Source organism: Leucobacter faecis, from assembly GCF_054456695.2.
This window is the reverse complement of the sequence record NZ_JBTJER020000001.1, coordinates 259,741-316,723: the sequence shown is the minus strand read 5'-3', so window position 1 is coordinate 316,723 and position 56,983 is coordinate 259,741. Positions and strand designations below refer to the sequence as shown.

At 63.7% G+C, this 56,983-nt stretch carries 50 protein-coding genes, 6 tRNA genes and 1 pseudogene (1 of these 57 cut by a window edge); 14 read left to right on the top strand and 43 right to left on the bottom strand.

Translation table 11 applies throughout. The features are described from left to right. Nucleotides 1-35 precede the first annotated feature (35 nt). The 7 genes from ACXR2W_RS01465 to recO form a co-directional block, all read right to left on the bottom strand. Nucleotides 36-108 (bottom strand) — tRNA-Asn (locus ACXR2W_RS01465). A 92-nt stretch (nt 109-200) separates the two neighbouring features. Beyond that, a complete protein-coding gene (locus tag ACXR2W_RS01460) occupies nt 201-1,049 on the bottom strand; it encodes an ABC transporter ATP-binding protein (RefSeq protein WP_458812504.1) in 849 nt (282 codons plus the stop codon). Nucleotides 1,050-1,085: 36 nt separating this feature from the next. Then, nucleotides 1,086-2,993: a DNA primase gene (dnaG, locus tag ACXR2W_RS01455; RefSeq protein ID WP_458812501.1), complete on the bottom strand. Its 1,908-nt coding sequence runs from the start codon at nt 2,991-2,993 to the stop codon at nt 1,086-1,088. Between the two features lie 92 nt (nt 2,994-3,085). Then, on the bottom strand, nt 3,086-4,342 hold the full coding sequence (locus tag ACXR2W_RS01450) for a deoxyguanosinetriphosphate triphosphohydrolase (RefSeq protein ID WP_458812498.1): 1,257 nt from the start codon (nt 4,340-4,342) through the stop codon (nt 3,086-3,088). Continuing rightward, a complete protein-coding gene (gene dusB, locus ACXR2W_RS01445; protein ID WP_458812495.1) occupies nt 4,335-5,546 on the bottom strand; it encodes a tRNA dihydrouridine synthase DusB in 1,212 nt (403 codons plus the stop codon). Before dusB ends, ACXR2W_RS01450 begins: the two co-directional genes overlap by 8 nt. Before the next feature lie 14 nt (nt 5,547-5,560). Beyond that, nucleotides 5,561-6,358 carry an isoprenyl transferase gene (locus tag ACXR2W_RS01440; RefSeq protein ID WP_458812492.1) on the bottom strand — a complete coding sequence of 266 codons (798 nt, stop codon included), beginning with the start codon at nt 6,356-6,358 and terminating at the stop codon, nt 5,561-5,563. Between the two features lie 33 nt (nt 6,359-6,391). After that, nucleotides 6,392-7,114, bottom strand: a complete 723-nt coding sequence (gene recO, locus ACXR2W_RS01435) for a DNA repair protein RecO (RefSeq protein WP_458812489.1) — start codon at nt 7,112-7,114, stop codon at nt 6,392-6,394. A 104-nt stretch (nt 7,115-7,218) separates the two neighbouring features. Between recO and ACXR2W_RS01430 the strand changes: the two genes are divergently transcribed. Next, on the top strand, nt 7,219-8,010 hold the full coding sequence (locus tag ACXR2W_RS01430) for a trimeric intracellular cation channel family protein (protein ID WP_458812487.1): 792 nt from the start codon (nt 7,219-7,221) through the stop codon (nt 8,008-8,010). Between the two features lie 73 nt (nt 8,011-8,083). Here ACXR2W_RS01430 and ruvC read toward each other — a convergent pair whose 3' ends face one another. From ruvC to ACXR2W_RS01400, 6 genes are all read right to left on the bottom strand, one after another. Then, on the bottom strand, nt 8,084-8,674 hold the full coding sequence (ruvC, locus tag ACXR2W_RS01425; RefSeq protein ID WP_458812484.1) for a crossover junction endodeoxyribonuclease RuvC: 591 nt from the start codon (nt 8,672-8,674) through the stop codon (nt 8,084-8,086). 1 nt (nt 8,675) lies between these two features. Beyond that, a complete protein-coding gene (locus tag ACXR2W_RS01420; protein WP_458812481.1) occupies nt 8,676-9,440 on the bottom strand; it encodes a YebC/PmpR family DNA-binding transcriptional regulator in 765 nt (254 codons plus the stop codon). A gap of 124 nt (nt 9,441-9,564) precedes the next feature. Continuing rightward, the gene (locus tag ACXR2W_RS01415; RefSeq protein WP_458812479.1) at nt 9,565-10,131 is read right to left on the bottom strand and encodes an HIT family protein; all 567 of its coding nucleotides are present in this window, start codon (nt 10,129-10,131) and stop codon (nt 9,565-9,567) included. A gap of 11 nt (nt 10,132-10,142) precedes the next feature. Further along, the gene (thrS, locus tag ACXR2W_RS01410; RefSeq protein ID WP_458812477.1) at nt 10,143-12,110 is read right to left on the bottom strand and encodes a threonine--tRNA ligase; all 1,968 of its coding nucleotides are present in this window, start codon (nt 12,108-12,110) and stop codon (nt 10,143-10,145) included. 101 nt (nt 12,111-12,211) lie between these two features. Then, nucleotides 12,212-13,030: an NYN domain-containing protein gene (locus ACXR2W_RS01405; RefSeq protein WP_458812474.1), complete on the bottom strand. Its 819-nt coding sequence runs from the start codon at nt 13,028-13,030 to the stop codon at nt 12,212-12,214. Nucleotides 13,031-13,058: 28 nt separating this feature from the next. After that, entirely contained in the window at nt 13,059-13,706 is a 648-nt protein-coding gene (locus ACXR2W_RS01400) for a hypothetical protein (protein WP_458812471.1), read from the bottom strand. Between the two features lie 250 nt (nt 13,707-13,956). Here ACXR2W_RS01400 and ACXR2W_RS01395 point away from each other — a divergent pair. Both ACXR2W_RS01395 and ACXR2W_RS01390 read left to right on the top strand, forming a co-directional pair. Further along, nucleotides 13,957-14,118: pseudogene (locus ACXR2W_RS01395) on the top strand (site-specific integrase); the annotation flags it as partial. Nucleotides 14,119-14,124: 6 nt separating this feature from the next. Beyond that, a complete protein-coding gene (locus tag ACXR2W_RS01390; RefSeq protein ID WP_458812469.1) occupies nt 14,125-15,153 on the top strand; it encodes a tyrosine-type recombinase/integrase in 1,029 nt (342 codons plus the stop codon). 108 nt (nt 15,154-15,261) lie between these two features. Here ACXR2W_RS01390 and ACXR2W_RS01385 read toward each other — a convergent pair whose 3' ends face one another. From ACXR2W_RS01385 to ACXR2W_RS01355, 7 genes are all read right to left on the bottom strand, one after another. Further along, on the bottom strand, nt 15,262-15,615 hold the full coding sequence (locus ACXR2W_RS01385) for an SdpI family protein (protein ID WP_458812466.1): 354 nt from the start codon (nt 15,613-15,615) through the stop codon (nt 15,262-15,264). A gap of 71 nt (nt 15,616-15,686) precedes the next feature. Further along, nucleotides 15,687-17,177 carry a hypothetical protein gene (locus tag ACXR2W_RS01380; protein ID WP_458812463.1) on the bottom strand — a complete coding sequence of 497 codons (1,491 nt, stop codon included), beginning with the start codon at nt 17,175-17,177 and terminating at the stop codon, nt 15,687-15,689. 180 nt (nt 17,178-17,357) lie between these two features. Further along, a complete protein-coding gene (locus ACXR2W_RS01375; RefSeq protein ID WP_458812634.1) occupies nt 17,358-18,188 on the bottom strand; it encodes a group II intron maturase-specific domain-containing protein in 831 nt (276 codons plus the stop codon). 43 nt (nt 18,189-18,231) lie between these two features. Continuing rightward, nucleotides 18,232-18,624, bottom strand: coding sequence for a reverse transcriptase domain-containing protein (locus ACXR2W_RS01370; RefSeq protein WP_458812460.1), 393 nt, complete (start codon nt 18,622-18,624; stop codon nt 18,232-18,234). A gap of 591 nt (nt 18,625-19,215) precedes the next feature. Then, nucleotides 19,216-19,287 (bottom strand) — tRNA-Val (locus ACXR2W_RS01365). Nucleotides 19,288-19,312: 25 nt separating this feature from the next. Then, nucleotides 19,313-19,383: transfer RNA gene (locus ACXR2W_RS01360), tRNA-Cys, on the bottom strand. A gap of 45 nt (nt 19,384-19,428) precedes the next feature. Then, nucleotides 19,429-19,501, bottom strand: a tRNA-Gly gene (locus ACXR2W_RS01355). Nucleotides 19,502-19,670: 169 nt separating this feature from the next. Between ACXR2W_RS01355 and ACXR2W_RS01350 the strand changes: the two genes are divergently transcribed. From ACXR2W_RS01350 to ACXR2W_RS01340, 3 genes are all read left to right on the top strand, one after another. After that, nucleotides 19,671-20,690: a hypothetical protein gene (locus ACXR2W_RS01350; protein WP_458812457.1), complete on the top strand. Its 1,020-nt coding sequence runs from the start codon at nt 19,671-19,673 to the stop codon at nt 20,688-20,690. Nucleotides 20,691-20,796: 106 nt separating this feature from the next. Further along, nucleotides 20,797-20,871 (top strand) — tRNA-Val (locus tag ACXR2W_RS01345). A gap of 970 nt (nt 20,872-21,841) precedes the next feature. After that, a complete protein-coding gene (locus ACXR2W_RS01340) occupies nt 21,842-22,318 on the top strand; it encodes a hypothetical protein (RefSeq protein ID WP_458812454.1) in 477 nt (158 codons plus the stop codon). 12 nt (nt 22,319-22,330) lie between these two features. Here the strand turns inward: ACXR2W_RS01340 and ACXR2W_RS01335 are convergent, their stop codons facing one another. After that, complete coding sequence (locus ACXR2W_RS01335) at nt 22,331-23,182, bottom strand: hypothetical protein (protein ID WP_458812451.1); 852 nt, start codon at nt 23,180-23,182, stop codon at nt 22,331-22,333. A 900-nt stretch (nt 23,183-24,082) separates the two neighbouring features. On the opposite strand from ACXR2W_RS01335, the gene ACXR2W_RS01330 reads away from it, so the two are divergent. Then, a tRNA-Gly gene (locus tag ACXR2W_RS01330) sits at nt 24,083-24,155 on the top strand. Nucleotides 24,156-24,233: 78 nt separating this feature from the next. Here ACXR2W_RS01330 and ACXR2W_RS01325 read toward each other — a convergent pair. The 3 genes from ACXR2W_RS01325 to ACXR2W_RS01315 form a co-directional block, all read right to left on the bottom strand. Next, a complete protein-coding gene (locus ACXR2W_RS01325; RefSeq protein WP_458812448.1) occupies nt 24,234-24,449 on the bottom strand; it encodes an Rv0909 family putative TA system antitoxin in 216 nt (71 codons plus the stop codon). A 191-nt stretch (nt 24,450-24,640) separates the two neighbouring features. Further along, nucleotides 24,641-25,699: a cell division protein ZapE gene (gene zapE, locus ACXR2W_RS01320; protein WP_458812445.1), complete on the bottom strand. Its 1,059-nt coding sequence runs from the start codon at nt 25,697-25,699 to the stop codon at nt 24,641-24,643. A gap of 103 nt (nt 25,700-25,802) precedes the next feature. Next, a complete protein-coding gene (locus ACXR2W_RS01315) occupies nt 25,803-27,110 on the bottom strand; it encodes an alpha/beta hydrolase family protein (protein WP_458812442.1) in 1,308 nt (435 codons plus the stop codon). A 127-nt stretch (nt 27,111-27,237) separates the two neighbouring features. Between ACXR2W_RS01315 and ACXR2W_RS01310 the strand changes: the two genes are divergently transcribed. From ACXR2W_RS01310 to ACXR2W_RS01295, 4 genes are all read left to right on the top strand, one after another. Continuing rightward, nucleotides 27,238-27,846 carry a DUF3000 domain-containing protein gene (locus ACXR2W_RS01310; RefSeq protein WP_458812631.1) on the top strand — a complete coding sequence of 203 codons (609 nt, stop codon included), beginning with the start codon at nt 27,238-27,240 and terminating at the stop codon, nt 27,844-27,846. An 8-nt stretch (nt 27,847-27,854) separates the two neighbouring features. After that, nucleotides 27,855-29,042 carry an HRDC domain-containing protein gene (locus tag ACXR2W_RS01305; RefSeq protein WP_458812439.1) on the top strand — a complete coding sequence of 396 codons (1,188 nt, stop codon included), beginning with the start codon at nt 27,855-27,857 and terminating at the stop codon, nt 29,040-29,042. 113 nt (nt 29,043-29,155) lie between these two features. After that, on the top strand, nt 29,156-30,358 hold the full coding sequence (locus ACXR2W_RS01300) for a thiolase family protein (RefSeq protein ID WP_458812436.1): 1,203 nt from the start codon (nt 29,156-29,158) through the stop codon (nt 30,356-30,358). A 6-nt stretch (nt 30,359-30,364) separates the two neighbouring features. After that, nucleotides 30,365-32,500, top strand: a complete 2,136-nt coding sequence (locus ACXR2W_RS01295) for a 3-hydroxyacyl-CoA dehydrogenase NAD-binding domain-containing protein (protein WP_458812433.1) — start codon at nt 30,365-30,367, stop codon at nt 32,498-32,500. A gap of 223 nt (nt 32,501-32,723) precedes the next feature. Here the strand turns inward: ACXR2W_RS01295 and qcrB are convergent, their stop codons facing one another. The 4 genes from qcrB to ctaE are packed head-to-tail and all read right to left on the bottom strand — an operon-like array spanning nt 32,724 to nt 36,937. Beyond that, the gene (gene qcrB, locus ACXR2W_RS01290) at nt 32,724-34,337 is read right to left on the bottom strand and encodes a cytochrome bc1 complex cytochrome b subunit (protein ID WP_458812431.1); all 1,614 of its coding nucleotides are present in this window, start codon (nt 34,335-34,337) and stop codon (nt 32,724-32,726) included. After that, entirely contained in the window at nt 34,334-35,446 is a 1,113-nt protein-coding gene (qcrA, locus tag ACXR2W_RS01285) for a cytochrome bc1 complex Rieske iron-sulfur subunit (RefSeq protein ID WP_458812428.1), read from the bottom strand. The genes qcrB and qcrA overlap by 4 nt, the downstream gene beginning before the upstream one ends. A 45-nt stretch (nt 35,447-35,491) precedes the next feature. Then, complete coding sequence (gene qcrC, locus ACXR2W_RS01280) at nt 35,492-36,301, bottom strand: cytochrome bc1 complex diheme cytochrome c subunit (RefSeq protein ID WP_458812425.1); 810 nt, start codon at nt 36,299-36,301, stop codon at nt 35,492-35,494. A 21-nt stretch (nt 36,302-36,322) separates the two neighbouring features. After that, the gene (gene ctaE, locus ACXR2W_RS01275; protein ID WP_458812628.1) at nt 36,323-36,937 is read right to left on the bottom strand and encodes an aa3-type cytochrome oxidase subunit III; all 615 of its coding nucleotides are present in this window, start codon (nt 36,935-36,937) and stop codon (nt 36,323-36,325) included. 189 nt (nt 36,938-37,126) lie between these two features. Here ctaE and trpD point away from each other — a divergent pair, with 189 nt between their 5' ends. After that, the gene (trpD, locus tag ACXR2W_RS01270; protein WP_458812422.1) at nt 37,127-38,182 is read left to right on the top strand and encodes an anthranilate phosphoribosyltransferase; all 1,056 of its coding nucleotides are present in this window, start codon (nt 37,127-37,129) and stop codon (nt 38,180-38,182) included. On the opposite strand, the gene ACXR2W_RS01265 is transcribed toward trpD, so the two are convergent. From ACXR2W_RS01265 to ACXR2W_RS01240, 6 genes are all read right to left on the bottom strand, one after another. Then, entirely contained in the window at nt 38,179-38,589 is a 411-nt protein-coding gene (locus ACXR2W_RS01265; protein WP_458812420.1) for a TetR/AcrR family transcriptional regulator, read from the bottom strand. The genes trpD and ACXR2W_RS01265 overlap by 4 nt on opposite strands. A gap of 1 nt (nt 38,590) precedes the next feature. After that, the gene (locus ACXR2W_RS01260) at nt 38,591-39,034 is read right to left on the bottom strand and encodes a GNAT family N-acetyltransferase (RefSeq protein ID WP_458812417.1); all 444 of its coding nucleotides are present in this window, start codon (nt 39,032-39,034) and stop codon (nt 38,591-38,593) included. Between the two features lie 12 nt (nt 39,035-39,046). After that, on the bottom strand, nt 39,047-39,469 hold the full coding sequence (locus tag ACXR2W_RS01255; protein WP_458812414.1) for a cytochrome c oxidase subunit 4: 423 nt from the start codon (nt 39,467-39,469) through the stop codon (nt 39,047-39,049). Nucleotides 39,470-39,489: 20 nt separating this feature from the next. Then, the gene (gene ctaD, locus ACXR2W_RS01250) at nt 39,490-41,121 is read right to left on the bottom strand and encodes an aa3-type cytochrome oxidase subunit I (protein WP_458812412.1); all 1,632 of its coding nucleotides are present in this window, start codon (nt 41,119-41,121) and stop codon (nt 39,490-39,492) included. Between the two features lie 16 nt (nt 41,122-41,137). Beyond that, nucleotides 41,138-41,995, bottom strand: coding sequence for an aa3-type cytochrome oxidase subunit II (gene ctaC / locus ACXR2W_RS01245; RefSeq protein ID WP_458812409.1), 858 nt, complete (start codon nt 41,993-41,995; stop codon nt 41,138-41,140). Nucleotides 41,996-42,150: 155 nt separating this feature from the next. Further along, the gene (locus tag ACXR2W_RS01240) at nt 42,151-42,528 is read right to left on the bottom strand and encodes a HesB/IscA family protein (RefSeq protein WP_458812406.1); all 378 of its coding nucleotides are present in this window, start codon (nt 42,526-42,528) and stop codon (nt 42,151-42,153) included. A gap of 160 nt (nt 42,529-42,688) precedes the next feature. Here ACXR2W_RS01240 and ACXR2W_RS01235 point away from each other — a divergent pair, with 160 nt between their 5' ends. Then, nucleotides 42,689-43,252, top strand: a complete 564-nt coding sequence (locus ACXR2W_RS01235) for a DUF3043 domain-containing protein (RefSeq protein ID WP_458812403.1) — start codon at nt 42,689-42,691, stop codon at nt 43,250-43,252. Nucleotides 43,253-43,365: 113 nt separating this feature from the next. Here ACXR2W_RS01235 and ACXR2W_RS01230 read toward each other — a convergent pair whose 3' ends face one another. The 8 genes from ACXR2W_RS01230 to ACXR2W_RS01195 form a co-directional block, all read right to left on the bottom strand. After that, nucleotides 43,366-44,412 carry a quinone-dependent dihydroorotate dehydrogenase gene (locus ACXR2W_RS01230; protein ID WP_458812400.1) on the bottom strand — a complete coding sequence of 349 codons (1,047 nt, stop codon included), beginning with the start codon at nt 44,410-44,412 and terminating at the stop codon, nt 43,366-43,368. A 7-nt stretch (nt 44,413-44,419) separates the two neighbouring features. Continuing rightward, nucleotides 44,420-44,896, bottom strand: coding sequence for a transcriptional regulator NrdR (gene nrdR, locus ACXR2W_RS01225; protein ID WP_458812397.1), 477 nt, complete (start codon nt 44,894-44,896; stop codon nt 44,420-44,422). 4 nt (nt 44,897-44,900) lie between these two features. Next, nucleotides 44,901-46,211 (bottom strand): histidinol dehydrogenase, encoded by a 1,311-nt coding sequence (hisD, locus tag ACXR2W_RS01220; RefSeq protein ID WP_458812625.1) that lies wholly within the window; start codon nt 46,209-46,211, stop codon nt 44,901-44,903. Continuing rightward, nucleotides 46,198-47,772, bottom strand: a complete 1,575-nt coding sequence (locus ACXR2W_RS01215) for a DUF7059 domain-containing protein (RefSeq protein WP_458812394.1) — start codon at nt 47,770-47,772, stop codon at nt 46,198-46,200. Before ACXR2W_RS01215 ends, hisD begins: the two co-directional genes overlap by 14 nt. Before the next feature lie 81 nt (nt 47,773-47,853). After that, nucleotides 47,854-48,498, bottom strand: coding sequence for an NAD(P)-dependent oxidoreductase (locus tag ACXR2W_RS01210; RefSeq protein ID WP_458812391.1), 645 nt, complete (start codon nt 48,496-48,498; stop codon nt 47,854-47,856). Between the two features lie 101 nt (nt 48,499-48,599). Continuing rightward, a complete protein-coding gene (locus ACXR2W_RS01205; protein WP_458812388.1) occupies nt 48,600-50,045 on the bottom strand; it encodes a glutamate synthase subunit beta in 1,446 nt (481 codons plus the stop codon). Continuing rightward, nucleotides 50,038-54,639, bottom strand: a complete 4,602-nt coding sequence (gene gltB, locus ACXR2W_RS01200; protein ID WP_458812385.1) for a glutamate synthase large subunit — start codon at nt 54,637-54,639, stop codon at nt 50,038-50,040. The genes ACXR2W_RS01205 and gltB overlap by 8 nt, the downstream gene beginning before the upstream one ends. A 330-nt stretch (nt 54,640-54,969) precedes the next feature. Beyond that, entirely contained in the window at nt 54,970-55,737 is a 768-nt protein-coding gene (locus ACXR2W_RS01195) for an SDR family oxidoreductase (RefSeq protein ID WP_458812382.1), read from the bottom strand. Between the two features lie 163 nt (nt 55,738-55,900). Between ACXR2W_RS01195 and ACXR2W_RS01190 the strand changes: the two genes are divergently transcribed. After that, a complete protein-coding gene (locus ACXR2W_RS01190; protein WP_458812379.1) occupies nt 55,901-56,260 on the top strand; it encodes an RNA polymerase-binding protein RbpA in 360 nt (119 codons plus the stop codon). Between the two features lie 17 nt (nt 56,261-56,277). Here the strand turns inward: ACXR2W_RS01190 and ACXR2W_RS01185 are convergent, their stop codons facing one another. Continuing rightward, nucleotides 56,278-56,983 carry the 3' portion of an HTTM domain-containing protein gene (locus ACXR2W_RS01185; protein WP_458812376.1) on the bottom strand. Its footprint extends 374 nt past the window's final position, so 706 of the gene's 1,080 nt are visible here — the last part of the coding sequence; the start codon falls outside the window, past its right edge; it ends in the stop codon at nt 56,278-56,280.

Below are 56,983 nucleotides of genomic sequence, written 5' to 3'. Positions count from 1 at the left end.
AGGCCCTCACCGAAGTGAGGGCCTTTCTTGTGTTGCTCCCCCGGCTGGGCTCGAACCAGCGACATCCTGATTAACAGTCAAGCGCTCTGCCAACTGAGCTACGGGAGATCATTGCGTTGCAACGAGATTTATATTAGCTCGGGCTCGAAAGCGTTTGCAAATCGAGGGCCCCGCATCACTGATCCCGGGCGAGCCGCCCGCTATTCCTCAGCAATTTCGTCGTACGCGTTAGCCCGCAGCGCCTGCGCAAGCAACTGAACGTAGCCGTGATCGGCGTGCCGAAAGATCTCGTTAATGTCGCCTCGGCCGATGAGCTGGCCCTCCTGTAACACCATCACTTCTGACACGAGCGCTTCGAGCATGCCAATGTCGTGGCTGATGAGCAGCATGGTTGCGCCGGTGCGCTCCCGGTACCACTTCAGCAGGTTGACGATCTTTGGCCTGTTGTTCGCGTCGACCCCCAGCGTTGGTTCGTCTGCGATGAGTAGCTTCGGGTCAAGCATGAGTGCCCGAATGACAGCGATGCGCTGCCGCTGACCCTTCGAGAGCTCGTACGGATACTCCTGCAGCTTCGCGAGCGGCATCGCAACAATGTCCATCATCTCGGCGATCTGCTCGCCCACTGCGTCGCGATCGAAGTTCTTTGCGCGCTCGGTGATGGGTTCCAACAAGATATCGCCCACGTTGAGCTCTGGCGTGAGCGTCGCCCCCGCTTCCTGCGACAGGAATCCGGTGTAGGCCGTGAGCCTCGCACGGTTGCGCCGCCCGAGGCGCTTCATGGGCATGTCAAGCACGGTGGCAGACCCGCCCACCAGTTTGATGCGTGACGATTTATCGCCAGCGTCTTCGGCGCGTCCCGCAAGAAATTTCGCGAGGGTGGATTTGCCCGAACCACTCTCGCCCAGCAGTGCGACGACCTCGCCGCGGCGCACATCGAAACTCAGCCCCTCCAGCGCCTGAAACGCCCTACCGCCCCCGTGGGCCGGGTATGCGAGTGACAGGTCAGAGACGCTAATGCTGGGATCAGCGTCTGGAACCGGGTGTGGCATCTACAATCTCCTTGATCGGTAACAGTCAGCCCTAGGCTACTCGGCGCGCAGCCCGCGACGGGCCGCTTCGAGCGCGACGAGCTGCTCTTGGATGCGTCTGGAGCCCGGGTCCGCCGGGTCTGGGATGCGCTGCAATCTCGCGCGCAGCTCGCGCCCCAGCGACACAAGGTCGCGGTCGAGCAGCGAAATCACTACGTCGCGTGCGTACACAGCGACTTGGTTCGCTCGCCGCTCTGGTATCGGCGCGATCGCCAGCTCCCGGATCAGCCCGTGGTGGGTTTCGGGCGCGGCGTTCAGAACATGCTCGAGCCCGCAATCGCCTGTCGCGGCGAGCGAAGCGCCAATCGCGTCACGCACTACGGCCAGATCCGGATCAAAAACCTGCGCCGTAGCGGCCTGCAGCAGCAGGTCGCTGCCGACGCCGGCGGGCTGCTGCAGCATCGCCATGAGCGCGTCACGTTCGAGCCAGGTCGTGGGCTGCTGGCGCAGCGTCGACATGCTGATGCGGCGGGCGGGGGGCTGGGGGGCCTCGGCCCCGTAGGGGGTCGGCCCGTCGAACTGCGGCTGCTGGTCGAAAGGGTCACGCTGGTCAAATTGGCCGCGCGACGGCCTCTGCCCCGGCCGTGCTGCCCCCTCGGCGCGCCGAATCGCCTGCCCCACCTCAGCGAGCTCGAGCCCCAACATGCGGGCGAGCTCGCGGGCGTAACCCGGCTTCAGCGATGGGTCCTTTATCTCGGCCACGATTGGCGCAGCCTCGCGCAGGGCGAGCGCGCGCCCCTCGACGCTGTTGAGATCGAAACGCGACACGGCCTGCCTGAGCGCGAACTCGAACAGCGGCACCTTTTGGGTGAACAGGTCGCGCACGGCTTCATCGCCGCGCTGCAACCTCAGATCACTCGGGTCAAGACCTTCGGGCGCCACCGCGACGTAGGTTTGCGCGGTGAACCGCTTTTCTTCCGAGAACGCCCGCAGTGCGGCCTTCTGCCCCGCTTCGTCGGGGTCGAACGTGAAAATGACCTCGCCTGCACTGTCGTCGCCCATGATGCGACGCAGCACCGAGATGTGGTCTTTGCCAAACGCGGTGCCACACGTGGCGACCGCCGAGTCAATACCGGCAAGATGGCAAGCCATCACATCGGTGTAGCCCTCGACGATCACTGCTCGTTTGCCACGTGAAATCGCTTTCTTGGCGAGGTCAAGCCCGTACAGCACCTGCGATTTGTGGTAGACCGGCGACTCGGGCGTGTTGAGGTATTTGGGGCCCTGGTCGTCGTCATACAGTTTGCGCGCGCCAAACCCGAGCACCTGACCGCTCGTGTCACGAATCGGCCACACGATGCGGCCACGAAATCTGTCGTACGCGCCGCGGCGCCCCTCGGAGGCGAGCCCCGACTGAATCAGCTCGGGTGCCGTGTACCCCTGCTGCGCCAGCGCGTTCGACATGCCGTCCCAGCCGCGCGGGGCATAGCCCACCCCAAACATTTCGCACGCGGCGGCATCAAACCCCCGCTGCGCGAGAAACTCGCGCGCCGTGAGTGCTTCTTCGCTCGCGAGTTGTGCAACAAAGTAAGTTGCCGCTGCCTGGTTCGCGGCAAGCAGCCTGGCGCGGTTCGGCCCGTCTTCACGGCGCGTTGTACCCTCTTCGTAGGTGAGGGCGTAGTGAATGCGCGCCGCGAGTCGCTCAACCGCCTCGGTGAAGGTGAGGTGGTCGGTGCGCTGCAAGAATGTGATGGCGTCGCCCGACTCACCGCAACCAAAGCAGTGATAATAACCAGCCGCCGGGCGCACGTGAAAACTGGGGCTGCGCTCGTCATGAAACGGGCAGAGCCCCTTCATCGAGTCAACGCCCGCGTTCTTGAGCGTCACGTGATCGCCCACGAGATCGGCGAGGTTTACGCGACGCTTCACCTCTTCAATGTCGCTCGCGCGAATCCGTCCCGCCATAGCGCTCTAGTCTAGTCGCTGCACGATTTCTTTGAGACCAGCCGGCGTAGTGACGCCGCTACCTCTGGTCAGAAATCGCTGCGCGATTTCTTTTAGACCAGCGGTACCTGACAGAGCCGCTGGTACCAGGCGATCGCCGACTGGTCGGTGAGCGACGCCACCTGGTCGACGATCGCGCGCCGCGCGGTGCCCTCGGTCGTGGCGGCCCTAAAGTCTGCGGCGTAAGCGGGCTCAAGCTCCGTGGGCCCAGCTTCCCACAGCGTGTGCATCAGCTCAATAAGCAGGGTGCGCTGTCTGCGATAGGTGGGCTGCCTGCGCCCCGCCTGCATCACAAACGCTGCGACAATGCCTTTGAGCACCGCAATCTCTGCCTGCACCTCGCGCGGTACCACGACGTCGCCGCCGTAGCGCGCAAGCGGGCCCTGAGTGTGGGCGAGCGTCGCGCGAATGGATTCCCTGGCGAACCTGCCGATCATGTCGCTCGTAAAGTTTTTGAGCTGCGCTTGGTGCCTGCGCGAACCATCCCAGCCGCGCAGCCAGGTCTCGCTACTCGACATCCGGTCAAACGCGGCCCCGAGTTCGTCGCTCGTGAACTCTTCACCTGCCCATGCCGCGACGGCCCGAATCAGCGCAGCGTGGCCTGAGCGCGCCGTGAGTATCTCGGGATCAATATGCTCGCTCACGATGGCATCTTCGAAGTCGTGCACCGAGTAGGCAATGTCGTCTGACAGGTCCATGACCTGCGCTTCTGCGCACTTGTGCCGTTCGGGCGCCCCCGCCCGCAGCCACGTGAAGACTTCGGTGTCTTCGGTGAGGTAGCCAAACTTCATACTTCCCGGGGCTGCGTCTTGGAGCGCCCAGGGATACTTGCAGCTCGCGTCAAGCGTTGCACGCGTCAGGTTCAACCCGACACTTTCGCCCACCTCGCTGAATCGCTTTGGTTCGAGGCGCGTCAAAATGCGCAGCGTTTGCGCGTTACCCTCGAATCCGCCGAAGCCTGACGCCCATTCGTTGAGCGCTTTCTCACCGTTGTGCCCAAAGGGCGGGTGGCCGAGGTCGTGCGCAAGGCACGCAGTGTCAACCACGTCTTGTGACAGCCCCAGCGACGCTGCCAGTTCGCGGCCAATCTGGGCAACCTCAAGCGAGTGGGTGAGCCTATTGCGCGCAAAGTCGATGCCGCTCGTGGGGCTGAGCACCTGAGTCTTGGCAGCGAGGCGCCGCCACCCACTCGAGTGCAGCACACGCGCTCGGTCTCGCGCAAAATCACTGCGTGCCCCGCTGTGCGTCTCGGGCGAGAAGCGCTCGGCGTCTGCGGCGGTATACCCGTCGGGCAGTGGCGAGCTAGCCACCGTCAACCCCCAGCCCGGCGACCTCTGCTTCGGCGAGGGCGGCGCGGTCAATATTGTCACTCGTGCGGCTGTCGAGCCAGCCATCGGGCAGGTGCACCCGCTTGGGGCTCCCCGCGCGGCCACGCTGCCCCTCTGCACCAATACCGGGGTAGGGCATGTCGGCGTCCATCGTGGCGAAAATGTCGTCCATCTGCGCGAGCGACTCGACCGTGGCGAGCGAGCGGCGCAGGTCGCCGCCCAGCCCGTAACCCTTGAAATACCAGGCGACGTGTTTACGAATATCGCGGCACGCCCAGTCTTCTTCGCCGTCGAAGAATTCGGTGAGCAGCTCGGTGTGACGACGCATCGTTTGCATCACAAAGCCGAGCGGTGGCTTAGCGATGGTGCGCGCTGCTTCCTCGGCCGTGATCTCACCGTACTCTGCACGAAACGCTGCCGTGAGGTCGCCAAACAGCCACGGGCGCCCCAGGCAGCCACGGCCCACGACCACTCCGTCGCAGCCGGTCTCGCGCACCATACGCACAGCGTCTTCGGCCGACCAGATGTCACCGTTGCCGAGAATGGGTACGCTCGTGATCGTCTCTTTGAGCGTCGCGATCGAGCTCCAGTCTGCGTGCCCCGAGTAGTGCTGGTTCGCAGTGCGGCCGTGCAGCGCGATTGCGGCGACCCCCGCCTGCTCGGCGGCGCGCGCCGCGTCGAGGTAAGTCATATGGTCTTCGTCGATGCCCTTGCGCATCTTAATCGTGAGCGGCACGTCGCCTGCCGCCTGCACCGCGCCCTCGACGATCGCGCGAAACAGATCCTGTTTCCAGGGCAGTGCCGACCCGCCGCCCTTGCGCGTCACCTTGGGTACCGGGCAACCGAAGTTCAGATCGATGTGGTCTGCGAGATCTTGATCAACCAAAAACCGCACAGCCTCAGACACGGTCTTCGGGTCGACACCGTACAACTGAATCGACCGGGGCGTCTCGCTCTCATGATGTTTGATGAGCCGCAGTGACGCTGGCGTGCGTTCAACGAGCGCGCGACTCGTGATCATCTCGCTGACGTAGAGGCCCGCGCCGTGCTCGCGGCACAGCCGCCGAAACGCGGTGTTCGTAATGCCGGCCATGGGGGCGAGCACCACGGGCACCTCGAGCTCGAGGTTGCCGATGCGCAGTCGCTGGGCGGTCGCTGGGTTCTGCGGAAGCGTGAGAGAAGACATCACCGGCCATTCTCTCACGCTGAGGCGGGTTTCTCCCCTGGCGCGTCGATGGCGCCGCCAAAGCGCCTGTCTCGGTCATGATAAATCTGTATCGCGCGCCACAGCTCGGCCCGCCCGAAGTCGGGCCACAGGGTGTCAAGAAACACCATCTCGGCGTACGCCGACTGCCAGAGCATGAAGTTTGAGGTGCGCTGCTCGCCCGAGCTGCGCAAGAACAGGTCGACGTCGGGCAGTTCGGGCACGTACAGGTGGCGCTCAATTGTGCGCTCAGTGATGCCTTTGGGGGTGAGCCTCCCCGCCTCAATCTCAGCCGCGATCGACCGCACCGCGTCGGTAAGTTCGTTACGACCGCCATAGTTCACGCACATCGTGAGCGTCAGGCCCGTGTTGTGCGCCGTCTCACGCTCAGATGCTCGCAGCTCATTGATCACCGATCCCCACAGCTTCGGCCGGCGCCCCGCCCACCGCATGCGTACGTTCCAAGCATCAAGCTGCGCGCGCCGCCTGCGCAGCACGTCACGGTTGAATCCCATTAGAAACCGCACCTCGTCGGGTGAGCGCCGCCAGTTCTCGGTCGAGAATGCGTACACGCTCAGGTGCGTAACGCCAGCCTGGATCGCGCCCGCCACCACATCGAGCAGGGCCTGCTCGCCCATGCGGTGCCCCTCGACGCGCGGCAGCCCCCGCTTGTTCGCCCACCGCCCGTTGCCGTCCATGACGATCGCGACATGCTTGGGGGCTGCGCCGCGAAACGCGGGCGGCTGCTCGCCCGTCCAGTCGACGGGCACAAGGGTCTGGGGAGCTACGGGCATGCTTCAAAGTCTAGGCCGTGTTCATGCTCCGGATCACCGACGCGCCACTCCCAGCGACCGCAGCCCCCGCTCCAGATGCCACTGGGCATAGGCCGCGGCAATGCCGGCGGCCTGATCGCGCTGCCGCGCGGTCGCCGCCACGGCGGTCTCCCAGTCGCCCGCGAGGAGCGCTCTGAGCAGCACGATGCTTTCAGGATCAAGTCTTGGCAACCCCGGCATGCGGCATTCCTCGCACAGCACCCCTCCCGCCTGCACTGACACGAGCGTGTGGGGCGCGGGCGCCCCACAGCGCACACAGTCGTCAAACCCGGGGGTCCAGCCAGCGGCCGACATCGCACGCAAGAGGTAGCCGTCCCGTACGAGATCCGGCGCAATTTTGCCCGCAGCGAGCGTGCGCAGCGCGCCGATCAGCAGGGCGTAGAGCGGCAGCGATACGCCGCCCTCCCCCAGCCGCTCAGCCGTCTCGACAATCGCACTGCCCGCGCGGTATCGGTCGTAGTCGGCGCTGATCGCCGCACCGTACGCGCCGAGTGTCTCGGCCTGCGTCACACTGTCGAGGCTGCGCCCCTCGTAGCACTGCAGGTCCACGACCATGAACGGTTCGAGACGGGCCCCAAACTTCGAGGTGGTGCGACGCACCCCCTTCGCTACGACGCGCAGCACGCCACGGCTGCGCGTAAACAGCGTGACGATACGGTCGGCTTCGCCGAGCTTGTGCGTGCGCAAGACGACGCCTTCTTCGCGATAGAGGGGCACAGAGCAAGTATCTCGTACGCCGCTGGGCGATGCGGGAGAGCCAGCCGCCACGCGCGGCGCCACCATCACGAGTTCGGTTCAGCCAGATACGGGAAAATAGGGGTGTGCTCGATGAGACTTTCGTTATTCCCCTCCCCATCGACCTCACCGCCGCCGCGGTGGGTGCCCTGCAGGGCGCTATGTTTGCCGCGGGTTTTAAACGCATCGATCTGCTCGGTGTCGCCATGATCGGCATTTTCACGGGCATGGGCGGCGGGTTCTTGCGCGATATTTTGCTGGGGGTCAGCCCAGCCGCGTTCTCGAACAACCTCTACATCATCGTGGGCACCCTCGCTTCGCTCGCCGGCATGCTGCTCGCGCGCGGGCTCGCCCGCGTCGACCCGATCATTACGGTGTTCGACGCGATCAGCATCGGCATATTTGGTGCGCTCGGCACTACCAAGGCTCTCGCCTACGGCCTGCCCGTCGTGCCCGCGCTATTCATTGGCACCATCGCCGCCGTGGGGGGCGGGTTCCTGCGAGACCTTATGCTCAATATTCCGATCGCGCTGATGCATGTCGGATCGCTGTACGCCGTCGCGAGCCTCGCCGGGGTGGGTGTGCTCGTCGTGCTGCTTACGTTTGGGGTGCCCGTGATGATCGCGGGGGTCGTGTGCATCATCGTCACGACCGTGCTGCGGCTGCTCGCGGTGCGCTTCGGCTGGAGCCTCCCCGAACAGCGGGCGCTCGACCGCATTCAGCTGCGCCGCCAACGCCAGGTCGAGCGCGCCGTCGAAGAGGCACTCGCGACCGGAGCCATCACGCTGCCGCAGATGCCGCAGATGCCGCAGCAGTCGGAGCGCCCCGACGGGCGCACCGACGGGCGCACCGACGGGCGCACCGAGGAGCGCCCCTAAAAGCTGAGCGCCGCCCCGATCCGGCCCAAGAACGGGATGGCAGGGTCGCCGAGATCGCCGCCGCCAGCGGCCCTTACCCTCGCGGGCCGCGTTTTGCGCCCGCGCGCTGCTCAGCTTCGCGCCAGGCGCGCTGGGCGGGTGTCTCCCCTCGCGGCGGTGCACCCAGACCCTCTCGATCCGGAGCGCCACCTCGGCCCAGGTGCCACGCGTGCGTGATCGCGAGCGCGAGCGCGTCGGCCGCGTCGGCCGGGCGCGGCGGCGCGGCGAGCCCGAGCAGGCGCGTCACCATGGTCGTGACCTGCGCTTTCTCGGCACTGCCATAGCCGGTGACCTGGGCTTTCACCTCGTTGGGGGTGTACATCGCAACCGGTATGTCGCGCTGCTCGGCAAGGTACATGATGATGCCACTAATCTGCGCAACCCCCATCACGCTGGGCAGGTTCTGCTGCGCGAAGACGCGTTCGAGCGCGATCGCGTCGGGCTTCTCGCCGTCGAGGATGCGTGCGATGCCAGACCCCAGCAGGTGGAGCCTGCGCGGCAGGCTCTCGGTTGCGGCGCTCTGCAGCACCTCGACGTGCTCGAACACGACTTTGCGGCCCACTCCAGATGAGACGATCCCGACCCCACAACGCGTGAGGCCGGGATCGATTCCAATAACGCGCACGTTACTCGTCGTTCGCCAGCTCCTCCTGCACCGAAGCAGGCAGGTCGAAGTTTGAGAACACGTTCTGCACGTCATCGCTGTCTTCGAGCGCATCGATGACACGGAACACCTTGCGGGCCGTGTCTGCGTCGATCTCGACCTTCATGCTCGGCACAAACTCGGCGTCGGCCGAGTCGTAGTCGATGCCCGCCGCGACGAGCGCGTCGCGTGCAGCGCCAAGGTCAGTTGCCTCGGTGATGATCTCGAAGGCTTCGCCGTTGGGGGTCTGTGCGACCTCTTCTGCGCCAGCTTCGAGTACCGCCATCATGACGTCATCTTCGGTCGTGCCCTCCGCCGGCACGGTGATGACACCCTTGCGCGCAAAGTTGTAGGCGACGCTGCCGGGGTCTGCGAGCGTTGCACCGTTGCGGCTGAGCGCTGTGCGCACTTCAGCGGCCGCGCGGTTCTTGTTGTCGGTCAGACACTCGACCATGAGTGCAACGCCGTTGGGGCCGTACGCTTCGTACATGATCGTGATGTATTCGACAGCCTCGCCATCGAGACCCGCACCGCGCTTGATCGCGCGATCGATGTTGTCGCCGGGCACCGAGTTCTTCTTCGCCTTGTGCACGGCTTCAGACAGCGCCGGGTTACCCGCGAGATCAGGCCCGCCGATGCGCGCTGCCACCTCGATCACCTTGATGTACTTCGCAAACGCCTTCGCGCGACGCGAATCAAGGATTGCCTTCTTATGCTTAGTGGTTGCCCACTTGGAGTGTCCTGCCACTGGAGCTCCTCTTTCTTCAGTTCAAACGTATGGATATCAGTCTAGGGCGCAGTGCTGCTGCAGTGCCGCAGGGCGGCACTGCAGCTTGGCGGCGGGTGACGCCTCGCCCCGCGTGGCCAGCGAGTTAGGGCGTCGGCCACGCGGCCGCCATCGCTTCGCGCACATCACCGAGAAGCTGTGGCAGTGCCTTCGTCTTCGCGATGATGGGAAAGAAGTTTGAGTCGTTCTGCCACCGCGGCACGACGTGCTGATGCAGGTGCGCCGCAATACCGGCGCCCGCAATCTCACCCTGATTCATGCCTAGATTGAAACCGGCGCACCCAAGCACCTCTCGCGCCACCCGCATGGCGGTCTGGGTGAGGGCGCCAATCTCGGCGACCTCTTCGGGTGTCGCCTCGTCGTACTGCGAGATGTGCCGGTAGGGGCACACGAGCATGTGACCGTTGTTGTACGGAAACAGGTTGAGCAACACATACGCGTGCTCACCGCGGGCGACGATCAGAGCGTCTCGGTCGTCGCGCTGCGGGGCCGCACAGAACGGGCAGTCAGTGTGGTCTGGCTGGTGTGTATCTTTCACGTACACGAGACGGTGCGGCACCCACAGGCGCTGCATGTCGTCGGGGGTGCCGACCGCCCCGCTCTGGGCATACTCTTCAGTGCGGGGCAGACCGGTGTCGCCGTTATGCTGCATGCGTGTCTCGACTACTCAGCCCAGGCCGTTGAGACCTGTTCGTGGCTCGCAATCGCTGCCGTGATACGCGCAATTGCGTCTGCGACGGGCACACCGTTCAGCTGCGTGCCATCACGGAAACGGAAGCTGACGGCGCCCGCGGCCCGGTCTTCTTCGCCCGCGATGAGCTGGAACGGCACCTTAGCCTTGGTGTGATTGCGAATCTTCTTGGGCATACGGTCGTCGGAGTGATCAACCTCAGCGCGCACGCCCTGAGCACGCAGCTGTGCGATGACGCCGTCGAGATATTCACCGTACTGCTCAGCAACGGGAATACCCACCACCTGCACGGGCGACAGCCACACAGGGAACGCGCCGGCGTAGTGCTCAAGCAAGATCGCAAAGAACCGCTCAACCGAACCGAGCAGCGCGCGGTGGATCATGACGGGCTGTTTGCGCGTGCCGTCTGCTGCCGCGTAGTCGAGTTCAAACAGTGCGGGCTGGTTGAAGTCGAGCTGCACCGTCGACAGCTGCCAGGTACGACCGATGGCGTCGCGCGCCTGCACCGAGATCTTGGGGCCGTAGAATGCGGCGCCGCCCGGGTCTGCGACGAGCTCGAGGCCCGACTCTTCGCCCACCTCACGCAGGGTTTGCTCTGCGTCAGCCCACTGCTCTTCGGTGCCCACCGACTTCTCGGGGTCACGTGTTGAGAGCTCAAGGTAGAAGTCGTTGAGACCGTATGCACGAAGCGTGTCAAACACGAAGTTGAGCTGGCGCTTGATCTCGTCCTTGACCTGCTCATCTGTGACGTAAATGTGCGCGTCATCCTGAGTCAGGCCGCGCACGCGCGTGAGACCCGAGAGCGTACCGCTCTTCTCGTAGCGGTATACCGTACCGAATTCGGCGAGCCGCAGCGGCAGCTCACGGTAGCTGCGCGAGCGTGCTCGGTAGATCAGGTTGTGGAACGGGCAGTTCATGGGCTTCAGGTAGTAGTCCTGGCCCGGCTTAATCGTTTCGCCCGTCTCGTCGTCAACGACCGAGTCGAGGTGCATGGCCGGAAACATGCCGTCCTTGTACCAGGCCAGGTGCTGGCTGGTCTCGAACAGCGTGCCCTTCGTAATGTGCGGGCTGTTGACGACCTCGTAGCCGTGCTTCAGCAGCTCAGAGCGCATGAAGGTCTCGATCTCATGGCGAATGATGCCACCCTTGGGGTGGAATACCGCAAGGCCAGAGCCGATCTCGTCGGGAAAGCTGAACAGGTCGAGTTCGACACCCAGTTTGCGGTGGTCTCGCTTCGCCGCTTCTTCGAGGCGCGTCTGGTAGGCACGCAGCTCGTCCTTGGTCGCCCAGGCGGTGCCGTAAATGCGCTGCAACATGGGGTTTTTTTCGCTGCCGCGCCAGTAGGCGCCCGCCGAGCGCATCAGCGCCCAACCGTTACCGATCATGCGGGTCGAGGGCACGTGCGGGCCGCGGCACAGGTCGCTCCAGCACACCTCCCCCGTCTTCGGGTCGACGTTGTCGTAGATCGTGAGCTCGGCGCCGCCGACCTCGACGCTCTCGTTGTCGTCGCCCGTCGCGCCGCCCTTGAGTCCAATCAGTTCAAGCTTGTAGGGCTCTGCTGCAAGCTCTGCACGCGCCTCTTCTTCGGTCACCACACGGCGCACGAAGCGCTGGCCCTGCTTAATGATCTTCTGCATCTCTTTTTCGAGAGCCTTGAGATCTTCGGGCGTAAACGCAGCCTGGGGGTCGAAGTCGTAGTAGAAGCCGTCGGTGATGGGCGGGCCGATGCCGAGCTTCGTCTCTGGGTTGACCCGTTGCACAGCCTGTGCGAGCACGTGCGCCGCCGAGTGGCGCAGAATACTCAGACCATCTTCGGAGTCGATGTGCACCGGTTCGACCGTCTGCGTGTCTGTGACCGTTGCGGCGAGATCTTTCAACTCACCGTCGACGCGCATGGCGACGATCGAGCGATCGGTGAACAGGGAGAAGCCATCGGCCACAGGGGCACACTCCTTATAAGGTCGGGTACGAACTCATCGATTCTATCGGGAACCGCTGCGCGTTTCAGCGAGCGTCGCTGGCAGGCGCTATTTGCGGCCGCCTATGACTTCGTGGGCACGCGCACTTCAAGGTTTGTGCCGCCGTTTTTTGCGCTAACGCGCCTGAGCTGCACGAGCCCGAGCGCTTCTATGAGTTCACTCAGTTTCCCGTAGCCCCAATTTCTTGGATCAAAGTCGGGAGCTTGCTTACGCATGTTCGATCCCACTGCTGAAAGCCCGGCCCAACCATTGCCGTCTGCGCCGGCCGCGATGCTCGTACGCACCATCCTGACGAGTTTGGTGTCCATCCGCAGCTGGTTTGTCGGCGTCTTAACCGGCACGTTGAGTTGGGGAGTTACCGTGCCGGGTATCGATGACAACTCAGCGCCTTCCTTCGGGGCGGCAGGTGCTGTCACGGATGAAGCGCCCGAGGCAATTTCGGTCACGTCGAGTACATCGAGGTACGTGAACGCATCACACGCGTTCACAAACGGTTTGGGCGTGGTGCGAGCACCAAAGCCGTATACCTGGGCACCCGATTCACGCAGCCTGGCTGCAAGCCTGGTGAAGTCGCTATCTGACGAGATGATCGCAAACGCGTCGAGTTGATTCTGATGCAACAGATCCATCGCGTCGATAATGAGTGCGCTGTCAGTGGAGTTCTTGCCCGCGGTGTAAGCAAACTGCTGCATCGGTTGGATCGAGTGTTCGTTTGCCGCTTCCTTCCAACCGCGCAGGTTGTCACTCGTCCAGTCCCCGTACATCCTGCGCACCGAAGTGATGCCATATCGCGTCAGCTCAATCAGAACCGCCGCAATGTGACTGACGCTTACGTTGTCTGCATCGATGAGTAAGGCGATCCGCGCTGAGGCCTGGGACATGCCCGCAAGTATGGCACACCGGGCAAATTTAGCCCGGCTCGCGTCGCAGGCGCCGCTTCTGCACGGCCCTAATTTCCACGAGCGCCCGTTCGAACACGTCTCGCGGCACAACGTGCGCCTCGCGACGTATGCCCAAATTATTGATGCGCAAGATGCGCTCGGGCGCCAGAAAGCTTTCTCTCCCCGATCGATCCCAAGCGCCAGATCCGAGCGACACGTATCCTCGATGTTCCTTGGTACTGAGGTAGCAGCCTGCGGTGTGTGCGCCATCGATGCGAGCAATGATGAGCACGGGCCGATCTTTGCCCTCACCGTTATTCTCGGCGTAGGGCACCCACGTCCACACCACCTCCCCCGGATCCGCCAGCCCATTCGGGGCCGGCGCATACCTCGGCTGCAATCCCTCGATCTCCGCCATCGTCAGGTCTCGGGTCGCCTGCGGGCCGTAACGCCCGGGTTCTGGCGCGAAGAGTTCGCGCTCGCCTTCGCCGCGTGTCGAGCGCGGCTTTCTCGCTCCGGATCGCCCCCGCCCACTGCGACGTCGCAGCGGGCGGGTGATCAACCACAGCAGCAGCATTGCGACGAGCACCCAGGCCCACACTGGCACCTCGGGCAGTGCCACCTCAAACATTCCCAGTAGCTCATCAATGCGCTCGAGCGCTTCAGAGTCCCCCATGAAGCCTTAGGGTAATGCATCTCGCGTCCACGAAACGGGGCGACAGACGCAAAGAGCCCCAACCGAAGCTGGGGCTCTCATCTGTGCGCGATACTGGGATCGAACCAGTAATATCACACAAATGCACTCCTCAAGTATCTGCAAAAATGGCATAAAAATGCGGAACATGGGGCACCACTCAGCAAACCGAGCCCGCCTGAGATAGCCTGAAAAGGCACTAACGACCCCACGCTGACCCCACGGAGGCATTATGTCCGGCAAATCACGCAAACGTCCTCGCGGATTTGGCGAAGTATCAAAGCTCCCGAGCGGGAACTACCGAGCCCGGTTTGTGGTGAACGGTGAACGGTTCTCTGCACCCCACACTTTCCCGACGGCGGCAGCCGCCGATGCGTGGCTTGCACGGACCCACGCGGATGTGGCGGGCGAGACATGGGAGCGCCCTGAGGTTGTGGCCGCTAAGCAGGCCGCCGAAGCAAGAGCTGAGGCCCGCAAACGGGTGCCCCTGTCTGAATACGCGGTGACGTGGATCGCGCACCGCACAAACAGCCGTGGCGAGCCCCTGGCACGTCGCACAGTGGACGAGTACGAGCGAATGCTGCGTGCGCCTGGCACGAAGCACACAGACGATCCAGGCGGCCCTCTCGGGCCTCTGGTGAACGAACCCCTAATTGGGATCACTGAGGAGGTCGTACGCGAGTGGCATGCCGAACTCATCGCAAGCGGCACGAAGACACAAGCCTCGCGCTCATACGACCTGTTGAAGTCCATCATGAAAACTGCCGTCAATGACGGCATCATCGACAGGAACCCGTGCCAGGTCACGGGCGGCTCCACGACCTCAACAGGTCAGGAAGTCATCCCGCCGACTGACGCTCAGCTCCAGCGCCTTCTTGAAGTGATCGATCAGCGCTACGCAGCGCTCGTTGCACTCGGTGCTGATGGCGGCCTGAACTGGGCCGAAGCGACCGAACTGCGCGCCCACGACGTGCAGGTCGAGCTCGACGAAGTGGGCACTGTCGATGCTGTGCGCATCCGCATTGAGCGCCAGGTGATCTACACAAAGAAAGACGGACATGACGTTGCCGGGGTGAAGGCTCTAGCGCGAAAACGCACCGTGTCAATCTTCGGCGGAGGCGCGGGCCTCATCGCCAAACAGGTCGCCGGAAAATCCGGAGACGACCTGCTGTTCACCAACACCGCCGGTACGACCTGGCTGTCCCAATCAGCGTTCTGGAGGCACTGGAACAAAGCGAGAATCGCGGCAGGCTGCCCACACACGACCTTCCACGCGCTGCGGCATTACGCCGGCACTCGCTACGCGCAGAGCGGTGCAACCCCCAAAGAGACGATGCAGCGGCTCGGACACGCTTCCATGAAGGCCGCAATGCGTTACCAGCACGCAGGCAACCGAGATGAAGAACTCGCGCGTCGAGTTGCGCGCTGATCCGTACTTCTTCACCGAGGACTCGGTTTGCATCTCGGCGATGACTCACCGCTTTTCCCCAATGTGCTTGCGATACCCGTCGAGCACCGCATGAGTTCAACTTTGTGGCTAGTCTGTGACTAAATCATCGATGGCCTTATTTGCTTTTGAAGAAGCAATCGCAAAGCAGATGAGAAGCCAAACGCACCCAATCAGCACTGGGACTAGAACCAAATCTCGCGGCGTGAAGAGAACTGCGACACCTGCGATCAGAAGTCCATAAGCAGCTAAAGAAAACCAGCGCGCACCAGCTTTATGGCCTACCTCCCAAGCTTCGTCTGAGGAAACGGTCTTCGTAGTACGGATACCTACCCAAAAATTCTTCTTCAGTGTTCCCGTCGAAGACTTGTACGCAATCCACAAAACCACCGGACAAGCGATTAGAAGCGGGATTGCAGAAATAACTGAAAGTAAAATATCCATTACATGAGCCTATCTAAGCGCTCTTTGGCTTACCGAATTCAGAAGATACTCTGATGAATAAGAAATCAAGCTCACCACTTCCCGAGCTGACGATCGCCGCCACGAGGCTGCTTCACCGAAGACTTAACTTGCATCTCGGAGATGACTCGCTGTTTTTCTTCGACGTGCTTGCGATACCCGTCGAGCACTGTGCTGCCGTCTGAGCGCTTGAGCCCGCTCATGTAGTGCTCGGCGTACGCCGGAGCCTCCGCGAGCCCTGTGTGCAGCTTGAGCGCGTCAATAAGGGTCTGTCGTGTGCGGTCAACGAAGAACTTTGCTTCGGCCTCGGCGGTAGCCGTGATTTTCGCAGCTTCGTCTTCGGCTTCGCGCCTACGACGCTCAGCATCGCGGCGCTGCTGCTCGCGCACCCGCTTGAGCTTCTCGACCTCCGCCTCAGAATTGCCGATCTCGGCGCGCAGCTCAGTGAGGTGTCGTTCCTGGGCGGCGATCTCGCGGCGTGTTGCTTCGGCAGCGACGGCAAGGTCGTCGGCTTCGTCTTCGCGCGCGCTCAGGGCCGTTTCCCGTCGGCTGAGGCCCGCTTCTCGCTTCTTGAGACCCGCTTCGCGGGCATCGAGCTCGGCGGCGGCGCTGTTGACGGCGGCGGTCACTTCGCGGGCGCTGCGCTTGGACTCTGCTTCCGCTGCTCGCAGTGCGTCTTCTGCGATGATCCTGTCGTTGTCGGCTTGGGCGGCTTCGAGCTTGCCCAGGTTGCTCCCTTCGCGTTCCCGGTCAATGTCGAGCTCGACGGGCCAGCCGTGAGCGGCCATGCGCGCACGCATCTGTCCTTGAGCGGACTGGAGCTTGTACTCGCCTGTCGTTGTCTTGCCGTCGAGCACGTTCAGTTTGTCGCGCTTCTTGCCGATACGTTCGCCGTCGAGCTTCGCGAGGTCGGCGGCGGTGATCTCGTCGTAGGGTTTCCCGGCAAGGCGGGCGAGGTCGGCGGCTTCATCGGCAGAAAACTCGAGCCCTGGCGGGTCACCGATTTGCCGGTAACGCTTACCGAGGCGCACGACTCCCGGCTCGTAGGTAACATCGCGATGACTGTGCCAGACACGCGAGGCTTCGGTGCGCAAGCATCCTGGCTTCCGTGCCTGATTCTTCGCGTTCGGGTCGTGCGCGTAGTTGTCGAAGATGAGCTGCATGTGGGGCCGAGATTCGCCGTACTGGTCGCTGCGGAGGTGCAGCGCGTCGCGGCTAGAGATGCGCCCAATCTCAACGAGCGTGTTGAGGGCGTCATCGAAATAGCGACGCGCCTCGTCAATATCGCGCGGGATCAAACGCGGCTTCGTCAGCGGCTCCCCGGTGACTCGGCTGATCACCTGCTCACCCTCGTCGTCGACGACGTACGAGACGTGATCCGGGTCTTCGACGCAGAGCGTTTCGGGGAGATGCACCACTAATTCGCTCAGCTCAACATCGTTGGGCCCTTGTTTTCGAAAGAGCCGTGCGTTTCGTGACCTGAGGTAATCTTCGCATTCGTCGAAGCTCTCAAGCGGCTTCATTCCGCCTGCGCCGTCGTTCACGAAATTCTCGTTCAGCTGATCCTGCGACAAGATGATATTCGGGGGGGCAGAGGGGGCATTCACGAACCCACGCTGACCCCACGCGGCGCGACTCCACGGCCCTAGAATCGAGTAGGTGGGTCGGGTCTCCCGACCCACCTCTCACACCACCGTGCATGCGGGCCCGCACACGGCGGTTCGCTAGGTCGTTCGGTAACGTCCCCAAGCCACATGAAAGAACACCACACCCTGCGCCCGCCAATACTCATTCGGCAACGCACGCGTCAACACCGGTGACCCAGCAACCCGCCAATACGCGCGGCTCCCGTTCCCCCACTGATACGCCTGATGCGCTGGGATCCCCAAGCGGGAGAGCATCCGCACCCGCGTACGCGGCAACTTCCACTCTTTCCATCTAATCTGTCGAAGCCTACGACGAAACCACTCATCAACATCGCTGAACCGGCGCGGGGTGTCCGCATACCTGAAATAGGCCATCCACCCCCGCACATACCGATTCAACACACTAATGCGATAGTCCATCGCAATACTCCGCCTGCGCGAGGTCAACTCACGGACACGCATCTTCATGCGCTGCCACGCCTTCGGCGCAACCCGGAGCCTCACCCCGCCCTTCGCGAAGTAGAACCCATACCCGAGCAAAGTCGCCCGCGACGCTGGTTCAATCTTCGACTTCGTCTGGTTCACCCGTAACCGCAGACCCCCTTCAAGCACTCGAGTAGCCTGAACAAGCACCCGCTGTGCTGCCCGCTTCGATCTCACAAACACCCGAATATCGTCGGCATACCGCACAAACCGGACGCCACGTCTCCAGAACTCTTGATCGTAATCATCCAAGAAAATGTTCGACAGTAACGGCGATAACGGAGACCCCTGCGGAGTCCCTTCACGCACTTCCCGTCGCACACCCCCGTCCATGATCCCGGCCTCAAGATATGCCCGTATCAACCGAAGCAGACGGCGATCTTCCACTTTCCGCGCCACCCGAGCCATGAGCATGTCATGATTCACCCGGTCAAAGAACGCATCCAAATCAACCTCGACCACCCACCTATTAGCCCTCACGGACAGCCCACTGAGCTGCCTTGATGGCCTGATGGGCGCTCTTACCCGGCCTGAACCCGTAACTCACCGGCACAAACCCCGGATCAAACACCGGCGTCAATACCTGCGCGATGGCCTGCTGAATCATCCGATCCAGCACAGACGGCACCCCCAACAACCGCTCCCCACCATCGGGCTTAGGAATAGCCACCCGACGAACCGGCAACGGCCTATAGGCGCCAGATTCGAGCTGCTCCCTGACGCTTGCCCAGTGCACCATCAGCCACGAACGAAGCTCGCCCGCCTGCATCCCGTCCACTCCGGCAGCACCACGGTTCCGCTCGACCCGTTCCAACGCGGCAGCGAAATTCTCCGCAGAAAACAATTTCTCCCACAGGCTCATCTGCTGCCCCTGACTATCTGTCCAGTAGCCGCCGAAGTATCGCTCCACCCAGCACGCGCAAGGACTACCTGTCCAGGATCTACGCACTGCCCCGCGTCACACGGGCGATCGGTGTTCCACACGACCCTCACGAGAACTACTTTCCTTACCAGTCAATTCCTAGCGTTCAGCCCTTCCCGACCATGTTGCTTTCCCGTCGGTACTATGGCGTCTGCTGACTCCTGCCCCATCAGTCCCACCCTTAAAGCAGAACCGCTGCACCCAAAACGGATGCCGCACTGGGGCAGGCCTCCCCGGATAAGAACATTCACTTTCCCCTGACCGCCGCCGCATTTACACACAAGCCGTTCAATGGTGGAACGGGCTTCGACATCTGTTGCTGCCTTACCCCGACCTGCATGCCTGATGCGATTCGTGTTCCTCGGTGCCAGGATTTGCCGCCAGCTTCCTTCCCACCCCACCTCACGATGACGCAGTTGCTCTTGGCTAGGAGTTACACCACCTTCTCCTCCAGAGGACTTCCACCTCCAAGCGAATGCCCATGCCGGGCGTACAACAAGAAAACCCCCGGTCAGACCGGGGGTTTTGTCGTGCGCGATACTGGGATCGAACCAGTGACCCCTTCCGTGTCAGGGAAGTGCGCTACCGCTGCGCCAATCGCGCCTATACAGGCTATTCAGTTGTAGAGAGGTGGCGACGGGATTCGAACCCGTGTATACGGCTTTGCAGGCCGCTGCCTCGCCTCTCGGCCACGCCACCTAAGTGGTTGCCCACGAAGTGTACATGATTTCTCACACACACCAGAGCGGATGACGAGATTCGAACTCGCGACCCCAACCTTGGCAAGGTTGTGCGCTACCAGCTGCGCCACATCCGCACGTCAGACCCGCTTACGTTTCCGTGTTGCGGCGACGTAGATAACTATAGGACGGTCTCGGCCACTCGCGCAAATCACACCCGAAGCCCCGGGCGCGCCGCCCATATTCATGCGGATTCTTACCCCGCACCCCTCGACCCGGCCACCTGCGAAACGATACGGTAGAGGCATGAGTGGCCGGCCGGCCGCACGGGTGCGGCGCGTTATTGCGACTCTTTTAGCGTGCGCAATCATCGCCGCCACCGTGTACGCCGTATTAAACCGGCAGATACTGCAGGACGAGTTCGCGGCCGCCACCTACGACGCCCCCAGCTCGGTGATTGCACTCGAGGAGTCCCTGAACCTCACCGAGGCCGGCACGCGCGTGTTTCTCGCAAGCCATCCGACACTCGACGGAAGCCAGCACTTCAACACCCAGTGCTCACAGCTTCAAGAAGACGCCCTCGGCCACGTTCTCGGCTGCTACATCGACGACCGCATCCATCTGTTCAACGTCACCGACCCCCGCGTTTCTGAAATCGTTCAGGTCACGGCAGCTCATGAGCTCCTGCACGCGGCCTACGCGCGCATGCGGCCCGGGGATCGCGCGATGCTGGCCGAGAAGCTTCGTCAGCTTTATGAGGAGCGCTCCCAAGAGGATCCGGATCTCAAACAGCGCATGGCGATGTACGAGGCACTCTCTGACGCCGGGTTCGCGGGTGAACTTCATTCGGTCTTCGGCAGCGAGCAGGCGGAGCTGCCCGACTGGCTCGAGGAGCATTATGCCCAGTGGTTCACGGACCGCGCGGGTATTGTCGCGGGATACGAGTCGTACCGCAGTGTGTTTCAAGACCTCAAGCACGAGGCAGGCACCCTGCGCGACCAGATGAAGGAGCTGCGCACCAACGTCGAAGAACGCAAGGTGTCTTACGACAAGGAGCTGGCGTCATACGATGCAGACGTGGCTGCATTCAACCGATCAGGCAAGAAGGGCAGCTCCTCTCGCGACACCGCGGCGCGGCAGCGGGAGCGCGCCGCCCTAGAAGCACGCCGAGTCGCCCTGAAGCGCACCCTTGATGAATTGCAACGCGACATTGACCACTACAACGAGATGCGCAGCCAGCTTGAAACGCTGGGCCAGCTCAGCACTGAACTCGAACAGCAGCTCGACAGCGCCCTCGCACCGGTAACGACACGCCCGACCAGATAGCACACAAGCCGCATGATCCCGCGGAATCAGCGTCGAGAGGCCAACCACCTTCACCAATCCGTGTACTATCGATCCTGTTGCTTCCACAAGGAATCAGCACAAACTTGGGCGTTTAGCGCAGCGGTAGCGCGCTTCCTTCACACGGAAGAGGTCACTGGTTCGATCCCAGTATCGCCCACCAAACAAGAGCCCCAACCACGGTTGGGGCTCTTCGCGTTTCACCAGTGACCCGCAAGAATTGCCAACGCTCCGCGTCGGCCCCCAAATTCTCGCGCTGGTTCGATCCCAGTATCGCCCACCACGCAAGAGCCCCAACCACGGTTGGGGCTCTTCACGTTTCACCAGTGACCCGCAAGAATTGCCAATGCTCCGCGTCGGCCCCCAAATTCTCGCGCTGGTTCGATCCCAGTATCGCCCACTGCAGTCCCGTTACAGCAAGGAACACCACCACGTCTGCCAGGCGCTCCGACCGTTCCTGCACCCTTTCGACGGTCATCGCAAGCTCAGACTCCGAGAATGGGGGCATCTCGGCAGGACGATCAACCACGGACGGCAAACGTGCGCCACGAACCGGATCATCTACCTCCGCCCGTCAGCGACGCACGCCGCAAAGAACGATGACAACGAGTGTCAGCGGCCATGAAGAACTGCCCGTATACGGCCACGACTGAGCCCGTATCTGGCCAATAGCGAGTGACCGCCTGTGGGCAGTACTTCACCGCTGCTCGGCTGGCCGCTGGTCACCTCGCACACGAGCTGGACGGTGCCGGGGAGTCGCGAGGGCCGTCCGGCTCCGGGCCAGACTTCTCCGTCGGCTGAAGAGCCACGCACAGGCTGCCAACCCTTGCCACGGCTGGGAAGAGCGGCGTGTGGAGGCTCTCCAGCGCAGACAACGTGCGCGACGGTCTCGCCGTATCCGTGTAAGTTCGGCTCGCCCTTCAAACGGCGTTGCCGACGCCGATTCTTGGGCCTCATCGGTAGGGGATTCGGGCGTTTTGCCTGGCCGCCTGTGGGCCGTCCTGATGGCCATGTGAGGCAAACAAGCCGTATTTCTATTGGCCGCCCGTGGGCATTTTCTCATGGCCGCCGACAAACGAGTTGCGGTAACGTTTGGTGGACGCATACTCAAAGTGCTTGCCAGGAGGGTTCCCATGAACTTCGTGCAGGTGGCGCCAAGGCTGCTTCTCGGCGCAGCCCCCACGAACTTAGATGGCCGATCCCAACAGCAGCAAGCCGAGGCGATCGCACGTCGTCAGGTCGGTCTGGTTGTGGACTGTCGGGCAGGTGCCGATGACGCAAAGTTGTGGAGCGGACTACGAGTTGACTACCTGAGCATCGGAGTGGAGGATTCCGGCGAACCATTACCTCGCTGGTTCTTCACGAACGGTGTCGAGGCGGTGCTTGAACATTGGGCTTCCGACACCACAAGCGTGTTCGCACACTGCGAGTTCGGGCATGCGCGAAGCCCCGCGCTCGCGCTCGCAATATTGCTCGCCGAGGGGATTCCTGAAGCGCAGGCAGTGCAGACAATTCTCTCCAAGCGACAAGATGCCACCCGCCGCTATTTCCCGAGCGCACTCCGCTGGTTCCGATGGTTCAGTGAGGAACCGGAAACAAGTCGCAAATAGGCTGGCTCACCCTCAGGGTTTCGGCACCACCGATCGGTTGATCGCGAATTCGCTGACCTGGAGCTTGTGCTCTCCGCTGCTCGCATGCGGGCGCTCGAAGTAGCTCGACGAGACGACGCTCCAAGAAGTCGGCGCGATTGTGTGGTCGAGGGAGTATTGACCGATAGAAGTATCAAGCCTCAATCCGTCTTCACCACGCGGCGTAACAAGCGCAAGGTCGTGCTGCCCGAGCTCGGTCTTAATCTTCTGGTAAGCGATCGGTTCTTGATACTTACCTCGGTACAACCTCCGCACCTCTGAGCCTTTCCACGACTCGTCGGGGCCACCGCGAATCATTGCATGATTGAAATCTCCCGCACCCAGAATAAAGTCAGCGCCAACAGTGCGCGATGAGGCAACGGCTTCGTTCATCAGACCGAAGAGGCCGTCAGCCCTCTTTGCGTAGTCCTCAGCACCGCCGTCTCTGACCAGCGGACGCAACGCGAAGACAATGCCAGCACCCACTCCGTCCAGAGCGGCTTCTAAGACCAAATTGTCGATGAGTCCATGGAGATTCTCCGGTACGGTTACAGGCTCGGCAAAGCTGAAGTGCTGACTGAGTGCGATCACCGCGCCATGACGTTGGGAGGTGCTGCCCGGGCGATGAAAATGAACTTTGAACCCGCACCGACTAAGCTCCTGCTGAAGCGAATCTCTACCTTCGTCTAGCAGCAGTTTTGGAACCTCGGTGAGGACCACAACGCAAGGGTGCGCTCCATCCCCCGAAGCAAGAGGGCTTCGAATCATCTCATAGAATGCCTCGCGCCGAGGCGGCTTGAAGTTGTAGGCATCAAGGTTCCAATTGAGAACACGAAGCAACACCATCTCTCGGCCCCTTTCGTTGGGCTCAAAGTTCAAATAAACATGGAGTCGCGGTCAGAGTATCTCGGAGCGTCGGAGTCCACAATTAGCCTTCCAGCTCTCGTTCCCGTTGCAGTCGTTCCCGCTGCTGCCGCAGCATCTATTCGCGATACTGCCATATACTCGTGTATCAGTCGGCTCGCGTAGAGATCAGCGCCGCTCATATCCTCCGGCTGGTCGTGATTCGCCTCAGTATCCTTTTCTCGCATGGCATCGGCGTAGGCCCGTCGAGCCTCCTAAGCCCGGTGCGCGTTGTTCCGGTTGCTGACCAACGCTTGGACTGCAATAGCCCCCTCTTGCTGCCGACCAGATCGGAATGGATCGGATGCTGACACTCGGCGCCCCGTCTGACCGGTCACACTCTGCCGAGCAACGGTACTCGTAGGCTGCGTACATCAGCAGCCGATCCGCCGATCCGCCGCTCGTGATACCTGTCCCGTAGCTTGGTTCACATCTTTCACTGCATAGAAAGTGGGCTTCACGAGATCTCTCGCCGTTCGCGCAGCATCGTCCCGCACTTCTGCGCCTCCGTCGGTGTCGAAGATTCTGCTAAGGCAGTTGCCGTCCACTCGCGCCTATGGTTGCGGCCCGCGCCTATGGTTGCGTCGCCAAACAACCGCGGTTTTCGCAGCCCCAGGACGAAACCATAGGCGCGGGTGGACACGGCGCTTTGTCACACGCAGCGTCAGACACACCCGAGCGTCACGTGCACTGCACACTTCTCGTGGCGCCAAATTCTAGGCGCCGCAAGGGATCGCGGCGCCCCGCAGCGAGAACATGGACCGCGTCTGGCAATTTCATCACCCGCGGGCACCATATACTTAATCAGGTCGCCGGGGTTGTAAGAAACACCGGATGATCAGTGCGGATGTGGCGCAGCTGGTAGCGCACAACCTTGCCAAGGTTGGGGTCGCGAGTTCGAATCTCGTCATCCGCTCAGAGTACAAATAGTCGCGGTCTCCTCGGAGTCCGCGACTATTTGCGTCTGTGGCCGATCTGTCTCAATTGCGCACTTCTACTCGTTGCCGACCTGTTTGTCGATGGCGTCTCGCGCGTTCTCCACCTGATCGGCGAACTTTCCGCCGGTCACGCGGTTCGCAAGCCCCGCGGCTCCGTCTAGCAGCTTGTCACTCACACCCTCTGCCTGCTCACTCTTCAAGGCATCAGCAACTTTGCCTGAGTTCTGCTTGGCAAATTCGCCGGCCTGCTTGGCGAGATCTTCGAGTCCCATGATGTTCCTCTTCTTCGTTGAACCGTGACACGCTGGTGCGCTACACGCACCAGTCACACCCCAGTATGCCGCGCGCACGCCTTTCGCGCGAGCATTTTGTCGCAAACAGCACAGTGCCCGGCACCTCCTCAACGGAGCGTGTGCCGGGCACTGAACATGTGAGACGCCGCGGTGCGGGCGCTACGCGCGAACTATTCGATCTCGCTCGAGGTGAGCGCATTCAGCCGCGACATGCAGCGCTGATACTTCTTGCGATAACCACCGTCAATCATGCCACCACCAAAGATCGAGGTCAGCGAGATACCGGTCGCGCGAATGGGAATCTGTGCGTCGTATACGCGGTCAATAAACGCGACGAATCGCAGCGCTGCCGACTGGTCCGTGAGCTCGTGTACGTCGCGCAGGCCGATGCACTGCACCCCGCCGAGCAGCCCCGAGTAGCTCGACGGGTGCACCGTCGCCAGGTGTGCAATCAACTCCGAGAAGTCGTCATCGCTCATACGCTCCCCCGACGCCGAAACGTCAGCGAGCGAGAATCGATATTCATCTTCGCTCAGCGCGACCGCGTCCCCGGTAATATCGCGCTGGCGGTAATCGGTGCCGTCGATCCGGATCGTCTCGAACCGGTCAGACATTGCCTGGATTTCGCGCAGAAAATCGGCGGCCGCAAAACGGCCCTCGCCGAGGGCGTTGGGGGGCGTGTTCGAAGTGGCGACGATGCGCGTACCGGTCGCCGTGAGCTCACCGATGAGTCGCGTCATGAGCATCGTGTCGCCCGGGTCGTCGAGTTCAAATTCGTCGATGCAGATGAGCCTGGCCCCCTGCAGCACGTTTACGGCGCCCGCATACCCGAGCGCACCGACAAGCGCTGTGTACTCAATGAACGTGCCAAAGTATTTGCGGCCGCTGGTCGCATGCCACGTGGCCGCGAGCAGGTGGGTCTTGCCGACGCCAAACCCGCCGTCGAGGTAGATGCCGGGCTTGCTGGTGCCCACCGGCTTCGACTCGGCCTGCTTCTTGCGCCCGAAACCGAAGAATCCGCCGCGCCCCACCGGCGCGGGAGGCTCCGCGAAGGCGCGCAGCAGGTCGCGGGCCTCGGCCTGCGACGGGTAGGTGTCGTCTGGGCGATACGAGTCAAAGGACGCGTGCGTAAACTGGGGCGGGGGCACGAGCGTCGCCACTAGCTCCGGGCCCGAGATGGTCGGGCGCCGGTCGACGAGGCGTGCGGACGTGAGCTGCTGTTCGGACATCAGATACAGTCTACGCGGTCGGCGCCATGCGCTCCGAATTCACCAAGCCGCACGGCGCTACCCGCGGGTTACAGCCGCGCCGCTGCGGGTCGGTGTGACCCACTCATCCACGCCAAGCGGGTCGCGGCAACGCTCGGGCGAACCGCAGGGTCGCGTGCTCCCACCCCTCGGGGTCCTCGTTCCAGAGCTTCACATGCTCGGCCTGCTCCACCAGGCGCAACTGCACGAGGTTCGGGCTCAGAGCGGCGAGAGCTGCCGCGCCACTCGCCGGCACGAAGGTATCGCCGCGGCTGGCGTGAATCAACGTGGGCACCTGCAGCTCACGTGCAAACGTCGCGGGGGTACACCCCGAGAAGTCGACCCCCTCGGGGGCATCACTTGCGACATACCCACGCTGCAGAAGTGCAATCCCGAGGCCCGCCAGCGCCCCGGGCGCCCGCCGCATACGCGCCTGGTGCCTCAGCAGCGCCGCCCAGTCCACCGCGGGTGAGTCGAGGATCAGTCCGTCAATGACACCGCGGTGCGCGCCGCGCGCCGCGGCCACGAGGCACGCGGTGCCGCCCATCGACCAGCCCACGAGGGTGACGCGCGTCGCCCCCTGCTGTAGGGCGTACTCGATCGCCGCATCGACATCTGCTGCCTCGGTGACGCCAAAGCCGTACCGACCGCGCTCCCCCGCCGGTGCGCCGGGATCATTTCGGTAGCTCATCACGAGACTCGTCACGCCCGCACGCGCCATCGGTGCTACTCCGCGCAGTGTCTCCGCGGGCAGCGCACCACGGCCGTGCACGTGGATCGCCCAGCGCCCACCGCGTCCGGGCCAGGGCTTGTGAGTGGAACGCAGCACCCATGCTGGCGCCGGCCCACCCCGAAGTGGCAGCTCAACCGATTCGGCTTCACGCACATCGTCGCACTCACGAGCAAACACGCTCGCAGACGGGTACCACCAACCCGTGATCCGGCCCCGCAGCCCCTCGCGCAGCTCTCCCTCGTCGATCTCGAGCACCTCGCGCCCGACGAGCCCGCCCGAACGCCCAATGACCTCACCGAGCCGGGCGTGACCGCCCACCCAGATGAAGCTGTACACGCCAGACAGCGCGACGTCGGGGCCGCGCAGCCACGCTATCTTGCGCCCGGGTTCGCGTGCGAGTCGCACCAGCTCGACCGGGGCCGCAGGCGCTTTCGCGGGCGTGGCGGCGGCACGCGCCAGCGCGGCACTACCCGCCACAACCGCGCCCGTCACCGCCGCCGCCGCCGCGAACACCCCGACCCCCACGCCCACCGCCACCGCCCAACCATTGACACGACGGTCACGATCAGCACTGCCGCCGCCGTCACTACTCCCACCGCTACCAGCACCACCGCCGCGAAATAGAGCTGTTGCTGGATTCGACGCCTGTTGCTCGCGCACTGCCTGACTCCCTTGGCTTGTGATCGGCCTGTTACCGCACGTGAACGAACGCACTGGCCTCGGCTTCATCCTTTCACGGCGTGGCGACGCCGTGTTCTTCACAGCAAACTCTAGTGTTCCCAGTGTGATGGCGAAGAACGCGGGTGAGCCCGCCGCATTTGCGGCCGCTGCGACGCAGGTACGCGACGTGCAGCTGCGCCGTGAGCTGGCCACACGCGAAATCAAACCTCCCGAGCGCATTGCCCCGCACTCGATCGCAGTCGCCGCCTCGATCGCTCGCAGCGCGCGCCAGGCGATCGCCGCCCACGCCCTCGACCCGACGTTCGGCTCTGGCCGGTTCTTGTTGCTGTACGACCCCTCGGCCGCCGAAGAGTGGGGTGGCGAGTTTCGTGTGGTGTGTTTCGCCCAGGCACCGCTCGAGCAAGAGATCGGTGTCGACCCGTTTATCTCAGATGTGGCCTGGTCGTGGCTCGCCGACGCACTCGAACGCCACGGAGCAGAGTATCGTTATCTCTCGGGGACGGCGACCAAGACCCTCTCGAGCGGCTTTGGCACGCTCGCGCCACAGGGCGACGCCGCACAGATCGAACTGCGCGCCTCATGGACACCGCAAGGCACTGACTTCGCGGCGCACGTGATCGCGTGGTCAGAACTGCTGTGCACGCTCGGCGGGCTCCCCCATCACGAAGGTATCGAATCGATTGCCGCGCACCGCGCGCGGACCCGGGGGAATTAACAAAACGAATGGTTGCGCAATCCGAACTCCAGATGAGCTGGGAGTTCATCTCTGACGATGCGGGAGTCGCATCGGCCGCAGCGGCTCTCGCCGCAGGTGAGGGCCCGGTGGGCGTAGATGCCGAACGAGCCTCTGGCTACCGGTACGGCAGCGAGGCCTATCTTGTGCAGATGCACCGCCGTGGCGCCGGCACGTTTCTGTTTGACCCCGTGAGCATCGAGAGTTTTGCGCCGCTGGCGAGCGCAATCGCCGACACCGAGTGGATCTTTCACGCCGCTACCCAAGACATTCCCTGCCTTGACGAGATCGGGCTGCATCCGCCCCAATTGTTCGACACCGAGCTCGCCGCGCGGCTACTCGGCTACGACCGTGTGGGCCTCGGCGCAATCGTCGAAAAACTGCTCGACATCGACCTCGAGAAGGCGTACTCCGCCGCCGACTGGTCGGTGCGACCGCTGCCCGAGGCCTGGCTCGAATACGCTGCGCTCGACGTGGTGCTGCTGCCCGACCTGCGTGATCTGGTCAGGCAGGAGCTCGAGGCGCAGGGCAAGCTGGAATATGCCACGCAGGAGTTCACCGCGGTGCTCAACCAGCAACCAAAGCCTGCGCCCGCTGAACCCTGGCGCAAACTCTCGGGCACCCAGGCGCTGCGCACTCCCCGGTCGCTGGCCCTCGCCCGCGAGCTGTGGCTCACGCGCGATGCGCTCGCCCGCGAGCGCGACGTCGCGCCCGGTCGTTTGATTCCGGATCGCTCGATCATCGCGGCCGCCGCCGCGAATCCGCGCTCCCCCGATGATCTCAGCAGGCTCGCCACCTTTAAAGGTCGGGAGAGCCGCACCGAGCTGATGCGCTGGTGGCGGGCGATTCTGAAGGCGAAAACGACGCCGGATCTACCGGGACCGAAGCCGCGCGATCCGGGCGCCATTCCCCACCACCGCGGCTGGGCCGAGCGCCACCCCGAGGCCGCCGCGCGGCTTGCCGTTGCGCGCGCCGCCGTCGAGGCAGAGGCCGAACAGCAGCAGATGCCTACAGAGAACCTGTTGAAGCCGAGTGTGCTGCGGGCTCTCGCGTGGGATCCCCCGCGCGCCGGCGCCATCGAGGACGTTGAACGGCGTCTCAGGGAGCTTGGGGCACGCGAGTGGCAGATTGGCATTACGGCACCAATTCTTGCGGCGTCTTTTGTAGCTTCCCTATAAGTCGAGTACCGGCTAGACCGCGACATTCCGCGATTCTTCCATGCATGCTTCCCAGCGTGAGACTTAGTCTCATATGATGGTCTCACGCAGATCACATACCTGATGGAGGCGAAGTGGCCGCAATGAGAGATGTTGTATTCGTGGACGGGGTACGCACCCCGTTCGGACGCGCGGGCGAGAAAGGCATGTACGCGTCTACGCGCGCAGATGACCTCGCGGTCAAAGCGTTGCAGGGATTGCTCGAGCGCAACCCCGCCCTTGATCCGGCACGGATTGATGACGTGGGCATTGCAGCAACCACCCAGCAGGGCGACCAGGGGTTGACACTCGGTCGCACAGTGTCGATGCTTGCGGGGATTCCCGTCACCGTGCCGGGCTTCGCGCTCGATCGCATGTGCGCTGGTGCGTTGACCGTCGCATCATTCATGGGAGCCGCAATTGGTGCCGGGCAGTACGATATCGCCATCGCCGGCGGTGTCGAACATATGGGCCATCACCCGATTGGACTGAACGCCGACCCCAACCCACGGTTCGTCGCAGAAAAGCTGGTCAGCCCCGACGCTCTCAACATGGGAGTGACAGCAGAACGCCTGCACGACCGGTTCCCACAGCTGACGAAGGAACGCGCCGACACCTTCGGCATGCTGAGCCAGCAGAAGGTGCAAGCCGCGTATGACCGCGGTGATATTCAGGCAGACCTCGTGCCCGTTGCACTGCGATCGGCCGCAGGCTGGGGCCTGGCCACCGAGGACGAGGGCCGCAGGCCCCACACGACTCTGGAAGGGCTCGCAACCCTGAAGACCCCGTTTAGGCCACACGGTCGGGTCACCGCCGGTAACGCGTCGCCCCTCACCGATGGTGCGACCGTGTCGCTCCTCGCGGGGGCTGACACGGCGAAGGAACTCGGTCTTACGGCCAAGATGCGTCTCGTGGGATTCGCTTTTGCTGGTGTGCAGCCCGAGGTGATGGGGCTCGGCCCCGTGCCCTCCACCGAAAAGGCGCTGAAGCGTGCAGGGCTCACCATCGACGACATCGGACTCTTCGAGCTCAACGAAGCTTTTGCAGTACAGGTGCTCTCGTTCACCGACCATTTTGGTATCGCAGACGACGACCCACGGGTGAACCCCTGGGGAGGCGCCATTGCGATCGGTCACCCGCTCGCAGCAACCGGCGTGCGCCTCATGATCCAACTCGCGCGCCAGTTCGCCGAGCGGCCTGACGTGCGCTACGGCGTAACCGCCATGTGTGTGGGACTCGGACAGGGCGGCACTGCAATTTGGGAAAACCCGTACTTCGACGGCAAGAAGAGGAAGTAAGGCGACATGACTGACTACACCAAGATTGATTTCTCGCCACTCATCGAGGCTTCGGCCGACGAGGTGGTGACGTCTTCCTTTGTGCGCGATGTCGCGCTCGCCTCGGGAGGCACCATGGCGCTCATCACGCTCGACAACGGGCGCGATCACACGCGACCGTCTACGCTCGGGCCCCGCACGCTGCAGGAGCTTTCTGAAACGCTCGACGCGCTCACCCTACGTGCTGCGGCGGGCGAAATTGCTGCTGTCGCCATCACGGGCAAGCCGTTCATTTTTGCCGCTGGCGCAGACCTCTCGAAGGTTTCGACGCTTGCGACCGCCGAGAACGCGCGCCTGATGGCGCAGTTCGGACACCACGTGCTCAGCAAGTTCAAGCGCGTCGGCGTACCGTCTTTTGCGTTTGTCAACGGTCTCGCCCTCGGTGGCGCGATGGAGATTGCGCTGGGTTGCGACTACCGCACACTCGATTCCTCGGCCGCCGCGCTCGCGTTTCCAGAAGTCTTCCTCGGCATCATCCCCGGGTGGGGAGGCGCCACACTGGTGCCCAACCTGATCGGGATCGAGAATGCGCTCGAGGTGATCGTCACAAACCCGCTCAAGAACAACCGTATGCTGAAGCCCGCACAGGCGCTCAAGCTCGGGCTCTTCGACGAGATGTTTGGCTCAGCGAGCTTTATCGAGCAGTCCGTGGCATGGGCCGACCGCGTCATTTCTGGCAGCGTCAAGGTCGAACGCCCCCACGTGCCCGGCAAACTCGAACGGCTTACCAAGTGGCCAGTCGCTATCAAGGTGGCCCGCGACACGTTACGCGCCCGCATCGGAAGCGCCGCCAAGGCACCCTATGTCGCACTTGATCTGCTTTCGGCTGCGAAGGATGGCGACATTGAGCGCGGCTTTGAACGAGAAGACGATGCGCTCGCCGAGCTCATCTCGGGTGACCAGTTCGCCGCATCAATCTACGCCTTCGATCTCGTACAGAAACGCGCCAAACGCCCTGCCAGGGCACCCGACAAGGCGCTCGCAAAACCCGTGCAAAAAGTGGGAGTGATTGGCGCTGGGCTGATGGCGAGCCAGTTCGCACTACTGTTTGCACGTAAGCTTCGGGTGCCCGTCCTCATCACGGACCTTGACCAGTCACGCGTCGAAAAGGGGATCGCATACATTCGGGGCGAGATCGACAAACTCGAAGACAAGGGTCGCCTCTCGCACGACGACGCAAACCAGGTGCGCGCCCTCGTACGCGGCACCACCGATAAGTCTGAGTACGCCGACTGCGACTGGGTCATCGAAGCGGTTTTCGAAGAACTCGGTGTGAAGCAGCAGGTGTTCGCTGAGATTGAGCCCATCGTTTCTGAGACAGCGGTGCTCGCAACGAACACCTCTTCGCTCTCAGTGCACGAGATCGGGCAAAGCCTCAAGCATCCCGAACGCTTGGTGGGCTTTCACTTTTTCAACCCCGTCGCCGTCATGCCCCTCATCGAGGTCGTGAAGACACCCGACACCGATGACGCGACGCTCGCGACAGCGATGACTACCGCACGCAAGCTCGGCAAGAGCGCCGTGATCACCGCAGACAGGCCCGGCTTCGTCGTCAACCGGCTGCTCGCCAAGGTCATGGGTGAGGCTGCACGCGCGCTCGACGAGGGCACTCCCCTGCCCGTTGTCGAGCGCGCCCTGGCCCCGATCGGGCTACCGATGGGCCCGTTCGAGCTCATCGACCTCGTGGGCTGGAAGGTCGCGGCTCACGTGCAAGACACCATGGTCGGAGCGTTCCCAGACCGGTTCTATGCCTCGCCGAACCTCCACGCCCTAGCCGACGTTGAAGCACCCCTCGTTAAGTCCAAGTTCGGCAAGGTTGAAGACCTCTCGAAGGCTGGCAAGAAGGCGGTCACCCTCGGTAAGGAAACGGTAACCGAAGCTGAGATTCTCACACGCGTCGAGAACGAGCTAGCGGGAGAGATCAAGATCATGCTCGATGAGGGCGTAGTCGCCGCCGCCGAAGACATCGATCTGTGCCTCATTCTTGGTGCGGCCTGGCCGTTCCAGGCCGGCGGCGCCACCCCCTACCTCGACCGCGTGGGGGCGAGCGAGCGCGTATTCGGCGCCGACTTCCACGCCCCGCAAGTGGCTGGTCAGCGCTAGCACGCAGCTCACCAAGACGGCGCCCCGTCCCTCATCTCGAGGGGCGGGGCGCCGTTTTCATGTGCGCTCACACGGCGGGCCCGCGACCCCACGAGTCGCAGGCCCGCACGGCCCATGATCCGGATCATGCCGAGCACCAGGACGCCGAGCGCAATAGACACGCACCCCGGGGACGACAAATGCCCCACCAGACTGTGTCTGGTGGGGCATTTGAGCCAGAGGGCTAGTGGCCCTCGTTGTGGCCCTTCTCGATCTCGCCCTTTGTGGGCGGGACGATGCGGTCCTCGAAGAACCAGCGGCTGAAGCCAGCGCGCAGGTGCTGACCGAAGGAGATCCGGCCATTGTCATCGGGGCGCACCATGAGCGGGGCGTAATCGTGGTAGCTGACGAGCTGCCACGACTCGTACTCGTCGAGGGGCTTGTGCACCTCGACGAACTCGCCGCCGGGGAGCTGCACGATGCGCGCAGACTCGTAACCGTGCAGCACGATCTCGCGGTCCTTCTTCTGCAGGCCCAGGCAGATGCGCTTGGTGAGGAAGTAGGCAACGATCGGGCCCAAGATCAGCAGCGCCTGGAGCGTGTGGATGACACCCTCCATCGACAACTGGAAGTGGGTTGCCATGAGGTCCGAGCTTGCGCCCGCCCACATTACGGCGTAGAACGTCACTCCCGCGGCACCGATAGCGGTACGGGTAGGCGCGTTGCGGGGACGGTCGAGCAGGTGGTGCTCACGCTTGTCACCCGTGACCCAGGCCTCAATGAAGGGGTAGATCATGACGAGAACGATGAAGCCACCCATGATGATCATCGGAACGAGCATGTTCCAAGACCAGGTGTAGCCGAACCACTCGGTCTCCCACCCCGGCGGGATGAGGCGCAGCATGCCATCGGCAAAACCGATGTACCAGTCAGGCTGGGTACCAGCAGACACCGGTGACGGGTCGTACGGACCGTATGCCCAAATCGCGTTAATACCGAAGATCGAGGCGATCAGCATGATCACGCCGAAGACGATGAAGAAGAAGCCGCCAGCCTTCGCCGCGTACACGGGGAGAACGGGGAATCCAACAACGTTCTGCTGGGTCTTGCCGGGCCCGGGGTACTGCGTGTGCTTGTGGATGACCACAAACGCGAGGTGGAGGGCTACGAACAGGATCACCAGCGCCGGCAGCAGCATGATGTGCAGCATGTAGAGGCGACCCACGATGTCCGTGCCCGGGAACTCGCCGCCGAAGAACAGGAACGAGAAGAACGTGCCAACAACCGGCATGGACTTGAGGAGGCCGTCGATAATGCGCAGGCCGTTACCCGAAAGCACGTCATCGGGAAGCGAGTAGCCGGTGAAGCCCTCAGCCATCGCGAGGATGAAGAGGACGAAACCGATGACCCAGTTGAGCTCACGCGGCTTACGGAATGCTCCCGTGAAGAAGATACGGAGCATGTGCAGGCCGATCGATGCCACAAAGAGCAGAGCCGCCCAGTGGTGCACCTGACGCATCAGCAGGCCGCCGCGTACCGAGAACGAGATATCGAGCGTCGAGGCCATTGCCCCCGACATCATGACGCCCTTCATCGGCGCATACGGACCGTTGTAGACCGTCTCGATCATCGTCGCCTGGAAGAACAGGGTCAGAAATGTACCCGAGAGCAGGATGACGACGAAGCTGTAAAGCGCCACCTCACCCAGAAGGAACGACCAGTGGTCAGGGAAGACCTTGCGACCAAATTCCTTGACAGCGACACCAATCTTGGTGCGCTCATCGATATAGTTTGCCGCGGCAGCGGTGAAACGGCTCGAGCCGTCCTGTGCCGGGGTCTGCGTTACGGTGCTGCTCACTTGAGGCGCTCCCAGAAGCTCGGGCCGACAGGTTCATGGAAATCGCTCTGCGCGACGAGGTAGCCCTCTTCGTCCACCGAGATCGGAAGCTGCGGCAGGGGGCGCTTCGCGGGGCCGAAGATGACCTTCGCGTGCTCCGAGACGTCAAACTGCGACTGGTGGCAGGGGCAGAGCAGGTGGTGGGTGTGCTGCTCGTAGAGTGCCACAGGGCAACCAACGTGCGTGCAAACCTTCGAGTACGCAACGATGCCGTCGTAAGACCACGTCTCACGCTCGGGCAGCTCGTGCAGCTCCGACTGGTCGAGGCGCATCAGCAAGACAATCGCCTTGGCCTTCGCGTCGAGGAAGTTTTCACTACCGCCACGCTCTTCAGGGCTGAGCTTCGCGAACTCTTCGTGCGTCAGGTTCTCGGGGATCACGTGGAACGCGGAACCGATCGTCACGTCACTCGCCTTGATGGGGGCACCCGAGGGGTCGTGTGCGAGGCGCATGCCCTTGGTCCACATCGTGTGCTTCAGCAGCTGCACCGGGTCCTCATCCTGCGGGGCAAGGCCACGCAGGAGGGTGACGCCGGGAATCGGGAACGCGATGAGCGCGCCGATCAGGCTGTTGCGCACGAGCGAGCGGCGCGAGAAGCCAGACTCTTCGTTCGATACCTCGAACACCTCTACCGCCGACTGACGGGTTTCCTCATCACTCGCGACCGGGTGGCGTACGTCGATCGACTCGTGATCTGCCATCAGTGCCTTGCCCCAGTGGACGGCGCCGATGCCTACGGCGAGCAGCGCGAGCGCCATGCCGAGGCCCACGAGAAGCGTGTGGATGCGTATCGCCATGAGCTCGCCCGTTTCAATGGGGAAGAACATGTAGGCGAGAACGGCACCGAGGCTGCCCGCGATTGAGATGTAGAAGAGCGAGTAGACGACGCGTTCTGCACGCTTCGCCTTCTTCGGATCGAGATCCGTTACGCGCTTGCGGTGCGGGGGAAGGCCCGGATTCTGCACGGCATCGGATGAAATTACGGCGGTGCCCGCCGACTGTTCAACCGCGCCGTGGCCCTGGGCGGCGACAGCAGCGTCGCCGCCGCTGTTCTTCGCTTCCTCTGCCATGTTGCTCCTTGACTCCTGACTCATGAATTCTTTGTGCGATGTCGATTAGTTCGACTTCGCGGTCACCCAGACGGTGAGGCCGACAATTGAGCCGAGACCGATGATCCAGATGAACAGACCCTCTGCAACCGGACCGATTGATCCGAGTGACAGGCCTCCAACTGAAGGCTGGTTCTCGATGTACTTCAGGTACGAGATGATGTCGGCCTTCTCCTGCGGCGAAAGGTTCGCGTCGCTGAAGACGGGCATGTTCTGCGGACCAGTCACCATGGCCTCGTAGATGTGCGTCGGGGCGACACCGGTCAGTGCCGGTGCGAACTTACCCTCGGTGAGCGCTCCACCGGCTGCGGCCACGTTGTGGCACATTGCGCAGTTGATGCGGAACAGGTCCCCACCGTTGGCAATGCCGGCGTCGTCACTGTCAGCCTGCAGGTACTGGGAGTCGGGCAGCGCCGGGCCGGGGCCCAGAGATGCAACATAAGCAGCCATCTCGAGCGTCTGCTCTTCGGTGAACTGCTTCGGCTTCACCATGCCCTGGGGGCCCTGGAAGGCGAGGGGCATACGGCCGGTGCCGACCTGGAAGTTCACAGATGCTGCACCCGCACCGACGAGCGAGGGGCCATCGGGAGTGCCCTGAGCGCCTGCACCGTGGCAGGTTGCGCAGTTTGCACCGAACAGCTTTTCTCCGGCCTCAATAGTCGCGGGCGACTTGAGGTCGATCTCTGCCGTAGCAGATGTCTGGCTGAGGCCAGTGTACGCTGCACCCGTTACCAGCAGCCCAACTCCGACGAGAGCTGCGGTCGCGAGCGGATGCCGGCGGCCTGACTTGCGAAGGTTCTTCTTGGCGCGAACCATGTTGGCGATTACTCCTGACCCCTACTTGAGGACGTAAATGATAATGAACAGGACGATCCACACGATGTCCACGAAGTGCCAGTAGTACGACACGACGATCGCCGAGGTCTCTTCCTTGCGTGTGTAGTTCTTCACCGCGTAGAGGCGCCCGATAACCATCAGGAACGCGACCAGGCCGAGTGCCACGTGGATGCCGTGGAATCCGGTGGTCATGTAGAACGCTGTGCCGTAAGGATCGCTGTTGAAGGTAATGCCCTCAGAAACGAACGTTGCGTACTCGTAGGACTGGCCGGCAACGAAGATCGCTCCCATGAAGAACGTGAGGTAGAACCACTCGATGGTTCCCCAGTTCTTGGGACCGCGCCCGACCGCACGAGGCTGGTTACGCTCTGCCGCGAACACGCCCGCCTGGGCAGTGAACGAGGACGCAACCAGGATCAACGTGTTGATCAGAGCGAACGTGAAGTTATGCTTCTCTGTCTGCTCAGCCCACAGATCGGGATTCATGGCGCGCAGCGTGAAGTAAATCGCGAAGAGGCCCGCGAAGAACATGACCTCGCTGCCGAGCCACACGATCGTGCCGACGGCGACGAGATTCGGTCGCTTCACCGCAGGCACGGCTGACTTGGTATTCATAGTGGTCGTTGTCACCCCTCCATTATGGCTGAAAGTTTCGTGTGCGTTTTCACCTGAAGCGGGCGCGCCGAACTTTCTGCGAGTTTCCTGCCAAGCCTACCGCGTCTTCAGCCTCTTCGCGTACACGGCATGCGGGTGTCGTGTCGGTCCGGCTGAATAATGCGCAGCTGGCTCGCTAAGATTGGGCTCATGATCGACGAGCGAACATGGCCCAACGTACTTACGACTCTGTTAGGTCGTGAAGACCTCAGTGTTTCGCAGGCCGAATGGGCCATGTCACGCTTTATGACGGGCGATGCGACCCAGGCGCAGGTTGGCGCGTTTCTGGTGGCTCTGCAGGCCAAAGGCGCGACGGTGAACGAAGTGATCGGATTCCGTGACGCCATTCTGCAAGAGGCGCTTCCCCTCACCCTGCCGGCGATGTCACTCGACATCGTGGGCACCGGCGGGGACCGCTTTGGAACGGTCAACGTGTCGACGATGGCATCGATCACAGCAGCTGCCGCTGGCGTGCCGGTAGTCAAACACGGTAACCGCGCTGCCAGCAGCCTTTCGGGCTCCTCAGACGTGCTTAGCGCGCTCGGAATCGACCTGACCCTCGACGCGGAACAACTCGCCACGTCTTTCGAGAAGGCCGGCATCGCCTTTGTGCACGCCGCACGCTTCCTGCCCGGATTCCGTCACGTGGCTCCGGCACGTGCCGAGCTCGGGATCCCCACCGTCTTTAACTTCCTTGGTCCACTCTGCAACCCGGTGCGCCCCGAGGCCTCCGCCGTGGGCGTTGCCGACATCGATAAGGTGCCCATTTTCGTCGGAGTGTTTCGGCTTCGCGGAGCCTCCGCGCTCGTGTTTCGCGGAGATGACGGGCTCGACGAGCTTACGACCACGGGGCACTCCCACCTGTGGGAGATCACCCGCGGAGGACTCACGGAACACGACATCGACCCGCGCGAGCTCGGACTCCCCCGTGCAGACATTACCGACCTCGTGGGCGGCTCCCCCGACGAGAACGCACTCGTCGTGCGGCGGGTGTTCGCGGGCGAACGCGGCCCAGTACGAGACATCGTGCTGCTCAACGCTGCCGCCGGCCTGGTCGCCTACGACCTGGCGGCGCGGCCCGAAAGCGCCGAGCAGCCGCTCCTCGAGCGGCTCTCCCAGAAGCTCGAGGTCGCAGCCGAGGCCATCGACTCCGGTGCGGTAGAGCGCAAGCTTGAGACATGGGCCGAGTCGACGCAGGGCGTCTAACTGTCAGCTTCACCCACCAGGTACGCGGCCGCGGCAACGACGATGTTGTCGCGGCGCGCCTGTGTTAGGAGGCCCGCGCGGTCAAGGCGCGCGAGGATCTCGCTTCCATGATCCGGATCATGGCTGGCTGCGATCGCTTGAAAAATGAAGAGTTGACCCGCGGTGCGTTCCCGAGATTCGCTAGCAGCATCGGCCAAGACATTGCAGGCACGATCGAGGCACTCGAGAAAGAGTGCGGGTTTACCGCTAAAGTTCGCATACACGTGGGGCTGTGGCACGTCTGCTCGCGCGGAGATACGCGCGGTAGATGCCCCTTGATAGCCGTACAGGCCGAACTCGTGGAGTCCGGCCTGTAGCAAGCGCTCCCGGTTTTCACCGGGCTTTCGACGGGCGCGACGTTCGGTCACGCTAGCCTAGGTCGAGAATCTTACGGTAGTGCTGGCCCACCGCTTCGAAGTCGCGATGGTTATAGAACGAGCCGATGCGGCCGGTGGACGCAGAGAGCTGACGCACTCCGCGACCCATGCAGTAGTGCTCGTTCGCCTGCATGAGGCGGTCACCTACGCCGTGCTTGCGAAAGGCTTCGTCGACGACGATCTCTTGCAAGTGCGCGGTGAGGCCTGGAGCGTGCAGCAAGCGCGACACGGTCATCAGTGAATAGCCCACAACGCGTGCGTCAAGTTCTGCGACGAACAGGACGTTCGTCTCTTGATCACGTCGCCGAAGCACGTTGTCATACGCGACGAGAAACTCGTCGCGCCCGATGGGCTCACGCCCCGACTGAAACTGGCGCGCCAGCGCGAAGACGGCTGAACCGTCTTCGCGCTGGCCGCGACGAATGTTGATGCTCAAGAGCTGGGTACCTTAGCGAGCGAAGTGCCCGCGGTAGTACTCGTACACCCAGCCCACCACTGATACCAGGATCATGGGGATCATGAAGTACGAGAACCAGAAGTTGAACCCGATTGCGAGCCCCATCAGCGCAAATGCGCAGGAGAAGGCAAGAACCATGGGCCACCAGCTCCACGGGCTGAACTCACCGAGCTCGGGATCCGCGTCATCGATGTCTGCTTCTTCGAGGTCCTGCGGTGCGGTTCCAGGCTGCTTCTTGATCACCAAGAAGAGGTAGAAGGCGATAAAGCCATTCAGACCAGCACACAGAATCAGAGCAACCGAGCCAACCCACTCAATGTATCCGTGGGTGACGAGGTTCCAGACCGAGTACATCGCACCGACGATGACGAAGTAAACGGTGAGGATCGTGAAGATTACGGCATTAGCTTTCATTTCGCTTTATTCCTTCCGTTCTACTTTTTCGGTGCGAGCTCACGCCCGGGCTGCGAGATACCACTGACCTCGGGGTGGTTCAGATCAAACGCGGGCGATTCGGTACGAATGCGCGGGATTGACGTGAAGTTGTGGCGAGGCGGCGGGCAGGAGGTTGCCCACTCGAGCGAGCGGCCGTAACCCCACGGGTCGTCGACCGTCACCTTGGGCGCACGACGCGCGGTGATGTACACGTTCAGCAGGAACGGAATCATCGACGCACCCAGGATCATGGCTCCAACCGTCGAAAGCTGGTTACCCCACGTGACGCCATCTGACGGCAGGTAGGTGTAGTAACGACGGGGCATGGCCATAACGCCCAGCCAGTGCTGCACGAGGAACGTGGTGTGGAAGCCAATGAAGAGCGTCCAGAAGTGGATCTTGCCAAGGCGCTCGCCGAGCATCTTGCCGGTCCACTTGGGCCACCAGAAGTAGAAGCCAGCAAACATCGCGAAGACGACGGTACCGAACACGACGTAGTGGAAGTGAGCCACAACGAAGTAGGTATCGGAGAGGTGGAAGTCAAGCGCGGGCGAAGCCAGGATGACACCGGTCAGACCACCGAACACGAAGGTTACGAGGAAGCCGAGCGACCAGAGCATGGGGGTCTCGAACGTGATCGAGCCACGCCACATCGTGCCCAGCCAGTTGAAGATCTTCACACCGGTCGGAACCGCGATGAGCATCGTCATCAGTGAGAAGAACGGCAGCAGCACAGAGCCGGTGACGTACATGTGGTGCGCCCAGACCGTCATCGACAGCGCAGCGATCGAGATAGTCGCGTATACGAGGGTCTTGTATCCGAAGATCGGCTTGCGGCTGAACACCGGGAAGATCTCGGAGACGATACCGAAGAACGGCAGCGCGATGATGTAGACCTCGGGGTGGCCGAAGAACCAGAACAGGTGCTGCCACAACATGGCCCCACCCTCACCGGTGTACACGTGACCGCCAAAGACACGGTCGGCCGCCAGGCCGAACAGCGCAGCAGCGAGAACGGGGAACACCAGCAGTACGAGGATCGAGGTGATCAGCGTGTTCCAGGTGAAGATCGACATGCGGAACATGGTCATGCCAGGCGCACGCATGGTGATGATGGTCGTGATGAAGTTCACGCCACCGAGGATCGTGCCGAAGCCACCGGCTGCGAGGCCGAGCACCCAGAGGTTTCCACCAACACCGGGTGAGAACGTGACGTCAGACAGCGGTGCGTATGCGAACCAGCCGAACGAAGCCGCGCCCTGCGGGGTAAGGAAGCCGCCGACCGCAATGAGCGAACCGAACGAGTACAGCCAGAACGCGAAGGCGTTCAGTCGCGGGAAGGCGACATCGGGTGCACCGATCTGGAGCGGCATGATGACGTTCGCGAAGCCCGCAAACAGCGGCGTTGCGAACATCAGCAGCATGATTGTGCCGTGCATCGTGAACAGCTGGTTGTACTGTTCCTTCGTCGCCACGACCTCAAGGCCGGGCGCGAACAGCTGCGCGCGGATCACCAGTGCCATCAGGCCACCGATGAGGAACCACACGAAGGAGCTGATCAGGTACATGTACCCGATCACCTTGTGGTCCGTGGACGTTAGCCACGAGACGATGACGTTGCCCTTCTTCATTGTTTTGCCTTATCCCTTAGTACTGGTTCTCGTTCTGGGCCTTGGCTTCGTCGCCGTAGAAGTCCTCCTGGTTCGGGTTGAACTCCACGCTCACCTGCCCAGTGTTGCCGGCCTCACGCAGCTCAGCTACGTAGGCGTCGTATTCGGCCTGCTCAACTACGCGCACCTCGAAGAGCATCATCGAGTGGTACTCGCCACAGAGCTCGGCACACTTACCCATGAAGGTGCCTGTCTTCTCGGGCGTGATGCTCATGTAGTTCGTCTGGCCGGGAATCATGTCCTTCTTGTACAGGTACTCAACGACCCAGAAGGAGTGAATGACGTCGCGGGTCTCAAGACGCAGCTCAGTGGTCTTACCCACCGGCAGGTAGAGCACCGGCATGGTCTCTTCAGTTGCCTCGCCCTCGGCGTCGGTCTGAACCTGAACGCCCTGGAAGTAGACGTCGTCATTCACATAGTTGAAGTCCCACGCCCAGCGCTTACCAACAACCTCAACCACGTTCTCGGGGTTCTCGTAGCGCTTCTCAATCGAAGCCTGCTCCTGCGCGGTGAACGCAAAGAAGCCGAGCACCAAGAACACCGGGACGACCGTAAAGAACGTCTCGATCGGCATGTTGTACCGCATCTGCACGGGCAGGCCGGTCTGGCCCTTCCGGCGACGGTAGGCGACAGTCGCCCAGATGATCAAGCCCCAGGTGATTGCACCGATTACGAGCAGCACAATCCAGGAGGTCACCCAAAGACCGGTGATCCCGTCCGTGTGGTTGGTTGCACCCTCGGAGCCCGCAGGCAGGAATCCCCGCTGCTGCTCTGGGGTACAGCCCGCGAGCAGCAGGGCTGCCGAGAGCGCGACCGGAGCCGCGACCCATTTCATTCGACGATTGGAACGCACCGCATACCTTTCGAAACATTTCTCGCCGCCACTTGCAGGCAGGCGAAGCTGATTACTCCCTGTTAGCTTAGCGCGAAGCTGAGCGTTCCCCGAACCACGCGCGGGTGTCGCGCTGAGATTTCGGGGGATTTGTTTGCTTATCCGAAGCTGTCGCCGCACGCGCAGCTTCCTGCAGCGTTCGGGTTATCGATCGTGAAGCCCTGCTTCTGGATCGAATCTTCGAAGTCGATCGACGCCCCATCGAGGTAGGGCACGCTCATGGCGTCTACCACCACCTCAACGCCGTCGAAGTTTGCGACCGCGTCGTTTTCGAGCTCACGCTCGTCAAAAAACAGCTGATAGATCAAACCCGAGCAACCGCCGGGCTGCACCGCGATGCGCAGGCGCAAATCGTCACGCCCCTCTTGGGCGAGCAGGCTGCTCACCTTATCGCGGGCAGCATCGCTCAGCTTGACGCCGTGCGCGCTCTGAACAGCCGGGGCCGTGCCCTCGGTGTCTAAAGTCTCTGTACTCATGGGCACTCCTCACCCTCATTGCAAGTATCAGCATCCACTCTACCCCCGGGCGTGGGTTTTCGCGCAGGCGTGGCCCTGTAGTCTGGATCGGGTGCCCGCCGCCGCTGGCATTCATCATTTTCTGTGCGCTCTGCGCAGCTCTCGAAAGGACAGGTCCTAAGTGAAGAACGGCGCTGAAGACCCGCGCGGCTCGGGTGAGCCCGAGACCCCGGCTGGCAAGGGCCGCCCCACCCCGTCACGCAAGCAGGCACAGGCCGCCAATGCTCGCCCCATCGTCGGATCGAAGGACAAATCCGTCCAGAAGGAACTGCGCAGGCAGCAGACTGAGTCGCGTGAGCGCGCTCGCGTGGGAATGATGCAGGGTGAAGAACGCTACCTTGGCCCGCGTGACCGTGGCCCGCAGCGCCGGTACGTGCGCGACTACGTCGACGCGCGTTGGAACCTGGGCGAGCTCCTGATCCCCATGATGCTCGTCGTTCTCGTGATGACATTCATCCCGGGCATCATGCAGCTCGTGAGCCTGTTCGCGATCTGGGCGTTCGTGGCGCTCGCCATCATCGACGCGGTGTTCCTCGGATTCACGCTGAAGAAGAAGCTGGCGAACAAGTTCGGCGAAGACCGTGTTCAGCCCGGCTTCCGGTGGTACGCCGCCATGCGCGCATTCCAGTTTCGCCCACTGCGCATGCCAAAGCCGCAGGTGCGCAGGCGACAGTTCCCCGAGTAGCCACGGGCCACTCGAACTGGCACAGCCCCCGGTTTCTCTCGTGAGAAACCGGGGGCTGTGTTGTTGCTGCCGGATCGCAGGCGAGCAGCGCCTGCCCGCCTGCGGGCTCCCTGCTACGCCGCGTTACCGCGGAATCCGAGCCGCTTCAGCCCCTTATTAATGTGAGCGGCCCAGAGCGGGCCCTCGTAGATGAATGCCGTGAATCCCTGCACGAGGGTGGCGCCGGCGGCCACACGCTCGTATACGTCGTGGGCGTCTGTCACGCCACCCACCGAGATCACGCAGAAATCGGGGTTCGGTTCGGTGGCGCGGATCAAGCGCAGCACCTCGAGCGAGCGATCCTTCAGCGGGGCCCCCGAGAGACCGCCCGCACCGATTTCGGCGACGCGTGCAGCGTCCTCACGCAGGTTGTCGCGGGAGATGGTCGTGTTCGTGGCGATGATGCCGTCGAGTCCGAGCCGCACGGCCAGTTGCACGATACCCTCGATCTGGGTGTCATCCATGTCGGGAGCGATCTTTACGAGCAACGGGGTTGTGCCCGCCGCGCTCTTCACCGCGGCCAAGAGCGGTTCGAGCAGCTCGACCTCTTGCAGCCCGCGCAGGCCGGGCGTGTTGGGTGAACTCACATTGACCGCCAGGTAGTCGGCCAGCGGTGCGAGTCGCTCGGCGCTCCACACGTAGTCGGCGGTGGCGTCTTCTACTTCGGTTATGCGGCTCTTGCCAATGTTGACGCCAATCACGGGGCGGTGGCGCGACATGCGGGCCTTCTCGACGCGGGGAACTGCGGCGGCTGAGCCACCGTTATTGAATCCCATACGGTTGACGAGGGCGCGGTCTCCCACGAGGCGAAATGAACGCGGCTTCGGGTTGCCGGGCTGCGCGTGCCGGGTGAGCGTACCCACCTCGACGTGGCCGAAGCCGATCGCGCCAAGCCCCATGATCGCCGTCGCGTTCTTATCGAATCCGGCGGCGAGCCCGAAGGGGCTCGAGAACTCGAGACCGAGGGCACGCACGCGCAGCGTGGGATCCGGAGCGCAGAATCGGGCGAGCAGCGGGCGCACCACAGGGGCCGCCTGGATCGCCGTGAACGCGAGATGGTGCGCGGTTTCGGGATCCATGCGCCGCAGCACGTTGTTGAACAGTGCCGGGTAGAACCGCATGACTGTGTTACTCCTGATCGTTAGTGGTTGGGGCCGGGCGTGGATGAGCCCGCAGCTCGGCGATCGCCGCGTCAAAGTCGGCGAGTGATTCAAATGCCTGGTAGACGCTCGCAAAGCGCAAGAACGCGACTTCGTCGAGCTCGCGCAGGTGTGGCAGCACCGCGAGGCCAATCTCGTTGGCGTCGAATTGAGCGATGCCTGTGCCGCGCATTGATTCCTCGACCTGCTGTGCCAGCAGGGCGAGGTCGGCATCGGTAACGGGGCGCCCCTGGCACGCTTTGCGCACCCCCGCCATGACTTTCTGGCGGCTAAACGGCTCGACAACGCCCGAGCGTTTGATCACGGTGAGGCTCGCGGTTTCGGTAGTCGTGAAGCGCCGGCCGCACTCGGGGCACTGGCGCCTGCGACGAATGGAGAGACCATCGTCTGCGGTGCGGGAGTCGATCACCCGACTATCGGGGTGCCTGCAAAATGGGCAGTGCATGGACTTAGACCTCGCTTTCGAAGCGCGCACTCACGGCCTCGCCGTGAGCGGGGAGCCCCTCGGCACCCGCGAGCGCCACGAGCGGGGCTTCGAGCGTACGCAGCGTATCGCGGTCGTATCGCACGATCTGCTGCGGGCGCAGAAAGGTGTGAGCGCCGAGCCCTGAAGCAAAGCGTGCTGTGCCTCCGGTGGGCAACACGTGGTTTGAGCCGGCCAGGTAGTCCCCCAGGCTCACGGGCGTGTGCCCGCCCACGAAAATTGCGCCAGCGTCGGTAATGAGTGTGAGCACATCGTCGTCGTGCGTGGTCTGAATCTCGAGGTGTTCGGGGCCGTAGGCGTTGCTGACGCGTGCGGCCATGGCGAGACTGTCGACGAGAATCACGGCAGACTGCGGGCCTGCAAGCGCTGTTGCCACGCGCTCGGCGTGACGTGTGCGAGGCGCCCGGTGCGCAATTTCATCGGCGACTCGCGCTGCGAGTGCGGGCGAGGTGGTCACGAGCACAGAGGCCGCGGCCTCATCGTGTTCGGCCTGGCTAATGAGGTCTGCCGCCACGAAGCGTGCTTCAGCGGTCTCGTCGGCGATGACCAGAATCTCGGTCGTGCCGGCCTCTGAGTCGATGCCACAGAGACCGCTCACGACGCGTTTGGCGGCCGCGACGAACACGTTGCCCGGCCCTGTGACCACATCGACCGGGGCGAGATCGATCTCGGGCACGCCGTGAGCGAAGGCGGCAATCGCGCCCGCCCCGCCAATGGCATAGACCTCGTCAATGCCGCACAACGCCGCAGCCCACAGTACTGCGGGGTGCGGCAGGCCAGCGTTGTCTCGCTGCGCGGGTGAGGCGAGCGCGAGTTCGGGCACGCCCGCCACCTGCGCCGATACCGCGTTCATGATCACAGATGAGGGGTACGCCGCTTTGCCCCCCGGCGCGTAGAGCCCTACGCGCGTGACAGGCTGCCAGCGCTGCGTAATCGTGGCGCCGTCACTCATGTGCGTCACCTGCGTGGCGGGCACCTGCGCGGCCGCGCCGCGCCGCAGTCGGTCTATCAGTTCGGTGAGCGCCGCCTCGATCTCGGACGGACAGTCGCTGAGCGAAGCACGAATTGCCGCGGCAGGCACGCGCAGAGCGTGGCCGGTCACCCCGTCAAAGGACTCTGCCTGCTCGCGCAGCGCCGCCTCACCGCGCCCAGCAACGTCGGCAACGAGCGGGCGCACGCGCTCCACAGCATCGTCGGCGCTGAGCGCCGCCCGCGGAACGAGTCCCAAAAGTTCACCTCGCGAGAGCTCCTGGCCTCGCAGATCAATCGTTCGCATCACCGCTCCAGTCTACCGGGGCGTGCGGGGCGAGCATGCCGAGCCAGGCGAGTTCGCGGGTGCTTGCTACGAGCGCCTCGCGGGCGGCTGCGCCATCAACCTCGAGAATCGTCGCGAGCGCGTCAGCGATCTGGGCCATCGTCAGCTCCCCGTCGCACGCTCCAACGGCCGCCGCGAGCAGCGGATCTGCCGCCACCCGGCGAGCAATTGGACGATCGATGTCGAGCGAAATCGCTCGCGGCGACTCGACTCCGGGCTCGTGCTCGCGCTGTTCTGAGACGGCCGCGTCACGCATCCAACGAAGCTCGAGCAGTTCCGCGTCGCTCATGCGCGCCGCCGCGATGCCGGCGGCGAAGGCCTCCTGGATCGCGCGACCGGGCGCCTCACTCGTGTAGGCGCCCGCAGCCTGCTCGAGGTGCACGAGCGGTTCAGGGTCCTCGGCCTGCGTTCGGGCGATCCGGATCGAGCCCAGCCCAATGCTCACAACACGGCGAGCCGCGAAGTCGTCGAGCCAGTCAGCGACGCGCTCGTCGTAGCCCGCGCTACCCGCTCGCTCGCCGCCGTCGCGCGCCCACATTTGTGCGTAACCGAGCGGGTCGAGCCTGTCGCGCTCGACGACCCAGGCCGCGAGGCCCGGCACACCGGCTTCGCGCAGCCAGCCGCGCACGCGCTCGAGTCCGTTGCCGCCCCACGGGGTTTCCCAGTTAGCGAGGCACACGAGCGTGCCGTGTGGCGCGAGGTGGGTCGCGCCCGCGCGCACGACCTCGGCGGCGAGTTCATCGCCAGCGAGGCCGCCGTCGCGGTATTCGTAAATCGTTTCGCCCTCGCGACGCGGAGTGATGACGAAGGGTGGGTTCGATGCGATGAGTGCGAATTGTTCGCCCGCGACCGGCGCGAAGAGGCTTCCCGCACGAAACTCGATGCGGTCTGCCAGTCCATTGAGCCGCGCGTTTGCGCGCCCGAGCTCGAGGGCGCGGTCAGAGATATCGCTGGCGACGACCCGCTTGTAGCGCCGCGCCAGGTGCAGGGCGACAATGCCGCAGCCCGTGCCGAGGTCGAGCGCGCGACCGGAGGTGATGTCTGGCGAGTCGGTAAGAGGAGGCAGCTGCGCGATCAGTGACCGGGTGGCACCGCCGACCCCCATCACGTGGTCTGGGCGCGCCGGCCCACCGCGCAGGTGATCGTCAAGGTCTGAGACGATCCACCAATCGCACGCGGCACCGTCGTCGGCGACGGTCACGGGGTTAAGCGACAACGCAGCACGATAGGTCGTCTGACCGTCTCGCGCCACAAGCCCGAGGGCCACAAGCCCGGCCACGCCGAGCGCATCTACCGCGGCGGCCAGCTCGACTTCATCGACCGGGTCTCCGAGCAAGAACAGGCGCGTGAGTGTAACGAGCGGGGTGGCAGGGCGTTCGCCGAGCGCGCGCCTGGCGGCCACAGTCACCCCCGCGGTGAGCGCACGGTGTGCGCTCACCCCCAGGAGAGCTTCGACGCTCTCGTGCGTGTACGAAGCGGCAGCTAGGTCTGTCGCCAGCTGGTCAATCAGGTCATCAGTCACGCAGACAAGCGTAGTACGGGTGATTTAGTACGTGCCTGTACTAATTACGCGCCGCCACTATTACGCCCCGCGCTGTTGTGGCTAGTATGCGACGGTGAACCGCGTTCGGCGGTGCGCTGGATTTTCAATCTCGTCTACGACAGCAACCCCAAAGTCTGCGCCCGATATCGTGGAATTGCCCGCGTCGTCAGTGAGCTGCACGTCAGCTCCGATACGGTACTCCCCCGTATATTCGCCCGCCACCCAGGGCCCAAACGAACCGGCGGGGCTCACATAAAACCAGTCAAGCGCCTCATCGCCTGCGCGCAGATCATCGAGCACCCCACCCATCTCGGCCGCTTCGGGCTTTACCGCGTCAGGAAACTCGGGAGCGTTCATCACAAGGTCACCGCCCTCGCTCTGCAGCAAGCAGCCCGCCCCACCGATCACCCCGAGCCGCACACCGGCCGCTGCCGCGTCGACTGCGAGTGCCGCCACCGCGGGGCGCACCCGACCGACCATGTCCCCGCGCGGTGAGATAGCGACGATCGCAACGTCTGCACCTTCAAGCGCGCGAGCACGATCAGCGGCGTTTTCGATCGAACCACTGAGGTAGTGCACGCTCGCGATCTGTTCGGCCGACTCGTGGCGCGTCAAGCACACGACATCGTGCCCGTTCACCGCCGCTACCTCCACGATGTGGCCGCCCGCATAGCCGCTTCCACCAAACACTGCGATCTTGGCCATCTTCGTCCCTTCTTCGGCCCCGCGCGGGGCGTGTGCTCTCCTTTCACCATACTCCTGTGCGCTGCACCGCGCCGCTTCGCAAGCCCTGGGGTGCGGTGCCGTCAGCTGAGGCCGACGTCACTGGCACGCACCGGCGCCGGGAGTCTTGTTTCGCCCATAAGAAACGTGTCGGCGGCTGCGGCGGCCGCACGGCCTTCAGCAATCGCCCACACGATGAGTGACTGGCCCCGACCCGCGTCGCCCGCGACAAACATGCCGGGTACGGTCGTGGCGAAATCGTCGCCGCGAAGCAGTGTGCCGCGGGGGCCCGTCGTGAGGTCTGCCACCGGTTCAGATCCTACAAACCCCAGTGCGAGCAGAATCAGATCGGCTGCTATGAGCACCTCGGTGCCCGCACGCGGCGCGCGACCAGTCGACGTAAACTCGGTCTCGGCGACACGCAGCCCCGTGACACCGTGCTCAGTGCCCTCAAACCCAACGGTAGATGCCAGGTACTTGCGCGCACCCCCCTCTTCGTGCGAGCTCGACACCTCGAAAAGTTGGGGGTGAGTGGGCCAGGGTTGCTCGGCCGTGCGGCCTCGTGCGGGCTTACGCCCAATCGCGAGGCTCGTCACACTTACGGCCCCCTGGCGCAGGGCCGTACCGACACAGTCTGAACCCGTATCGCCGCCCCCGATCACGACGACATGCTTGCCTCGGGCATTAAGCCGCGCGGGCACCGCGGTGGCCGCCCCAGCCACCACAGCCCGGTTTGCCGCGCCCAGGTACGTCATGGCATGTTCAATGCCGGCCAGGTGTCGACCCGCAATCGGCAGCTCGCGGGCGATCGTGGCACCCGTCGCCACGATCACGGCGTCAAAACGGCGGCGTAGCTCAGCCCACCCCATGTCGTGTCCGATCTGCACGCCGCAGCGAAACCGCGTGCCCTCGGCACGCAACTGGGCAATACGGCGCTCCACCAGCTGCTTCTCGAGCTTAAAGTCTGGAATGCCGTATCGCAGAAGCCCGCCCGGCGCCTCGTCGCGTTCAAACACGACAACCGTGTGCCCCGCGCGCGTCAGCTGTTGCGCGGCCGCTAGCCCCGCTGGCCCAGACCCCACGACTGCCACGCGTTTGCCGGTGAGCCGCTCGGGTGGGTGGGGCGCAACCCAGCCCCGCTCGAACGCCTCATCGATGATGTGGTTCTCGATCTGTTTGATCGTGACGGCGGGCTGGTTGATGCCGAGCACACACGCCGACTCGCACGGCGCCGGGCAGGCGCGGCCCGTAAACTCCGGGAAATTGTTAGTTTCGTGGAGCCGATTGACGGCTTCACGCCCGCGCCCGCGGTGCGTGAGGTCGTTCCACTCGGGAATCAGGTTGCCCAGCGGGCAACCCTGGTGGCAGAAGGCGACACCGCAGTCCATGCAGCGTGAGGCTTGCCGCGCCACAACCTGAGGGTTCGCCGGGTCAACAACCTCTCGCCAGTCTTGGAGCCGCAGGGCGACCGGTCGTTTGGGCGCCAGCTCGCGCTCGCGTACATCCATAAATCCATGCGGGTCAGCCACGGGTTGCCTCCAAAATCTCTGTCCATACTGTGCCGCCATCAGGATCGATTCCCGCGGCGTGTGCCCGCTCACGCACCTCGATGACGCGGGCATAACCGCGCGGCACAATGTGGGTAAAGCGAGCGAGGGTGCCTGCGCGATCGCGAGCGAGCTGAGTGAGCAGCGCGCGTGCTGCTGCGGATCCGGTTTGTTCAACGTGCCGCGTGAGGAGGCCCGCGACGCGCGCCGCGAGGGCCCCATCCCCGCGAGCCTCCAGCTGCGCGAGGTTTCTGAGCCAGAGGGATCCGGATCCAAGCTCTTGGGCATTCACGTGCGTCTCGTCTAGGTCGAGCACCACGGCCTCACCACCCGACATACCCGCGCCGAGGTTGCGGCCAGTTGCCCCGAGGATGAGAGCGAACCCGCCCGTAAAGTATTCGAGGGCGTGGTCACCGACCCCCTCCACGACCGCGGTCGCGCCCGATCCTCGCACGAGGAATCGTTCACCGACCTCGCCTGAGATCCACAGGTGGCCGCTCGTGGCGCCGTAGCCGATCACGTTACCCGCGATCGTGCCTGCCGCGCCGTTCGCTGCCTCCGCGGGGTGCGGCCTGATGACGATCTCACCGCCCGAGAGGCCCTTGCCCACATAGTCGTTGGCATCGCCGGTCAGCCGCAGGGTAATACCGGCGGGCAGAAACGCGCCGAGCGACTGGCCAGCCGACCCGGTGAGTGAGATGTCGATGGTTTCTGGCGCTAAGCCCTGAGCGCCCCACCGCCGGGTTACCTCCGATCCCAGCAGCGTGCCGACCGCGCGGTCAGTGTTGCCGACCGGCAGGTCGAAGATGCGTGGCTCACCCCGTTCGAGCGCGCCCGCGCAGTCTGCGAGCAGGCCAGCGTCAAAGTGCTGCTCGACGTCGTGTTCTTGCGCCACTCGAAACCGGCGGCCTGCGGCGCCCGTGTCTGGGCCGTGCAGCAGCGGTGTCAGGTCGAGGCCGTCTGCCTTCCAGTGCCGCACCGCTTCGTTGACGTCAAGGGCGGCCGTGTCACCCACCGCCTCGTCGAGCGTGCGGTAGCCGAGGTCGGCGAGCAGCTCCCGCACCTCCTCAGCTAGGAACATGAAGAAGTTGACGATGTGGTCGGCTTGGCCGGTGAACCGCGAGCGCAGCTCGGGATTCTGCGTGGCGACGCCCACCGGGCAGGTATCGAGGTGGCAGGCGCGCATCATGATGCAGCCCGAGACGACAAGCGGGGCGGTGGCGAAGCCAAACTCTTCGGCGCCGAGCAGCGCCGCGATGACGACGTCGCGGCCGGTCTTGAGCCGCCCGTCGACCTGCAACACAACACGCTCGCGCAGCCCGTTGAGCATGAGCGTCTGCTGGGCCTCGACGAGGCCCAGCTCCCACGGTGAACCCGCGTGCTTCAACGAGTTCATCGGGCTCGCGCCCGTACCGCCGTCGTGGCCCGACACCAAGATCACGTCCGAGAGCGCCTTCGCGACTCCCGCGGCGACGGGGCCGATGCCCGATTGTGACACGAGCTTCGTTGAAATGCGTGCGGCAGGGTTTGCGCGCTTCAGGTCGTAGATCAGCTGCTTCAGGTCTTCGATCGAGTAGATGTCGTGGTGCGGGGGCGGCGAGATCAGCCCGACGCCGGGGGTCGCGTGCCTGGTACGCGCGATCCAGGGGTACATCTTTGTGGGCGGTAGTTGCCCGCCCTCCCCCGGCTTCGCGCCCTGCGCGAGTTTAATCTGAATCTCTTCGGCGCTGACGAGATAGGCGCTGGTGACCCCGAACCGGCCGGAGGCGACCTGTTTGATCTTGCTGCAGCGTTCGGGGTCTTCGAGGCGCTCGGGCGTTTCACCGCCCTCGCCCGTGTTGGACTTGCCGCCTATTCGGTTCATCGCGATCGCGAGCGTCTCGTGCGCCTCGGGCGAGATCGAACCGTAGCTCATGGCACCCGTGGCGAACCGCTTGACGATCTCGGTCGCGGGTTCGACCTCAGAGATGTCGACCACGGGGCGCTGCGGTGAGAACGTGAGCAGCCCGCGCAGCGTCATGAGCTTCGACGCTTGGTCGTTGACGCGCGCCGTGTACTGTGCGAACAGGTCGCGCCGCCCCGTGCTGGTCGCGTGCTGCAGCTTGAAGATCGTCTCGGGGTCGAACAGGTGGGGCGCTTCGCCGCGTCGAAACCGGTACTCGCCGCCCGTTTCGAGCCGCTTGTGAGCAAGCGGGGCGGCATCGTCGGGGTAGGCGGCGCGGTGGCGCGCTGCAACCTCGGCCGCGAGCACGTCGAGGCCGACGCCACCGAGCTTCGTCGCGGTGCCCGCGAAATAGCGTTCGACGATCTCGCTGTTCAGCCCGATCGCTTCAAATGCCTGGGCTCCGCAGTACGACGCCACGGTGGAGATGCCCATCTTGCTCATAATCTTGAGCATGCCCTTGCCGAGGGCCCGGATCAGGCGCGCGGTAGCCTCGGCCTCGGTGAGCCCCTCGATCACCCCGTCGCGCACGGCGAGCCCCACGGTTTCCATTGCGAGGTAGGGGTTCACCGCCGCCGCACCGTAGCCGATGAGCGCGGCCACGTGGTGCACTTCGCGCACGTCGCCCGCCTCCGCGATGAGCGCGACCCGCATACGCTCACCCGTGCGGATCAGGTGGTGGTGCACGGCCGACACCGCGAGCAGCGACGGGATGGGCGCGAGGTCTTTGTTCGAGTCACGGTCTGAGATCACCACGAACTCGGCGCCCGCGGCCACGGCCGCGCTCGCCTCTCGGCACATCTCTTCCACGCGCTCGGCCAGCCCCCGTGAACCGTAATCGACGGGGTACAGTCCCCGAATCGTGACGGTGCGCTCGGTGAGCGGGTCCTCCCCAAAGTGTTGAATGCGGGCGAGCAGGTCACCGTCGATCACGGGAAAGTCGAGGACCACCTGGCGTGCGTGCTCGGCCGACTGGGTGAGCAGGTTCAGTTGCGGCCCCATTCCGGCGCGTAGGCTCGTCACAAGCTCCTCGCGCAAGGCGTCGAGCGGCGGGTTCGTGACCTGCGCAAACTGCTGCACGAAGTAGTCGAACAGCAGCCGGGGGCGCTCGGCCAACACCGCGATGGGGGTGTCGGTGCCCATGGCGGCGATCGGTTCTATGCCGGTGCGCGCCATCGGTTCGATGAGCAACCGCACCTCTTCTTCTGTGTAGCCAAACGTGCGCTGGCGGCGCACAATCGACGCCTGTGGGTGCATGAGCGGCTCACGCTCGGGTTCATCGGCGAGCCGGATCCGTCCCTCACTCAGCCAGGACCCCCAGGGCGCCTGGGCCGCAAGCTCGGCCTTGACCTCGGCGTCTTCTCGTACCCGGCCGGTCTCGAGCTGTACTGCCAGCATGCGGCCCGGGCGCAACCGGCCGCGGCGCGCTACGCGCTCGGGCGCGATGTCGAGCACTCCGGTCTCGCTTGCGATGACGAGCAGTCCGTCGTGCGTTTCGAGTGTGCGGCCGGGGCGCAACCCGTTGCGGTCGGTCAACGCGACGAGCTCTTCGCCGTCGGTGGCGACCATCGCCGCGGGGCCGTCCCACGGCTCCATCACGAGCGAGTGGTACTCAAGGAAATCGACGAGGCCCGGGTCGAGGCTCGGCTCGTTCTCCCACGCTTCGGGCACCATCATTGCGAGCGCGTGTGGCAGCGACCGCCCCGCGCGTACCAGCAGTTCGACTACTTCGTCGAAGCTCGCCGAGTCGCTGCCGCCTTCTGAACAGATGGGCAGCAACTGGCGTACATCGCCCAGCACTTCAGACTCAAGCTGAGCCTCACGTGCCCGCATCCAGTTGCGGTTGCCGCGTACGGTGTTGATCTCGCCGTTGTGCGCCACCATGCGCAACGGCTGTGCGAGGTGCCACGACGGAAACGTGTTGGTTGAGTACCGCGAGTGCACGATGGCGAATCGACTGGTGAATCGCTCGTCAGTGAGATCGGGGTAAAACACGGGCAGCTGCAGCGTCGTCACCATGCCCTTGTACACGATCGTGCGCGCACCAAGCGACGGCAGATAGCAGCCGGTCTCGTGGCCAATGCGCTTACGCGCACGAAACGCTCGACGCTCTAGAGCAGCTTCGCCCGGCGGCGCACCCTCGGGCGCAAGAATCAGTTGCGAGATGTGCGGGGCCGCCCCGGCCGCCGCAACACCAAGCCCTTCGGGCCGCGTAGGCACCTCACGCCAGGCCACGAGGCTCAGACCCTCCTCGGCGGCGATCGCCTCGATCCGGTATCGCATCGCGCGGCGCTCTGCCGCGCCCTGCGGCAGAAACGCGAGACCCGCGAGGTAGCCACGCGCGGGCGGCAGGGTGGCACCGGGGTGGTGGAGTGCAAGCTCGCACCGGATCAGTGCGTCAGGGACGTCGGCGAGAATGCCAGCGCCGTCTCCGGTGCCCGCGTCGGAGCCCACGGCTCCGCGGTGCTCGAGGTGTTCAAGGGCCGAGAGCGCGAGCCGCACCGTCTCGTGCGATGCTGCGCCCGTGAGCGATACGACTGCCGCGAGCCCACAGGCATCTCGCTCGTCGTGCGGGTCATACAAGCCTTGGCGCGCACCCGGTTGACGCGGCATTCGTGCTGGGTCGACAGTCATCGCCGTCCCCCTTCTGGTGGTGGGACTGCGGCGGCCCGGTGTGGGGCTGGCGCGGCGCTCAGGACGTCGGTGTCGCGGCGAGGCACGTCAGCGGGAATGCCACAGTAACACCAGAAAATTCGGCCGGTTGACCAGTTTTGCCAACGATCGCGCATTAAAAGCGCGTAGCCTTTGTTTATGTGAAGATTATTCGACGATTGACGTCGTGAGCCGAACGGCGCTCAAAACTGTAACGACCCCGAAACACTCCTGGCGTGTTCTCGAAACCTTCGAGAACACGCCAGGAGCGGGTCGCCACACCCATCTCGGTGGGCGGGCTGCGCCGAAGGATTACTCGGCGACGCCGAAGCTCGCCACATCGCCAACGAGGCGGGTATTGTCTGCGGGCACCGGCTCAACCGCGGCGAGAGCAACCTCGGCGGCAAACTCGGCCACGTTGTACAGTCGACCAGCCTGCGCACGTCGGTCTTCAATCGCGCCGGGGCTGAGGCGATTCAGCAGGGTCGCGGTGACCGTGCCCTCGATCATGTCGCCCGACACGACCACGAGGTCGATGCCGCGCTCTGCGAGCGCGGGGATCCGCTCTCGCAGCGCGTCTTCGCCCGCGCGCTTCGAGCGGGCGACGGGCTCGTACTCGGGCATCGTGGGGGTCGTGTTAATAAAGTGAGCCTGGTGGCTCGTGACGAACACGACGCGCCCACCCTCGCTCATGAGCGGCAGCGCAGCGTCGAGCACAGCGAGCTGCGCATCACGGTTGAGCTTGAGGGCGTAGTCCTCAGCCATGCCGCCCTCCATGCCTCCCGATGCGTTGAGCACGAGGATATCGAGACCGCCGAAGGCCTCGCGCACCGCGCCCATCATCCCGTCGAGCGACGCGGCATCGGTCAGGTCCGCCCCCTGCACCAGGGCTTCGACGCCAAGCTCACGCAGCTGCGTGGCGAGCTTCTCGGCCCGGGGGGCCTTATTGCGAAAGTTCACGACGACGTTTGCGCCGGCCTCGGCAAAGTAGCGCACGGTGTCGGCGCCCACTCCGCGGGATGACCCCGTGACGAGGGCACGCTTGCCAGCGAGACTGCCAGCTTCAAGAATCTGTGTCACCGAAAACTCCTCATTTTTTTGGTTCACGTCGCTTCAAGACTAGTGGACGGCGCATGCCAGCATCCCTGGCCGACGCCTGGGGCCTACCGCTTCTGCGTCGATGCGAGTACGCTGCAACAAACGGCAAAGGACGCACACCGCGTCCGAGGCTAGGAGGTCCGACATGGCCGATCGTACGCTTCGAGGTTCACGCATAGGCGCGACGAGTCTGCAGGGAGAGGAGGGCGTCAAGCTTTCTCCGCGTCGCGGCGTCGAGTACCTCACCGAGCGCGGCGTGAGATTCACCGTGATGTTTGACGCCGATGCTGAGCCCCCCGCAGAGTGGTACGAGCAGAAGTCGGGCGAGCTCGGGTTTCTTGATGACGATGCGGGCCGCACTGCACGCGCCGAGTTTGAAGATAAGGCTGCTTCACATCGCACCCCGTGGGACATGCTGATCGAACGCCGCTCGATCGAGGAGCTCGAAGAGCTGCTCGAAGAGAGACTAAAACTGCTGCGTGCCCGGCGCGGCTCCAAGAAGTAGCGCACCGGGCACGCCTGCTACTCGGCGCTCGCGGCCACGGCCGCGGGCGCCGGTTTTATTGATTCGCGCCATCGCCTCTTCGTACCGGCACTCAACCTCAGCCACGAGCGGTCGCGAATGAAGATCGCGTCAATCGCGATCATCGTGAGCGAGAACCAGGGCAGACCCATCACCACACCGATCGCGATGTGAAAACTCAAGATCCCCGCGAGCGCCACAAGCCGTGTCGGGCGCGTGAGCAGCATCAGCGGAAATCCGATCTGAATGAGAATCGAGCCCCACGCGGCGATCGTAACCGCGGGCCCCCACGTGGTCAGCAGGTCAGAGAGGATCGGCCAGGTGCCAAACCGCATGGTGTGCAGCGGGTCATAGACCGCCCAACCGCCCGCCCACGGTGCGCCCTGCGCTTTGTAGAGCCCACCAGAAACGTAAACGAACGACACCTGCGCGACAAGTGCGACGAGCGCGAGATTGTGCAGCGCTGTGCCAAGCTGCTTGGGGCCGGACCCTTGCGGGAACCACTCCCCCCGCTTCGCCCTGCGGCGAGCGTCAAGCGACCAGCGCGCGGCGGGGTCAGCAAACAAGAGCAGGATCATAGCGATGCGCTGCATGTTGTCGCTCTGGTCACCCACCATGTCATTCATCTCGATGAAGCTCACCCAGCCGATGAAGAACAGCGGTAGCACGATGCGCACCCGCCAGCCGAGAATAAACAGCACAGCG

Excerpts from the sequence above, each read along its gene's own strand:
- ctaE (WP_458812628.1), bottom strand. The coding sequence starts at position 36,937 with ATGAATACCAAGTCAGCCGTGCCTGCGGTGAAGCGACCGAATCTCGTC.
- qcrC (WP_458812425.1), bottom strand. The coding sequence starts at position 36,301 with ATGGTTCGCGCCAAGAAGAACCTTCGCAAGTCAGGCCGCCGGCATCCG.
- ACXR2W_RS01440 (WP_458812492.1), bottom strand. The coding sequence starts at position 6,358 with ATGCCCGTAGCTCCCCAGACCCTTGTGCCCGTCGACTGGACGGGCGAG.
- ACXR2W_RS01305 (WP_458812439.1), top strand. The coding sequence starts at position 27,855 with ATGGTTGCGCAATCCGAACTCCAGATGAGCTGGGAGTTCATCTCTGAC.
- ACXR2W_RS01340 (WP_458812454.1), top strand. The coding sequence starts at position 21,842 with ATGAACTTCGTGCAGGTGGCGCCAAGGCTGCTTCTCGGCGCAGCCCCC.
- ACXR2W_RS01210 (WP_458812391.1), bottom strand. The coding sequence starts at position 48,498 with ATGGCCAAGATCGCAGTGTTTGGTGGAAGCGGCTATGCGGGCGGCCAC.
- ACXR2W_RS01415 (WP_458812479.1), bottom strand. The coding sequence starts at position 10,131 with ATGCAGCATAACGGCGACACCGGTCTGCCCCGCACTGAAGAGTATGCC.
- nrdR (WP_458812397.1), bottom strand. The coding sequence starts at position 44,896 with ATGCACTGCCCATTTTGCAGGCACCCCGATAGTCGGGTGATCGACTCC.
- dusB (WP_458812495.1), bottom strand. The coding sequence starts at position 5,546 with ATGTCTTCTCTCACGCTTCCGCAGAACCCAGCGACCGCCCAGCGACTG.
- qcrA (WP_458812428.1), bottom strand. The coding sequence starts at position 35,446 with ATGGCAGAGGAAGCGAAGAACAGCGGCGGCGACGCTGCTGTCGCCGCC.
- zapE (WP_458812445.1), bottom strand. The coding sequence starts at position 25,699 with ATGTCCGAACAGCAGCTCACGTCCGCACGCCTCGTCGACCGGCGCCCG.
- gltB (WP_458812385.1), bottom strand. The coding sequence starts at position 54,639 with ATGACTGTCGACCCAGCACGAATGCCGCGTCAACCGGGTGCGCGCCAA.
- ACXR2W_RS01400 (WP_458812471.1), bottom strand. The coding sequence starts at position 13,706 with ATGGGGGACTCTGAAGCGCTCGAGCGCATTGATGAGCTACTGGGAATG.
- ACXR2W_RS01370 (WP_458812460.1), bottom strand. The coding sequence starts at position 18,624 with ATGAGCCTGTGGGAGAAATTGTTTTCTGCGGAGAATTTCGCTGCCGCG.
- ACXR2W_RS01230 (WP_458812400.1), bottom strand. The coding sequence starts at position 44,412 with ATGCGGTTCTACCCGGCACTGTTCAACAACGTGCTGCGGCGCATGGAT.
- ACXR2W_RS01240 (WP_458812406.1), bottom strand. The coding sequence starts at position 42,528 with ATGAGTACAGAGACTTTAGACACCGAGGGCACGGCCCCGGCTGTTCAG.
- ctaD (WP_458812412.1), bottom strand. The coding sequence starts at position 41,121 with ATGAAGAAGGGCAACGTCATCGTCTCGTGGCTAACGTCCACGGACCAC.
- trpD (WP_458812422.1), top strand. The coding sequence starts at position 37,127 with ATGATCGACGAGCGAACATGGCCCAACGTACTTACGACTCTGTTAGGT.
- ACXR2W_RS01310 (WP_458812631.1), top strand. The coding sequence starts at position 27,238 with ATGGCGAAGAACGCGGGTGAGCCCGCCGCATTTGCGGCCGCTGCGACG.
- ACXR2W_RS01405 (WP_458812474.1), bottom strand. The coding sequence starts at position 13,030 with ATGTCCCAGGCCTCAGCGCGGATCGCCTTACTCATCGATGCAGACAAC.
- ACXR2W_RS01350 (WP_458812457.1), top strand. The coding sequence starts at position 19,671 with ATGAGTGGCCGGCCGGCCGCACGGGTGCGGCGCGTTATTGCGACTCTT.
- ACXR2W_RS01335 (WP_458812451.1), bottom strand. The coding sequence starts at position 23,182 with ATGGTGTTGCTTCGTGTTCTCAATTGGAACCTTGATGCCTACAACTTC.
- ACXR2W_RS01460 (WP_458812504.1), bottom strand. The coding sequence starts at position 1,049 with ATGCCACACCCGGTTCCAGACGCTGATCCCAGCATTAGCGTCTCTGAC.
- ACXR2W_RS01385 (WP_458812466.1), bottom strand. The coding sequence starts at position 15,615 with ATGGATATTTTACTTTCAGTTATTTCTGCAATCCCGCTTCTAATCGCT.
- ACXR2W_RS01325 (WP_458812448.1), bottom strand. The coding sequence starts at position 24,449 with ATGGGACTCGAAGATCTCGCCAAGCAGGCCGGCGAATTTGCCAAGCAG.
- ACXR2W_RS01255 (WP_458812414.1), bottom strand. The coding sequence starts at position 39,469 with ATGAAAGCTAATGCCGTAATCTTCACGATCCTCACCGTTTACTTCGTC.
- ctaC (WP_458812409.1), bottom strand. The coding sequence starts at position 41,995 with ATGAAATGGGTCGCGGCTCCGGTCGCGCTCTCGGCAGCCCTGCTGCTC.
- ACXR2W_RS01190 (WP_458812379.1), top strand. The coding sequence starts at position 55,901 with ATGGCCGATCGTACGCTTCGAGGTTCACGCATAGGCGCGACGAGTCTG.
- dnaG (WP_458812501.1), bottom strand. The coding sequence starts at position 2,993 with ATGGCGGGACGGATTCGCGCGAGCGACATTGAAGAGGTGAAGCGTCGC.
- ACXR2W_RS01295 (WP_458812433.1), top strand. The coding sequence starts at position 30,365 with ATGACTGACTACACCAAGATTGATTTCTCGCCACTCATCGAGGCTTCG.
- hisD (WP_458812625.1), bottom strand. The coding sequence starts at position 46,211 with ATGCGAACGATTGATCTGCGAGGCCAGGAGCTCTCGCGAGGTGAACTT.